47 protein-coding genes and 1 tRNA gene (1 of these 48 running past the window's edge) are annotated in these 57,671 nt (G+C 55.1%); 11 read left to right on the top strand and 37 right to left on the bottom strand.

Translation table 11 applies throughout. The features are described 5' to 3' along the window. Together BMZ14_RS09920 and BMZ14_RS09915 are read right to left on the bottom strand one after the other, a co-directional pair. A protein-coding gene (locus BMZ14_RS09920; RefSeq protein WP_371265718.1) for a two-partner secretion domain-containing protein crosses the window boundary here: on the bottom strand, window positions 1-3,897 show its 5' portion. The gene continues 1,008 nt to the left of window position 1, outside the view; 3,897 of the gene's 4,905 nt are visible here — the first part of the coding sequence; it begins with the start codon at window positions 3,895-3,897; its stop codon lies off the left edge, out of view. A gap of 64 nt (window positions 3,898-3,961) precedes the next feature. Then, entirely contained in the window at window positions 3,962-5,626 is a 1,665-nt protein-coding gene (locus BMZ14_RS09915; protein WP_074797122.1) for a ShlB/FhaC/HecB family hemolysin secretion/activation protein, read from the bottom strand. 217 nt (window positions 5,627-5,843) lie between these two features. Between BMZ14_RS09915 and BMZ14_RS15140 the strand changes: the two genes are divergently transcribed. The 3 genes from BMZ14_RS15140 (at window position 5,844) to BMZ14_RS09905 (ending at window position 8,121) form a co-directional block, all read left to right on the top strand. Then, window positions 5,844-6,005: a hypothetical protein gene (locus BMZ14_RS15140; RefSeq protein WP_177186961.1), complete on the top strand. Its 162-nt coding sequence runs from the start codon at window positions 5,844-5,846 to the stop codon at window positions 6,003-6,005. A 116-nt stretch (window positions 6,006-6,121) separates the two neighbouring features. After that, window positions 6,122-6,898, top strand: coding sequence for a hypothetical protein (locus tag BMZ14_RS09910; protein WP_074797121.1), 777 nt, complete (start codon window positions 6,122-6,124; stop codon window positions 6,896-6,898). 107 nt (window positions 6,899-7,005) lie between these two features. Further along, complete coding sequence (locus tag BMZ14_RS09905; RefSeq protein ID WP_074797120.1) at window positions 7,006-8,121, top strand: LysM peptidoglycan-binding domain-containing protein; 1,116 nt, start codon at window positions 7,006-7,008, stop codon at window positions 8,119-8,121. A 153-nt stretch (window positions 8,122-8,274) separates the two neighbouring features. Here the strand turns inward: BMZ14_RS09905 and BMZ14_RS09900 are convergent, their stop codons facing one another. The 29 genes from BMZ14_RS09900 to BMZ14_RS09745 all read right to left on the bottom strand — a co-directional run bounded on the left by BMZ14_RS09900 (window position 8,275) and on the right by BMZ14_RS09745 (window position 43,633). Beyond that, the gene (locus tag BMZ14_RS09900; RefSeq protein ID WP_074797119.1) at window positions 8,275-8,730 is read right to left on the bottom strand and encodes a hypothetical protein; all 456 of its coding nucleotides are present in this window, start codon (window positions 8,728-8,730) and stop codon (window positions 8,275-8,277) included. After that, entirely contained in the window at window positions 8,727-9,749 is a 1,023-nt protein-coding gene (locus BMZ14_RS09895; protein WP_074797118.1) for a polysaccharide deacetylase family protein, read from the bottom strand. Before BMZ14_RS09895 ends, BMZ14_RS09900 begins: the two co-directional genes overlap by 4 nt. Before the next feature lie 168 nt (window positions 9,750-9,917). Continuing rightward, window positions 9,918-11,519, bottom strand: coding sequence for a serine/threonine protein kinase (locus BMZ14_RS09890; protein WP_074797117.1), 1,602 nt, complete (start codon window positions 11,517-11,519; stop codon window positions 9,918-9,920). A gap of 68 nt (window positions 11,520-11,587) precedes the next feature. Beyond that, the gene (locus tag BMZ14_RS09885) at window positions 11,588-12,295 is read right to left on the bottom strand and encodes a hypothetical protein (RefSeq protein ID WP_074797116.1); all 708 of its coding nucleotides are present in this window, start codon (window positions 12,293-12,295) and stop codon (window positions 11,588-11,590) included. Next, complete coding sequence (locus BMZ14_RS09880) at window positions 12,292-12,969, bottom strand: hypothetical protein (protein ID WP_074797115.1); 678 nt, start codon at window positions 12,967-12,969, stop codon at window positions 12,292-12,294. The genes BMZ14_RS09885 and BMZ14_RS09880 overlap by 4 nt, the downstream gene beginning before the upstream one ends. A gap of 599 nt (window positions 12,970-13,568) precedes the next feature. Next, window positions 13,569-14,831 carry a TIGR02270 family protein gene (locus BMZ14_RS09875; RefSeq protein WP_074797294.1) on the bottom strand — a complete coding sequence of 421 codons (1,263 nt, stop codon included), beginning with the start codon at window positions 14,829-14,831 and terminating at the stop codon, window positions 13,569-13,571. Window positions 14,832-14,918: 87 nt separating this feature from the next. Further along, window positions 14,919-15,305 carry a hypothetical protein gene (locus BMZ14_RS14835; protein WP_143071951.1) on the bottom strand — a complete coding sequence of 129 codons (387 nt, stop codon included), beginning with the start codon at window positions 15,303-15,305 and terminating at the stop codon, window positions 14,919-14,921. Window positions 15,306-17,081: 1,776 nt separating this feature from the next. Then, the gene (locus tag BMZ14_RS15300; protein WP_218145014.1) at window positions 17,082-17,306 is read right to left on the bottom strand and encodes a hypothetical protein; all 225 of its coding nucleotides are present in this window, start codon (window positions 17,304-17,306) and stop codon (window positions 17,082-17,084) included. Between the two features lie 636 nt (window positions 17,307-17,942). Continuing rightward, window positions 17,943-18,296: a hypothetical protein gene (locus BMZ14_RS09855; RefSeq protein WP_074797111.1), complete on the bottom strand. Its 354-nt coding sequence runs from the start codon at window positions 18,294-18,296 to the stop codon at window positions 17,943-17,945. Window positions 18,297-18,350: 54 nt separating this feature from the next. Next, window positions 18,351-22,391, bottom strand: a complete 4,041-nt coding sequence (locus BMZ14_RS09850) for a PAAR-like domain-containing protein (protein ID WP_074797110.1) — start codon at window positions 22,389-22,391, stop codon at window positions 18,351-18,353. Further along, complete coding sequence (locus BMZ14_RS09845; protein ID WP_256208564.1) at window positions 22,388-23,401, bottom strand: beta-ketoacyl synthase N-terminal-like domain-containing protein; 1,014 nt, start codon at window positions 23,399-23,401, stop codon at window positions 22,388-22,390. The genes BMZ14_RS09850 and BMZ14_RS09845 overlap by 4 nt, the downstream gene beginning before the upstream one ends. Before the next feature lie 24 nt (window positions 23,402-23,425). After that, window positions 23,426-24,508: a DUF2169 family type VI secretion system accessory protein gene (locus tag BMZ14_RS09840; RefSeq protein ID WP_074797108.1), complete on the bottom strand. Its 1,083-nt coding sequence runs from the start codon at window positions 24,506-24,508 to the stop codon at window positions 23,426-23,428. A gap of 13 nt (window positions 24,509-24,521) precedes the next feature. After that, entirely contained in the window at window positions 24,522-25,079 is a 558-nt protein-coding gene (locus BMZ14_RS09835) for a DUF6484 domain-containing protein (RefSeq protein ID WP_218145013.1), read from the bottom strand. A gap of 28 nt (window positions 25,080-25,107) precedes the next feature. Next, the gene (locus BMZ14_RS09830) at window positions 25,108-27,345 is read right to left on the bottom strand and encodes a type VI secretion system Vgr family protein (protein WP_074797107.1); all 2,238 of its coding nucleotides are present in this window, start codon (window positions 27,343-27,345) and stop codon (window positions 25,108-25,110) included. A gap of 250 nt (window positions 27,346-27,595) precedes the next feature. Then, window positions 27,596-28,960, bottom strand: coding sequence for a tetratricopeptide repeat protein (locus BMZ14_RS09820; RefSeq protein ID WP_074797105.1), 1,365 nt, complete (start codon window positions 28,958-28,960; stop codon window positions 27,596-27,598). A gap of 39 nt (window positions 28,961-28,999) precedes the next feature. Further along, window positions 29,000-29,500 (bottom strand): GNAT family N-acetyltransferase, encoded by a 501-nt coding sequence (locus BMZ14_RS09815; RefSeq protein ID WP_218145012.1) that lies wholly within the window; start codon window positions 29,498-29,500, stop codon window positions 29,000-29,002. Window positions 29,501-29,567: 67 nt separating this feature from the next. Beyond that, on the bottom strand, window positions 29,568-30,194 hold the full coding sequence (locus tag BMZ14_RS09810; protein WP_177186958.1) for a hypothetical protein: 627 nt from the start codon (window positions 30,192-30,194) through the stop codon (window positions 29,568-29,570). Beyond that, complete coding sequence (locus BMZ14_RS15630; protein WP_074797103.1) at window positions 30,182-30,652, bottom strand: T6SS effector amidase Tae4 family protein; 471 nt, start codon at window positions 30,650-30,652, stop codon at window positions 30,182-30,184. Before BMZ14_RS15630 ends, BMZ14_RS09810 begins: the two co-directional genes overlap by 13 nt. Window positions 30,653-30,832: 180 nt before the next feature. Next, entirely contained in the window at window positions 30,833-33,733 is a 2,901-nt protein-coding gene (tssH, locus tag BMZ14_RS09800) for a type VI secretion system ATPase TssH (RefSeq protein WP_074797102.1), read from the bottom strand. A 120-nt stretch (window positions 33,734-33,853) separates the two neighbouring features. Then, window positions 33,854-34,903, bottom strand: coding sequence for a type VI secretion system baseplate subunit TssG (gene tssG, locus BMZ14_RS09795; protein WP_074797101.1), 1,050 nt, complete (start codon window positions 34,901-34,903; stop codon window positions 33,854-33,856). Further along, window positions 34,879-36,753: a type VI secretion system baseplate subunit TssF gene (gene tssF / locus BMZ14_RS09790; protein WP_074797100.1), complete on the bottom strand. Its 1,875-nt coding sequence runs from the start codon at window positions 36,751-36,753 to the stop codon at window positions 34,879-34,881. The genes tssG and tssF overlap by 25 nt, the downstream gene beginning before the upstream one ends. A gap of 104 nt (window positions 36,754-36,857) precedes the next feature. Continuing rightward, entirely contained in the window at window positions 36,858-37,370 is a 513-nt protein-coding gene (gene tssE, locus BMZ14_RS09785) for a type VI secretion system baseplate subunit TssE (protein WP_074797099.1), read from the bottom strand. Window positions 37,371-37,372: 2 nt separating this feature from the next. Continuing rightward, window positions 37,373-38,209: a type VI secretion system accessory protein TagJ gene (locus tag BMZ14_RS09780; RefSeq protein ID WP_177186957.1), complete on the bottom strand. Its 837-nt coding sequence runs from the start codon at window positions 38,207-38,209 to the stop codon at window positions 37,373-37,375. Between the two features lie 27 nt (window positions 38,210-38,236). Continuing rightward, window positions 38,237-38,722 (bottom strand): Hcp family type VI secretion system effector, encoded by a 486-nt coding sequence (locus tag BMZ14_RS09775; RefSeq protein ID WP_074797286.1) that lies wholly within the window; start codon window positions 38,720-38,722, stop codon window positions 38,237-38,239. A gap of 164 nt (window positions 38,723-38,886) precedes the next feature. Next, a complete protein-coding gene (locus BMZ14_RS09770; RefSeq protein ID WP_074797098.1) occupies window positions 38,887-39,369 on the bottom strand; it encodes an Hcp family type VI secretion system effector in 483 nt (160 codons plus the stop codon). A 101-nt stretch (window positions 39,370-39,470) separates the two neighbouring features. Further along, window positions 39,471-40,961, bottom strand: coding sequence for a type VI secretion system contractile sheath large subunit (gene tssC / locus BMZ14_RS09765; protein ID WP_074797097.1), 1,491 nt, complete (start codon window positions 40,959-40,961; stop codon window positions 39,471-39,473). 30 nt (window positions 40,962-40,991) lie between these two features. Next, entirely contained in the window at window positions 40,992-41,504 is a 513-nt protein-coding gene (gene tssB / locus BMZ14_RS09760; RefSeq protein ID WP_074797096.1) for a type VI secretion system contractile sheath small subunit, read from the bottom strand. A 178-nt stretch (window positions 41,505-41,682) separates the two neighbouring features. Further along, window positions 41,683-42,696 (bottom strand): type VI secretion system protein TssA, encoded by a 1,014-nt coding sequence (tssA, locus tag BMZ14_RS09755; protein ID WP_074797095.1) that lies wholly within the window; start codon window positions 42,694-42,696, stop codon window positions 41,683-41,685. Window positions 42,697-43,540: 844 nt separating this feature from the next. Then, a tRNA-Ser gene (locus tag BMZ14_RS09745) sits at window positions 43,541-43,633 on the bottom strand. A gap of 99 nt (window positions 43,634-43,732) precedes the next feature. Between BMZ14_RS09745 and mltF the strand changes: the two genes are divergently transcribed. After that, a complete protein-coding gene (gene mltF / locus BMZ14_RS09740) occupies window positions 43,733-45,127 on the top strand; it encodes a membrane-bound lytic murein transglycosylase MltF (protein WP_256208543.1) in 1,395 nt (464 codons plus the stop codon). A gap of 163 nt (window positions 45,128-45,290) precedes the next feature. Here mltF and BMZ14_RS09735 read toward each other — a convergent pair whose 3' ends face one another. After that, entirely contained in the window at window positions 45,291-45,572 is a 282-nt protein-coding gene (locus tag BMZ14_RS09735; RefSeq protein ID WP_074797092.1) for a hypothetical protein, read from the bottom strand. A gap of 133 nt (window positions 45,573-45,705) precedes the next feature. Between BMZ14_RS09735 and BMZ14_RS09730 the strand changes: the two genes are divergently transcribed. Beyond that, window positions 45,706-46,344: a peroxiredoxin gene (locus tag BMZ14_RS09730; protein ID WP_074797091.1), complete on the top strand. Its 639-nt coding sequence runs from the start codon at window positions 45,706-45,708 to the stop codon at window positions 46,342-46,344. 60 nt (window positions 46,345-46,404) lie between these two features. Here the strand turns inward: BMZ14_RS09730 and cysG are convergent, their stop codons facing one another. After that, window positions 46,405-47,868, bottom strand: coding sequence for a siroheme synthase CysG (gene cysG / locus BMZ14_RS09725; protein ID WP_074797090.1), 1,464 nt, complete (start codon window positions 47,866-47,868; stop codon window positions 46,405-46,407). A gap of 190 nt (window positions 47,869-48,058) precedes the next feature. Here cysG and BMZ14_RS09720 point away from each other — a divergent pair, with 190 nt between their 5' ends. The 6 genes from BMZ14_RS09720 to scpB all read left to right on the top strand — a co-directional run bounded on the left by BMZ14_RS09720 (window position 48,059) and on the right by scpB (window position 53,079). Beyond that, the gene (locus BMZ14_RS09720) at window positions 48,059-48,901 is read left to right on the top strand and encodes a 3',5'-nucleoside bisphosphate phosphatase (RefSeq protein WP_074797089.1); all 843 of its coding nucleotides are present in this window, start codon (window positions 48,059-48,061) and stop codon (window positions 48,899-48,901) included. Window positions 48,902-48,975: 74 nt separating this feature from the next. Continuing rightward, window positions 48,976-49,608 (top strand): L-threonylcarbamoyladenylate synthase, encoded by a 633-nt coding sequence (locus tag BMZ14_RS09715; RefSeq protein WP_074797088.1) that lies wholly within the window; start codon window positions 48,976-48,978, stop codon window positions 49,606-49,608. After that, the gene (locus BMZ14_RS09710; RefSeq protein WP_074797087.1) at window positions 49,601-50,248 is read left to right on the top strand and encodes a site-2 protease family protein; all 648 of its coding nucleotides are present in this window, start codon (window positions 49,601-49,603) and stop codon (window positions 50,246-50,248) included. Before BMZ14_RS09715 ends, BMZ14_RS09710 begins: the two co-directional genes overlap by 8 nt. 58 nt (window positions 50,249-50,306) lie before the next feature. Beyond that, window positions 50,307-51,509, top strand: coding sequence for a tryptophan--tRNA ligase (locus BMZ14_RS09705; protein WP_074797086.1), 1,203 nt, complete (start codon window positions 50,307-50,309; stop codon window positions 51,507-51,509). Window positions 51,510-51,623: 114 nt separating this feature from the next. Then, window positions 51,624-52,433, top strand: a complete 810-nt coding sequence (locus BMZ14_RS09700; RefSeq protein WP_256208540.1) for a segregation and condensation protein A — start codon at window positions 51,624-51,626, stop codon at window positions 52,431-52,433. Continuing rightward, on the top strand, window positions 52,399-53,079 hold the full coding sequence (scpB, locus tag BMZ14_RS09695) for an SMC-Scp complex subunit ScpB (protein WP_074797084.1): 681 nt from the start codon (window positions 52,399-52,401) through the stop codon (window positions 53,077-53,079). Before BMZ14_RS09700 ends, scpB begins: the two co-directional genes overlap by 35 nt. 192 nt (window positions 53,080-53,271) lie before the next feature. Here the strand turns inward: scpB and BMZ14_RS09690 are convergent, their stop codons facing one another. The 4 genes from BMZ14_RS09690 to BMZ14_RS09675 form a co-directional block, all read right to left on the bottom strand. After that, window positions 53,272-55,377, bottom strand: coding sequence for a CopD family protein (locus BMZ14_RS09690; RefSeq protein ID WP_074797083.1), 2,106 nt, complete (start codon window positions 55,375-55,377; stop codon window positions 53,272-53,274). Continuing rightward, window positions 55,374-55,745: a copper resistance CopC family protein gene (locus BMZ14_RS09685; RefSeq protein WP_074797284.1), complete on the bottom strand. Its 372-nt coding sequence runs from the start codon at window positions 55,743-55,745 to the stop codon at window positions 55,374-55,376. The genes BMZ14_RS09690 and BMZ14_RS09685 overlap by 4 nt, the downstream gene beginning before the upstream one ends. Before the next feature lie 327 nt (window positions 55,746-56,072). Beyond that, window positions 56,073-56,621 (bottom strand): hypothetical protein, encoded by a 549-nt coding sequence (locus BMZ14_RS09680; RefSeq protein ID WP_074797282.1) that lies wholly within the window; start codon window positions 56,619-56,621, stop codon window positions 56,073-56,075. 119 nt (window positions 56,622-56,740) lie between these two features. Then, complete coding sequence (locus BMZ14_RS09675) at window positions 56,741-57,301, bottom strand: hypothetical protein (RefSeq protein WP_371265734.1); 561 nt, start codon at window positions 57,299-57,301, stop codon at window positions 56,741-56,743. Between the last annotated feature and the right edge of the window lie 370 nt (window positions 57,302-57,671).

The raw sequence follows: 57,671 nt of genomic DNA, 5'->3' as shown, positions 1-57,671 counted from the left end.
CATCGCCGCTAAATCGATGACAAAACCGGTAGTAACCGGATTCAGCACCGGGAAACTTCCGTATATGGCTGTATTTATACTCTGAACGCTGGTGTCCAGCGTATTCTGCTTGAACGGAGGATTATTAGCCGCGTTATTTATACCCTCCCGAAGGGTAAGCGCGGTGGCATTGCTTTCCGCCTGCTGGAAGGTATAGTTCATCGCGGAAAGCCCCCCCCCATTAATAGCGTAAGCGCCTTCGGGAGAAGCGGTTGTTGCCGGCGTAGTCCATATCAGTACACCGCTAGTGTCGGCTTGCTGATTGTCGCCTTCTACAAAACCTGTGACTGTGCCCGTCAATCCGCTAACTGGCAGCCCTGCTAAACGTATTGCGGGATCGGCTTCGTAGGTTAAGGTGGCGGGAGTAACGGTAATTGTCCCTGTTGAATCAAATTCCATTCCATAGCCAGTTAAACTCGAAAGCGTACCGGCAGCAACGATTATGTCATAGGGTGAGCCGCTAACATTGGCGGTAGCTTGCGCCCCTTCGGAACTCACTGCAGCGACACCCTCAAACAGTTCCGAGAGCGGCACGCTATTATCCGCGATGATCGCCCCACCATAAGTATTTGAGTTTGCGCCGGTGACTGTCGGGTTCGGCAACAGAGAAGTCACATCCTCTCCGTAGGTCTTGGTCAGGCTTCCTCCAGACGTACTAAACGTGAGGCTCTGCGGCTGATCCGTGTCGAACAGGTAACGGTTTCCCGTGATAGTCGCCGGAGGATTTTGTGGATAGCGGTAGTTCCATAGTGCGAGGTTACCACTCGCCAAGCCACCGAAATTGGCGTTGCCAGGTTCGCCGGTGTAAATCAACCAGCGTCCTGCTCCCGTAGTCAGGATTGCCTGATTACCCGCGTTGTTGATGAAATTACCACCCAAGGCAGCAAGAGTCGCCGTGCCGGAACCAACATTCAGGCTACCTCCCTCGCCGATGGTCATCGTCGGGGTACCCGGATCCCTGAAGCTGACATTCGCGGCTGGGTCTCCCGCTATGGCCGTAAAGTTTCCATTATCCGTGGTGATGCTTGCATTAATTGCAACGTTTCGTCCTGCCTGAAGCGTAAAATTACCGCCCCTCCCACTTTCGTTGTCAGAGCTGACAGGAATCGTGGAAGAAACGGTGATATCGTTATTAGCCTGAAGGATTACGCCTGTTCCCGCATTCAGCAACGTAGTAAGGGCAGCCGGAGTAATATAACTGTCACCGGAAGGATTGTTCAAGAAAGTAGCGCTATTCACGCTGTCGCCAAAGCTGGATATCCCGGACAAGAGATATGCCGCGCCAGTGTCGCTTCCGCGTCCGCGCAAACCCACAGCAAGCCGATCGCCATCCAGGGAAACGCCGTCCCCAAACCGGTCGCCTGCTTCTAATTCCGTAACATCGTTTGCATCGATTTTTTGAGGAGAATTAGGCAGACTTAAATCAGGCCCTACTCCTGAATAAATATACACTGAGCCAGCTGCTGTTTTTGGATTATCTCCTTCGAAATTTTCACCAGACGCACCGACGGCCATGTGCTCCCCATCCAGTGACACTGAAATACCAAAGAAAGCGTTAGTGGCAGTAGAAAGGGACAGCTTCGGTTGCAGGCTGACGCTGTTAGCAAAGTCGCTAAAGTTTGCAGTATATAGATAAACAGAGCCTCGATTACCGTTCTCTCCTGGCGCCCCCACCACCAGCCGGTCTCCCTCCAGTGCTACTGCGCGGCCAAAAAATCCGTTGTCAGCGGTCGATGGTGACAACAACATCCCCTGCTGGGAAATAGTTTGAAAACCGTCATCGCTCGAAAACAAATACACCGCTCCTTTATTAGCAACGCCATTAGCCCCTACCACCAATCGACCTTGGTCGGAAAGCGCAACACCATATCCGAAATGATCTCCCGATTGGAGGGGAAACGATTCACTTGCCTCGAACTTTTGCTGCTGATGTAATTGCCCTGAAGTAACTCCATCGAAAATATAAATCGCCCCGGAGTCCGTTAAAAATTCACTACCATCTGTATAGGGAGCGCCCACGACCAGCAAATCCCCATTTAGCGCGACGGCACCGCCAAACCGGTCACCATTGGAAAGACCTGTAATTCCTAACTCATTCGCTGTGCTAGAACCAAGCGTGGTTTGTAGAGCAAGACCTGAAGAACTTGGGCCGGCGCCAGTAAAGAGATAGACCGCACCCGGAGTCGGCGCGTCCCCCCCAGAAGTCCGGGGCGCGCCAACAGCTAGCCGGTCACCATCAAGGGAGATTGCCGACCCAAACTCATCGCCTGGCCCGGCTCCCACCGTACTTCCAAGGAAATTTTGTGCCACTGTCACGCTATCCGGCGGGTTATCCGTGATTACAATATTTTTGGGATCAAACAGTACCGTGCCGCCTAAACCCGCCTGCAGGGCCCCGGTTTGCCGAATCTCCCCCTGCGATGAAAGCTCGATACGCCCCCCGTTGAGTGCCTGGAGCAAGCCATAATGCTGGCTGCTGTGCGTCGACCAGACAGCTACCTCCCCGCCTTTGCCGGAGATATCGCCGTTAATACCGGCATTGGCCTTGATCTCGCTGCCAACCCCGATCAATACTTCCCGCGCATGCGGCAAGCTGCCCCCGCCCTGCCAGCCGCCCCCGAGGTGGATGACGCCACCCTGCGCGCCACCAGAGGCATCAACCTGCGCACTCAGTAGATACAGACTCGCCGCTGTTACATCGATCGTTCCCCCTTGAATGCTGCCTGTGGCCGAGAACCGGGAAGAAAACCCGGCCGCCCCGCCCCCTTCAACCCGGATATGCCCCCCCTGCTCCCCATCCGCGCGCAGGCTTCCGCTCGCCATACCTTCCAGGATGCCTGTATTGAGCTGGATGTTGCCGCCCGCCCCCTGTTGCCTTGAAACATCGACAAGACCCGCAAGATAAGTTGATTTCCCTCCTGTCATTGTCACATTGCCGCCACTTGCTCCGGTTACGCTAGCGCCTGCCAGCGTCAAACCCTGGCTTGCCGTTAGGGCGATACGCCCGCTGCTGCCCGCTCCCACACTATCAGCGCGGATGATACCGCCCTGGTTTACGATGCTCCCGTGCACATCCACGCTACCTCCGGGAGCCACCAAACTGCCGAGATTAACAACCTCGTTCTCTGGTGCGCTTACCCGCACAACGACATTCGGCGCCCCTGAATCGATGAGCTCCACGCTTTTACCCGCTGCGAGCACGGTATTGCCACCTGGAGTCTGGATCAGCCCTTCATTGCGCACCTGCCCGCCTATCAGCCATACGCGGCCACCGAAAGTGGTGTGGATGTGCCCCTGGTTGGTGACCTGACCAGGACTTGCCGCGCCGGAAAGGAAATTGTATTTTCCCGCCATGAAATCGATATTGGAAATATCCAGCGTGGAAGTGACCAGCCCAGCCACATCGATTCGGGCATTCTCGCCAAACAACACGCCATGCGGATTGATCAGCCACACGCCACCATTACTACTCAGGCCACCCAAAATCTGTGAAGGGTCATCCCCAATGACACGGTTCAGCACCTGGCTAGTGGCGTCCAGCTGGTTGAAATGCACCCCTTGCTCGGCGCCAATGGAGAAGTCCTGCCAGTTTATGATTGCATTGGGACTGTTGGTCACAGTCATGTGGCCGCCAGCGGTATCAATTGTAGCAATACCGTGCACGACGGTTGGCTCAACCGGTAACGGAGCTGGCGGCTGAGCGTGAACCGCTACAGAAGCGATGCTAAACGGCAGAACCGCGAGCGCAGCAATGCGTAAAAGGGAATACCGATCTTGATTGTCATTTTGCGGCCGGCAACTGCCACGAACGCAATTGGCAGTTTCAAGAGGCGATTTTGAAGCATGGTTCCGGGCCATGATCCCTTCTTCAGCCCTGAACACGCGGTTTAAGCTTTTTATGAAGAGGGGGCTCATGATCGTCTCAAAAGGAAAAATTAACAGTCATGTGTCCGCGAGTGGTACCCGCAGATTTCTGGTTTCCATCCTCAAGCGCATGGCCAAGATCGAGCCGGGCGGCGAACCTTTTGCCGTAACCCAGGCGAAGGCCACCCCCCACACCAGCGAGCGAGCAGGATGTGTCGTTTATCATGCAGCGCGCATTGTTGTTATTGCCTACCCAGCCAAAATCAAAGAAAACAAGCGGCCGAACGTGAAAACCCCTCAGGTTGATAAACGTGCCCGCATCGGGACCAAGGGCTTCCAGATTGAAAAAAGTGCCGAAATCACCCACAACTTCCCTTTCACGATAGCCGCGCACACTGATGACCCCACCCAGCGCACTGCCCGCGCCGCCTATGCCGAGCTGCTCCCCCGGGACAAGCGCATCGGGACTATATTGTGCGGCTACCCGCCCTGCAAGGCCGAAACCCGCGGGGAGCGAGAGGTTGCCGAAGCCAAAAAAACGCCAGACAGTATAATGTTTATCCGCCCACTGGCGCGCCAGGCCGAATTCCCGTTCGCTGCTTCCGCCTACATTGCCTGATACCGTGGTGTTAAATCCCCACGATAGCCTCGGCCCCTGAACCTGACCCGTATAGCCGAGACTGAGTGGCATCAAGGTCACGTCGGCAGCGGCAGGCCCGCAGCCCGCGGAGCCAAAGTTACCGATGGAGCAGTTATTGTTATAGTGACGCCAGTCCCACCCCAGGGTAACGCGGTGATCATATTCACCGATGCGGGTAAGATACCGATGTGCGCGAAAGCCGCCTACATCGCCACTGCCGGTAAACCCTAGCGGACCCGCGGGCGTGGTCGTAGAGACATTATTTACATTCGAATGCGCAAAGAAAGCGTCAATCGCAGCAGAGTGATTGTATAAAGGCACCCGGTAACCAACACTGTAAACGTGTACTTGATCCGGGTTGGTCGGAGAAGTTTGAAACTGGAAGGTGCCAATATGATCGCGGTTCCACATATTGGCATGCTGAAAGCCGATGTTTGCACGAAATCGGCTCGTCGAAGGCGTGCCTGAACTGTCGAGACCAAGCAGAACGCGTATCGGCTTTTCCTCGATTACTCTGACTTTCGCGTCCACGTCTCCGGGTTTTGCCCCGGCTGCAAGCGTGACTCGCAACTCCTTTGCAGGATTCTCGTTGCTTAACTGTATATCCCGGTCAATTGCCCGAATGAGCGGGGTTTCGCCCTCTCTCAGGTGAGGCAGACTACGCCGGATATTGGCCTCGTCATACCGCTCGTTGTCGGTTACCTCTATCGCGGCGACTTTGCCCTCCATCACGCGGATGACAATCTCTCCGTTGTGCAATTCCTGCTCGGGGACGAAGGCGACCACGCCCCCGTATCCCGCCTTGCGGTACGCTTGCTGTATCGCCGCAGCGCCCGCCTTGAAGTCGTCCAGGGTCCTTCTATCACCCGGCAAATGGTTGACCAGCGCTGCTAGTTCTCCTTCCGGCAGGAGAGTATTGCCCTGAATCAGTACTGTTTTAACGGGAAAATATTGAACTTGAGGGGATGGCTCGGGCGCCGGTGTTTGAGTTTGTGCTGACGCGTAGCCCGCCCAACTCAAAGTCAAAAACAACGAAAGGGCAACGCCCTTTGCGATACATCCGGACCTCATCGGATAACTCATTTTTTGCCTGCCCACCCTTAACACTGGTAACGTTAAACGTTACCAAGACACATAGCCAATCAAAGAAACGATCTTTCTTATCGGAATCAAGCATGCCAGCGCCTTTACTTACCAGCGGATGAAATAGCTTCTTTCACAGACTATGTAAGGTTGGTCGACAAAGTATAGATCACGGCATAAGAAAATCAAATTTTTTTTATTTATTGGGGAACTTCCGATGAAACCACCGCCAGCCGCCTATCATCGGAAGATGATAGGCGTTCGAAAACGCGGGCGTAAGGCTAACCCGCGGCTTTCTTCGATAATGATGGGAGAGAGGGCTGTTCTATCGATAAACAAAAAAACCGATCAGCCCGTGCATCATCTTACGCTGGATTAGCGCATTGAATCAGCTTACTATCCATCCATGAGAGTAGATATTCCTAGATTAACAAAATCCGTTTAAAAACTCCGTATGCTTTTCGGAACACCTTGAACGGTACATTAGGAACTTCAATGGAAGAAGACTACACGACGCAAAAACTCCTCACTCTACGAAAACTGACCAGGACGGCGGGTGACATTATCAATGGACAGATGCAGGAGTATATTGCAAGTCTCGCTCCTCTATTTCGCCCACGTGGCATATTCGGGGAACATATACAGGGGAGCGGAAAAGAAATAGTCAAAGGTTCTGAACAGGCCTTCAAGGAGCTGAAAGCGCTTTATGAAAACATCGCAACCGTAGCGCCTTTTTATCTGCCCAGGGAGCTGAATTCCCCTCTCATGCAAATGACATCTTCAATCGAACTGGCGCCATGGGAATATCGGCATATTGCGACATCGGATGGGGCGACAAGGACCATAACGGTGACTTCCCCCTTCAAGTCGATGGTTACTTACGCGGGCTACTCTCTTCGCCAGTTGAAGGAGCTGCTGGCAAACCGCAACCGGAACGATGGAGAGCTGCAGCAATTTGTCTTGCATTATCTGGCCATGCATATTGTCATTTCCAGGCAACCAGGGATCATCAACATACTGAATACACTGCACTATCCACTCGCATCCTGTCAACTACCCGGCTTTGGCGCACTGCCGGTCATTTATATTACATCTTCCATTTCCACGAGCCTCCCGCCGAATGCCGTGGTCATTGAAAGCACGGAATTATCCGGCAAAGATGCTTTTGAGGAACTGATCAATGTGGAAGACGTCGCGAAGTTGGGCGACCCCTTCAAGGATCGGCTGGCTGCTGCATTGGAAACTGGCCAGGAAAAACCATCACTACAGTAAATACGTTGAATAGAGGAAAGAAAGAGGAAAGAGGCAAACCTTCATAACCACAAGGCAGGTATAAAAAGGCAAAATAAATATGTCCATGAGCTTGAATCGGACCAGTTATGCGACCCCTTAGTGCTTATCATGCCGTTCTACTGTGTGCAGGTCTCAGCGGTTGCGCTTTGGCACCGGTATTACAACCCGCGCCACCGCCGGTGGAACCCGAATCGGCACCGGTCCCAGTAGTTATCGTGCCGCAAGGCACTGCGAAAGAATTATTCCGTCAAGGCGTCGACGCACTTCAGCATGGCGAAGGGCAAAAAGCCAGACCCTTGCTGGAGCAGGTGCTCGTGCTGGAACCCAATCACAAATATGCATCAAGTTTGCTGTCGCAAATCGATGCGGATCCCGTTGAAATGCTGGGTAAGGAATACTTCTCCTATGAGGTACAGCAGGGTGAGACGCTCTCGCTGATCGCAAGACGTTTTCTAGGTGATCCGTTCAAATTCTACATACTCGCCAGGTATAATGACATTATCATGTCCGATGATCTGGAGGCGGGCCGATCCATAAAGGTCCCGGGGAAAAAACCTCCCCCAGACAGGATGCCCTCCCCTGTTGAGCAGCCTGCTGCGCCGGAAACCTCTAACCTGAGATTATCGGAAGCCAAAGCCTTATATGCCAAGGGCCGATTTGCGGATTCCGCCCGTATTCTGGAGCAACTCAGAATGGAGGGAGAGGCTAGTGGCGAGGTGGATGATTTGCTGGCTACAGTTTACGCGGGCCATGCAAAAAAAATGACCGACTCCGGTCAGTTTGCAGCGGCAAAAAAGCTTTTGTCCAAGGCCTCGAGCACATATCCCGCTGACGAGCGTTTGAAAAGACAACTTGAACAAACAGAAGCGTCAGGGGATGCCGAGCAGGCCTATAGGGAGGGTAATCAGTGGGTAAACGACGGAGATCTTGCCAAAGCTTATACCGCTTATGCAAGGACATTAAAGCTGGAACCGGAGCATGCGCGCGCGAAGGCGGCTCTGAAAAAAATAAAACCTCAGGTGGTGGAAACTTACTATGCGGACTCTGTGCGAGCCCGAAGACGCCAGAACTTCAGCGAAGCGCTTGATAGCCTCGACAAACTACTCGAAATCGAGCCTAATCATGAGTTGGCGAAGGCAAACCGTGCTGAAATCCGGGCAATTCTGGATCGGGAGGAACAGTCGCGCAACCCGCGCCCATAAATGTGACATCAAGCTATAAAAATGTAGCGCTGGAGGTACTTCACCTTTCACATCCAATTCGGAAACAACTCAAGCATATTGTCCAATCGGGCTGCGGGGGCCTCCTTCATTGCCTCGCGTTTCTTCTTTACATCGCATTTTTTCTACGAAGGCCTAGGACTTGCCGCCGTTCTTGCTCTCGGTCGAAGGCGGCATTGCAAGTTGACGCAGATGCTCAAGCGCTTCCTTATTCCTTGGATTCAATGCAAGTACCTTCAGAAAGGATAGCCTTGCCGCCTCACGTGCTCCCCGGCGCAGGTTGAACATGCCGTCGAGCATGAGGGATTTCGACTTGTTATCAATCAGCTGCTTCGTTCTGGTTACCCTATTTTCATAATCGCGGTTTGCTGGCTCGATTGTGGAAAGTATTGTCCATTGGATAAGGGCTTCCGCCAACTCTCCTCTCTCTTGTAAATCCAGGGCAAGTTTTTCCCTATTGACAGTCGTGGAAATTGGCTCGGGCGAAAGCCGCGCGGATGGCTGAACACAACCGCTCAAACCCACCACCACAATGGCAACGAGCGAGGCAAAGCTACCGCGGGATAACAGAAGTGACAGGGAACAGATCATTTCAAGTTTTCCGGGGTAAATACCCGCAAACTCCTGATGAAGGCGCCCATGTCCCGGTCTCCGTAAATCATGGTTCTTCTGAGTCTGAATGGATAGGCAAAAGAAGGATTACCTCCCGCCTGCACGGTAACTCCCGCTTTGTACCCGGCGCTTTTGAGTTGTGACACAAGAAATTCGTTCGCGTCCCCGAACGGATAGGCGAAAGTATGCAAAGGCAAGCCAAGCATTTTTTTCATTTGCTGGCCGGGAATCCGGATTTCCTCAGCCACTCTATGGCGATAGGCCTCAGCGCTTTCGTCCGCCCAACGCTTAGTCATGGAGGCATGTGTTTTTGAATGAGGCTGGATATCGACGAGATCGGAACGAACCATCTCCTTGATCTCATTCCAGCCCAATGCGTCGCCCGAGCCTATGAAATCCGAATAAATGAACAGCGTGGCGGGGAAGTTGTATTTCTTGAGAATAGGGTAGGCAAACTTGTATGAAGAACGATAACCGTCGTCTATCGTTATCACCACCGCGCGCTGCGGGAGAGCGGCTTCCCCCTTTAAAAAGGAATGAATGCTTGAAAGAGGAATCACCCGGTATCCGTTCTTCTGGAGATACGCCATTTGAGTTTCGAAATCCTCAGGCGTAATGACCATTCTGGATTTATTCGGGCCAAACCGGTGATAACACAGAATCGTCACGCTCTGATAGCCCGATGGGTAAACACCCACAGGATTGGGATGGACGAGGGGGATGACGATTTGTTGACCCGGCATGACTTCACCGGTTTTATTGAAATCGGCTATTAGCCAGTCCTTGCTTTTATCTTTCAGATAGGTGTCGGCCAGCCCAGCCCATGTGTCGCCAGTTTCCGCGGTATGTACCACATATTCCTCTCCGCTGATAATGCGAAGTTTTTCGGTAATGGTACCCTGCGGCACTGAGGCACATCCAGCCAAAACAATAAGCGGAAGAAATGCCAGATAAATGCGGGGTACACCCGTCAAAACCGATAATGCTTTTTTTGCCATTATTTTTAACGGCGCTATAAGTGTTTCAGGCAGGATGGCTAAGCATAGCGCAACCCATCAATAAATAAACGAGCCGGCAGTTTATGCCGGATGGTTGATAGAATCCTCAATCAGCACCCGCTGCAACTTCAGCCTTTGCCTATCGTTCAACGAACGGGCGCTTAACCGCTATTTCTTTTGCTCGTTGATGGCGTTCTCGCTGTTCTTCTGCAGCGTTTCCACCATCTCATCAAACGATTGGAAGAGTTCGCCAAACTCGTCCTTTCTTGCCTGTGCGATTCTATAACCCAGATTCCCTTTCTTGATTTCTCCAAATGATCTGCCCAATGTCCGGATCGGATTGGAAATTGCACTCGCGAGCGCATAGGCCACGACAGATGCCGCTGCAACGGTTACCAGCATGAGCAACAGCATGGTAAAGACGATCTGCCGGCTTAATTCTTCCAAGGGGTCCCAATGCATGCCCAGATGAATGCGACCTATGGCTTTGCCACGAAATACGATCGGCGAATCAAAGTCCATCACAGAAGATAAATTCGGTGCGTCGTAGCGCTGTATGGAAACATCCCCAATGCTGGCGATCAGTTCGCCATTATCTATTTCCTGATGTGGTTGCCCGATTCTCCCGGAAACACTACTTCCCCTGATTATGCCGTTACTATCCACCAGATCCAGGTAACTGAACCGCTGGCCAACCATTGCATCCTGAATGAACACTTCAAGAAAAATCCAATCTTCATTGAAAACTTTCTCTGCGCTCTCCGATGCCATGAAACGAACCATGGAACTGCCATATTCCGTGGCCTGCTGTACGATGCTGGCATACTGTCGCTTGTATAACCATGTAGCCCCAATGATCATGGTGATCGAAACGATCACCGACATTATGAAGGTCCATTTGACGCGAATGGATAATCCTTTAGGCTTCGCGCGTTCCGCCTCGTTCTCGCGCAATTCCTCGAGAGCATCAACCAGCGCGTCAGCCAGATCCTTGCCGTTTTGAAATCGCTTGTCCGGGTCCTTCTTTAGCAACCGCTCAACGATCAATTTCACCGATCGTGGAATACCGGGAACAATCTGGTCGACCGGTACCGGTTCGGTTGTGGTGATTTGCAGCAGCAGGGTAGCGATCGTGCTGCCATCGAAAGGTTTTTTTCCGGTCATTAGCTGGTAGAGCAAAACGCCAACCGAATAAAGATCGGAGCGTTTATCGACATGGCGGCCGAGTGCCTGTTCAGGCGACATGTACTGAGGCGTTCCCAGCACCTCGCCCATCTGCGTTTGCCGTGTCAGTTCGGGATCTTCGACACGAGCAATGCCAAAGTCGGTAATTTTTATATTGTTGCCGCCTTTGAGACGGATGATATTGCTCGGCTTGATGTCGCGGTGGATGATACCTTTGCTATGGGCATAATCCAGCGCTTTCGCGAGCTGGATACCAATAGCCAGGTCATCCCGAATCGAGCGATTTGACGCCGACTTCATGTATTGGTCGAGAGATTCCCCTTCCAGGAGTTCCATGACAATGTATGGCCGGTCATTCACCTCACCTATGTCATAGATTGTGACAATGTTAGGATGGGATAGAAGACCGGCAGCTTTTGCCTCTGCAAGAAATCGCGAGCGATATTCTTTGTCGCCGCAGCGTTCTTCCAGCAAGACCTTGATAGCCAACGAGCGGTTGATGTTGGGATCGTGGGCTTTATAGACGACCGCCATGCCGCCCCTGCCCAGCTCTTCAAGAACCTTGAAGCGCCCGATTTTTTCCATCAAAGCCTCCAGCGCTGTTAAACCATTTCGGCAGCCCTATCAACAGGGCTCCAACGCTTTTATCTTAGTCAAGGAGAGGGACTATGCGCAAGGAATTCACAAAACTTATCCTCGGGCAATACAGCCCATTCGAAGCCTGCACGGGACGTTTCATTTTCAAGTGTAGAGAGGAGCGCCGCCTCAAGAGAGGGTACTAGAGAGAAAAGACCGGCAACATCTCCATCGACACCGGGACGCACCATGCCCAGTATTCCCGCCTCTGATAGAATTTCTTTCTGATTCGACCAGTCGTCGTTGTCCACAAGAGATATAGCGCACTCACAATCCAGTTCGGGCGGCCCCGCTTCATGAGCAGAGAGCAAAACGATTTGCCCTTGCATCCACCAAGGGAAAGCCGGATCATCAAATAGACGCAACGCGGTTTCTGGCCGCCGCGTAGACACCAGTGCCGCATCACGAGGAATACGGTCGATAACCCGGCTGATAACCCTGGCGAGTCCCGGCTTCCGCATTGCGCGAACAAATTCCTCACCCGACTGTGTCCAGCCATCCTTCACCCCATTAATTTCGGGGGCACAAAGGAAAGTAACACGGGCGACGGCAGTAAACGCTCGAGCCATTACCATTGCGACGTCGGTTGGCACGCCGTCATCCACCGGATCGGGAATTTGTCTCCACCCTATCAGTGCCTCAGAGCCGTGAGTTGAGGACAGCGGGCCGAGCTGCCAATTTGAACCGCGTGGATCGCGGCACACCAGGATAGTGGTTTTGGTCATGGCATCGCTACTTCAGGCAGGGGAGTGAAGAACGTCCCTTCAACCCAATCGTAGACTTCTCCAGCCAGCATTGAGCCGCCCACGTAGCCACTCGCGCCACCAATGATGCAGCCAACAATTCCACCTACCGCTATTCCAAACACTGACCCGGTAGTACCTATTGCCGCACCTCCAGCTCCAATTACCTTACAGCCGGCCCAAGCACCTGCCCATCCTGCTACCACCTCTGATGCCCGCCTTAGCGGCTTGCTTGCCTGAACGATAGAGACAGCGTCAATTGCAACACCCGCGATGCCCAGTACGCGCCCAGCGTATTTAAAGTATTTTGCAGTGCTGTAAACAATCTGCCCAGCTCGACCTGCGGCGGAATGGCCCGTTACGCCAAAATTGGCGTATGTGCCTTTCTGGTTCCAGTGATAGTCGATGGTATTGGTCTTGACGTTGTACCCATAGTCAAGCCGCAGGTGACGCTTCCCAGTACTATCCTGAAAAAAGAGCGTTGAGGTTGATCCACCAGACGGAATGAAACCCCTTGGACGCAACTCTATTGCCAGTCCATCGGTGCCGGGAATTGGAATGCGAACAAGGCTTGCCTGGCCAATCGCATAGGGAACGCCTCCAGACATCGGTACCTGGCTGCTATCAACGTAACTCCCAGCGTCCAACATACTCATGTTGCCCGTGGGACCTGGAAAATTTGATGGCGCCCGGCACATTGTTTCCTCATCGATTCGGGATGAGTTGGGTGTCGAGACAAGTGGTCCAGGTAGACGCTCACCCATACAGTTGTAATCCGTTGCGATCCGTCGCCATCTGCTTCTTTAAGCAGCTCTGTGCTTGATAGGTCAGGGCAGGAAAGAATTAGATGAAAGGATTTAGTATGCTCCGATGAGACGGCAATTTCCACAAAACCGTTATTTGTGCACCCTCGGCCATTTCATGGGGCGAGTAATGAAAACTGATTTTGCCAATATCGACTTGATCGCAATTTACCAAATGCTCGCCGCACTGAAACACAGGTCCGTAAACCGTAAGCGCGGATTCCCGCCGTTCCCGTAGTGGGCAAGATAGAGGCGCAGGAGTATTTAACGCCCAAGTAAAATGTGAGCGTCAAGCAGTAACGGTGCGTGTGAAGCTTCAGGAAGCTGGCGCTATCGAGCTGTTTTCAAACTGCGCGATCACCTCATGGGACAACGGTGCATCGAAATCATCAGGATGCATTCAATTGCCTCCTAAGACTTCAGGTACAACTCTCTTGCAGATTGGCTCTGCCTCAGCTCATCTTTGATAGCCAGCGCTGCTGCCGCCAGGCCGGCGCACTCGTAGGAAATAGTTGCGTCCCGGGTTCGAGCAGACACAAATATCGCGCTGCTGCGATGCGCTGGCGCTGATAGCCCTCCTTTAACACTTTTCCGCAGTGCTCACGCGTGACAGGCGCTCCCATGAAGTATCGCTCACCGTTTCTGAAGCGGGATTTGTTGGCCTCCCACCATGCCTGAATCTTCGCCGGGTCAGGCCAGGGCAGGTTATCGTCTTCGTCCATGGCGACGTTTTCATCTTCCGGGTTGTCATTCGGACCGAACTCCACCCCTTCGGGAGCATTGCGTTCGAGATCAAGATAGGCAAGATCGAGACCGGTGATGAGGCTGAACGACTCGCCAGCAAGACGAGCAAGCTTCATGTCTTCCATTTGCTTGATCAGCCAAGGCATGTAGTAGGGGTCACCGGCAATACCAGCGCCTTGAACAAGAAGGCGCATATTCGCCGGGTCTCGCGCCAGGACCTTGAGCAGTTCATTGGCTTGGGGCGGCGCCAAAAGTTTAAACACCAGCAGGGCAAGCTGTTGATACACATTGGGCAGGAGCACGAAGGTTTGCAGAGCGTCGAGCGCCTTATCCCGATTCCCTAGCAGCACCGAAGACCACGCCGCCCAGAAGCGGCAGCTCTCATCTCCATCCTGCAACGCATTTCCACACGCCCCAAGCAGATCGAGACGTCCCAGTTCACCCGCTGCTCTCAGGGAACGGGCACGGAGCTGCGGCTTGGAATGGGCAAGCGATTGCGTGAGTGCCATGCCCGGGTCGACGCGATGCATGACACAGGCGGAGATACCCACCTGCCGTCGAAAAGGTTCCATCGAGGCGAGTAGCTCGGCGCAAGTTCCCTGAAGATGCTGGCCCGAGACCCAGCCAAAGGCGGAAATCAATCCCGGCTGGGCTTCCGGCACGGCGTTCACCAGGGCAAATAGCTTGTCCAGTCGCCGCTTGTCCTTCTCCTCGATCGCCCGCACCGCTGCTGCAAACACTTCACCGACCCCCGGCGACTCTAGCGCGGCCTCACATACGTTCGAACCGTACTCTCCCGCTACCGCCAGTCCGTCGAGGTGAGCCGCCAAGCGGTCGTCGAGACGGCGGAGGTGATGAAGTTTGACGTGCGGGGCCGATACCTGAATCGAACGAACGTGGCGCAGATGCGCGGATTCCTCGGCGTGCTGCTGGATAATGAGCGGTATGGGCTTTGGAAAGTTGGCTAACACGGAAAAATCCTGGTCCACTGGTCGGCAGGGATTTCCTGATGAGAAGCATCCGCACCGAGAGTGCGTTGCAGGCTCGCCACAAATTCATCAGAACCCAGAAAAATCTGGCTCTTCAATTTCTCCCACACCCCGGTTGATTTTTTCCATTTGCCACAAAATCGATGTAACGCCGTATGGCCTCACTATGCTCAGAAAAGGCGGTAAGAGCCAGTCGATCGTCAACCAGAGCAGTGTCTCACACAGCCTGCCGTAACGCGACAATTGCTCCATAGCCATTCCTCTGGAGTGCGCACCATACGAGCCCTGACCGAACAGAGGACAACATGGCGGGCCAGTTCCAACAGGTACGATTCCTTCTACACGATGATCGCCTTGTAACGGCAAGCAATTTACGCCGCTCCAATCCCATGTGTCCCGCATGGTCAAGGTCAACTGTATGCCCCGCGCGGCGGCCATGGACGCACTGGAATACATGCCCCACCCGGCCATGCCGGCGATTAATACGCGGGCTGTAGACTCCGTTCAATTGCCGCATGCCCAGCAGAAACGGTTATTGATCACCTGTGCGGGGGGAGGTACTTCTAATCCATGAGGAAGATCGGAAATAACAAAACGCCACCTCATCTCCCCCATATATGGAGCATCCAAAGAAAATGCGTCTTTATAACCACGCCACGCCCATTCAAGCTGCTCGGCTGAAGGGCGCGAAGCAAGCGCGTCGCCTCCGGGAATAAGATCTTCGTGCCCTGTCGCAAAAAGTACCCGTTTGATTAAATCCCACACAACGGCTAAAGCGCCCGCTACCCCGCCCGCTGTGGCTGAGCTCAAGTAAGAGCTGATGCGGCCTACCCCCTCTGCCACAGAGGGCGAGAGTGCTTCAAAGGGGTGGCAACAATATCCCCACCGGCTCCTCCCCAGGCAAAACACCACCATCGCATAAACCAATAGTGCTCAACGTTCGCCAACTCTGGAACGCGACTCAATCCGCCATTGTCTCGCAAGTGGCGACAACATAGCATTGCAACTTCAAGAAAGAGTTGATGATTGGTATGCCAATATGGCCGAGCAGCGCTGCGGGACCATTCAATCCATTCTTCAGTAGTAGCCATAAATCGTGCCCCCAATTATTCCAATGTAGAAAATCCACCAAAAATTGAGCAACAAACTTGCCTTAAGATGCGCCTCACATACTTACTTAGCTACTGATACAGGCTCTATGCCTACGCACTCAGCCGGACGGCTTGGATCATAAATAAATAGGCGAGGAGAAAGCCTATTGCTTTAACGGCCAGTCGCGATCCATGCTGTTCTGCCATAGCCTCGGGTACTAGTAATCGCCCCAAAATTTCCATCAGCACGTACTACGAAACATTAAACTCAGCGACTCATCTACCCGCATCGCGGCGAAAGACTGCTCCGCAATTCAGATATCGCCATAAAACAAGGTCTCAGTCACGCTCGGATCGTAGGCTCGGGCTTGCTTTTCGGCCTTTTCCTGTCAATGCGCAGCGGTTCCCAAACATGACATGTTCTGTGCATTGAGAATCGTTGTAGATTTCTTCTCCGGCACCAAACGGAACTGCGCCACCTGCTCCGTGTATTCAGTTCTAGAATCCCGCTTCACATGAAGCGACCCCCCATCGTTGAAACGGAATTGCAATGTGATCACTGCCGTTGCTGACTGATGCTAGACTTGGTGATATCTGCTCGGGCAGAGACCAAGTATAACGGCCCGCTTTCCACATTATTCTGCAGTGTCACTCCTATCCCATGTTCTTCAGGTGGCGCCTCGCCATTCGTAGTTGAGCAGGACTAGGTAATTTTTTCTCCTGATGACGAGAACGTCGGAGTTCCGCTGGGAGGGGACACCGCGCAAGCCAAAAGCAAAATACACGAACCGAATGAGATCTGCTTCTCTAATGACCTTTTACTCTCTCTCACGACTTATCTGTCAGAACTGAACATGCCATCGTACTAGACGCTGTCCAGAAATTTATCTAAACCTGAGCGGGCTCTAATCGTTCTTTTGTTGCCTCGGCATCTTTTTCGACCGGTTGCACATCAAACGCTTCACCTAATAGATCCTTGCTGAATTTGCCAAATCCAGCATGGCTGGTAACATTGAGTATAGATAATAATCCTTCCTCTATTTCAGTTTGTGTTTCCTTTTCGGATTATTGTCTACCCATTCCTCGCATATCCTGCGCAAAGCACTGCTCGCATATGTTTGCTCAATACATTTGCGGTTTCTCACGACACTCTCACTAAGGCACTTAACCCCGGTATGGCCTTGCTACGATGCTCAGAAAATGCGGCCAGAAGCCAGTCGACTGTCAGCCACAGTGGCGTCTTAAACGGCCTCGCCGGGGCACTATAAACTATTCCATGGCCATTGGGAGTGCGCGCCAAACGAACCCCTACCCGATTGAGCACAACATAGCGGGCCAGTTCCAACAGGGTCGCGTCCTGTTCCATAATGGCGCTTCTTGTGATCGCGGCACAGGAAACTAAAAAGCGGCACTCCTTGATGAGCATCGCGATAAACCCAGCGATAGATCGTCTCAACGCTAACGCGCATTCTGATATTGTCCGGATTCCATCTTCAGCCGGGTTAGCGATGACATCCAGTGATCTTTCTGCTCGCATACTTGCTCAACGTAGCGCACCAGCGAGGTATAAGCGCGTCGTCGTTGGTGGCGTGGCCGCCTTCTACGTTGCAGCGCTCGTTGCTGGGCACGTTCACGCCAATATATCAAGCTTGAGGTAACGGTTCCATTGCGTTGGATCTCACGGCTGATGGTGATGTGATGCCGACCCAAGGGGGCGTGCAATTTCCCGCAGGCTGAGCTTGAACAACTTGAGATGATATATAACGTACCGCTCTTCTGAAATAAGCTGCACGTAGGGCATGAAGGGTCTCTCCTGAAGTGTGGATGGTTGTACTTCTCACACTACCAGACTTACTCTTCATGTCCGCCTAATATTTAAGCAGTGGTGCGGTTGAAATTAGAATCACCGTATACTTTACCAGCATGTCAAAAGCGCGAGCCGAAGGGATGAGCGATTCTGCTGGACATATCACGATGAGACATTGATCGATTTCGGGGAAAGCTACTTGCGCACTTCTTTGAGGTACTTCTCAAGAATCGTCGTGTTACTCGGATCCCTGGCCGTGGCTTTCGATCCGAACCATGGCTTAAGTACGGCTTTGACGAACGAAAATCCTTCGTCTGTGAGATCTCGAACAAGTACACGACGGATCAGCAACTTGCCGTTTTCGTCTATCGCCTGGCGCTTCTCCTTGAACATGCCATTGTCGCTGAGAAACTTGATAATGGCGGTGAATTGGCCTTCCGCCTGACTTCTTAACAAGCGATCTCGGCCATAGCACTTAAGTGTTTCATCAACATTCCAAATTTCGACATCCTCAATATCTTCCTTCTTCTCGCCACTTTTTTTTGCCATGACGCGTGCTCCTATGAACTTGCTATGAAAATTTTCCAGTAGCGATACGACGGCTCATCGTCTGCGCACCACTCTCGAAACGCGAGGAACCCGAATGAGCTTCCCAGTCTTTCGATCACGTATACATTGCCCCCCTGCTGCTCGGATGCGCTTCTCCTTGTTGAGCTGCTCTGCTTTGGGAGCATTCTTGCTCGTGACTTCGACAGTTCGCATAACGTTGCCCTTACTGATGTTGATGACCACGATATCTATGCGGCGCATTTCGCCTGTTAGAGGGTCTGTTACGCGCTCACCCTTTCCCGTGCACTTTCTCAAATAACATTCGCGCTGCACTCGGACCTGCCCTTTGCCTTTTCTGACGATTGAACGCGCCTCGGTTGCTTCGCGACGCGATCCATCGATCCTGTTCTGGTTGACGTCGAGGCCAAACGGATCGATCCATGAAAACACGTTCGGCGCGTATCGGTAGAAGTTCTCGCCGCCGAGCAGTCCGATCGGATCGGGGCTGATGAAGCGGCCGATGAGCAAGTCGTAATAGCGAAATCGGTTGTAGCAGAGCCCGGTCGCCAAATCGAAGTACTGGCCTTGCAGGCGCAACGGCTGATAGCCAAGTTGGGAGCCGTCGGCAATGCCTCCGCCCTCTCCTTGTGCATCTGGGTCTGTTTCCCCGTCCGCGACAGGGCCAAAAGCACCAAGCCGGGCGTGCCAGAGCACCGTCCCATATTCGTCGGTCAACGCAAACGGCGAGCCCGAGGGTTCGTTGTGAAGGTAAAAAAAGCGATACACAGGCGCAGAACTCACTTGGTCAGCGACGACGGCGGGCAAAAGTACAAAGCCAATGGGTTCATGGCTGCCGTCGTGATACACGAAGACGCGGCGGGCTTGGTCGTCCTCCTCCATCAGCAGTCGTTCGCCCTCCCATAGGAACGCCTTCTCACTGCCATTGGTGACCTTAGTAATGCGGCGCCCAAATGCATCGTAGGTGTATTGTTCGAGAGACGCGGTGCCGTTCCATTGTGCGCTGGCGCCTACCAGCTGGTGCAACGAGTTCCACTCGAGACGCACGCGGCCTTCCGCAGAACTTCTCTCTTTCAAGCGGCCAAAGCTATCATAGCTGGCGGACAGGGACCCGAACAAACGAACCATGTTGTCCGTTACCTTATCTCCAGGAGCGTTCACCGGGTTCGAGGCTCCGTCCCAATAAATGCTTCTTTCCTCCGTATGTGGGCCGCTTTCGGCGGTAACGTGCCGACTGGCGTCATAGTGGAACCGCCGGAGTTCCCGGCCCCACGGGGCGTTGCGTTCCACGGCCAAGAGGTCGCCATTGGGATCGTATTCGAAACTGGAGGTGATCAAGGGCTCCGCGACACCGTTGGTATCGACGGGCGAAACGAGAAGGGTGTCGATCCCCGTCAAACGCAGCGCATCGTCGTATCGGAACTTTGATATTAGCTTCTTATGCGTGACGGACCGATGTATGTGCTCAGCGTCGCGCTCGATATCACAATACGGAACTCTACCCACCGCGATCTGATGCAAGTGCCCGGAGCCATAACGCAGAAACGCCAGTTCCATGACGCCTGGAATCTGAGTGTGGACAACATTACCATTGGCGTCATACGCGCACTGAAAGCCGCTTGCTGCTCGTTGTATGGCCGCTGCGCTAGCCTGTTGCGGAACGTCAAGCCGGCGAAGCTCCTCTCGAAGGCGGCGGCCGGCGGAATCGTATTGAAAGGAAACGACCGAATCCCGGTTACTGCCGGCGACGAGTTGGCCAGCGGAATCGTATTCGAATGTCGTCCACTCACCGTCCGAGGTTGCCATTCTCGTCAGCCGGCCCACCGGATCGTAGCTGTAAGTAGTGCGGATGATCTCGCCGGTACGAGCTCTCTCTTCGGACCATTCAAGGATATCATCTACCGAATACCCAAAGGAGTGCTCGACGCCTTCAAAGGTCTTCATGCGAACGATGGAACCAACCCGGTCGTATTCGAAGGAATAGATGGCCCCGTTGGGGTTCTCAATCTGGAGCAGTTGACCGGTACTGTCTCGCGTGTATCGGGTATTTTGGCCGTTTGGCTCAATAGTCGCCGCCAACATTCCGTCGGGGCGCAGTTGGTAGGTAGTACGGCCTCCCATGGGTTCCACTTCGCAGGTCAGCCGGCCCAAGCTGTCGTACTCGTTGCGGGTAGTGGCACCGTCCGGGCTGGTCACGGCAATAAGGTCGCCCTCCGGCGAGTATGCATAACATGTCGTGTTGCCGAGGGCATCAATCTGCAAGATCATTTGTCCGTGCTCATCGTACTCGTAGCGCTGAGTGCTGCCGGTGCAGTCCGTCTCCTGCACAACGCGGCCCGTCTGGTCGTACTCAAACAACTGTCGCTTACCGAGGGCGTCCGTAATCGCAACCACAAGGCCCCGATCGTTATACTTGTATTGTGTCACGGTACCATCGCCGAGCATGTGCGTAATCAGGTTTCCGCGGTCATCGTACGAAAAGCGCTCCGTCCGCCCCAGAGGGTCAATCTCCGCCGTAGGAAGGAACTGAATCGGATGCCATTCGGTCTGAGTGACTTTGCCAGCTTCGTCCCAGGAACGGACAGGCAAACCGCGCTCGTTGAGCTCAGTGCGGGTGGCGGTACCGCTCGGTGCAACCGTGCCGATTAGGTGACCATCGGCGTCAAGCACTCGGCGGAAATGACCGCCCTTGCCATCGACGTAGCCTATCCAGTGACCGTCGGGGTCGGCACTATATATTTCCACGACGCCATCTTGGTCGGTGACGATCGTTTCTTGCTGTTGATAATCGAAGCGCTGTTCCCTCCCAGTGTTCGTCCACGACCTCAGCACCTTCCCTTCCGGAGTGTATTGCGTCCATTCGTAGAAGCACACCAACCCGCCCGGCTGGGTATGCCGCACCATGATGTGGTTTGTCCAGTTGAACTCCCGCGTCCGTCGGCCGCCCCTTGTGGTGACGGCCACCAGATCACCGTCGGTGTATTCGTATACGGCAACGACGCAGGGCGAGGTATCCGTCTGCGCGGTTCCGCGGGCTGACGAGCCTGCTTCTTTGCGGATCTTGAGGACGCGGGACAAGCGTTCGAGCTTCCACTCAAAGAGCAGCGCGTCTTCGCCTGAACCGTCGATGCGCTGGAGCGCACCTTGCGCGTCCCATATAAGAGAAATCGCGTTTTCGTTCGAGTCGGACATTCGCGTCAGTGGCAACACTCGTGGCGCATCATTGTGCTGTGGCAGGACAGTGAAGGTCAGCACAAGACTGTCAGACTGCTCTAGCTGATAGGTGTCCGAGGCTACCCGCGCCAGCGTGCACATGTCCTGACGGTGGAAGTAAGTCTCCCCAACCTCCATGGAGGGAAACGGAATCGAACGGCCCTCCCGGTCTACGAAGACCACGTGTCTCCGGTCGAGGATCAAGTGCATCTCCACTGGCGTTACCCAGCCCTGACCGAAGATCCCGACCCGGGCCAAATTGGACATATAGACCCGTTGCCATACGAGGTCCAGCGGTCCTTCGAGCACAAAATCGAGGTCACCGGGACCGTCCAGCAACTTGTTACCGCGCAATGGATTCACCGGATTGCCTGCCTGCGCGGCTGCCGCGCAGGCTTCGCACTTAGGTGCGCCCATTCCCATGGCTATGCTCGATACGTGAGGCATTGGCGGCGTATTGCCCGGCATCTTCGACATGTGGTTGTTGGTCGTGATGTCAAGATTTCTGGGAACGTTTTCACCCTCGAACTTCACGTCCATTGACCAAGCGTTAAAATACACCTTGCCCATATTCTTGCTCGTCACCACTCCCTTCTTCGGAGCGGAGCCAGCTTCGTCGCCCGAGCTCTTGCTGAAGTGGGATTTATTCTTGAGCATTACCTCCTGATTCGAGATTTTTACCGTCGTCGACCCTTCGGTGGTATCCGAAGCCATGCCGGTATTCGGATAGGGAATCGGCACGCCTGGCGGCGTGGCCGGTGTCAGCGGCGGCGTGAAACACACATCGGGCGTATTGCAGATAGTTTTCCCGCTCGACGCCTTGCTCGAGATCTCCATGTTATTGGCGAAGACGTTGTGGCTCACTGAAGCGTTCCATAGCAGAAGAAGGCAGCCGCCCGCTCCGTGCCGTCGCTGGAAAGGTGGCAAAGAATGCGCGACGCCCCAGAATATCCTTTGGCGCAGGCCACCGCAGCTATCACAACGGCGAGTGGCCCGGCAGCGGCGCCAACCTCCCCAACGCAGTCCGCCGGGTGCCAGAGCTCAGCTTCGGACCTCGGGTCCCGGATCAACCGAGACACAGCCAGCGCCGCTTCCTTGAAGTAATAATGCTCACCGGATAGCGCAGAGATCCGCAACTCAAAGTCCTGAGGCCGGCAATCAGCGTCGCGCGCGGCAGCCCGAATGGCTTCAACCAATCCGTCGGCGCGAAGCGGCAAGTCGGCGTCGATCGTCGCGCTTTCACTGGCGAATCCCAAGCCCTCGCATCGTAGCGCTACTCCGGGTTTTGGGCGACTGACAATTACAGCCGCCGCCGCTTCTCCGGGCAGGAATCCGTTGCTGTTCCTGCTCGTAAGCAGACGATGTCGGTTCTCGAAATTACTCAATGCTGGCCAGTTGACATAGCTGTCGACCCCGATGACGATTACGGCGTCGGCCTTGCCTTCATACAGCAGCGTGCGAGCACGCTGGAGACCGACAAATCCACCAACGCGTCCTGCGCTGATAGTGGATGAATGCGTTGAAAATTCGACTCCAAGCGTAGCCGCGATATCTTTGATAGCGAACTCCCCGAGTTCATCGCCCGTACTCGGCCGCGAGACCTCTGGCAAGCACAAGACCAAGGCGGCTCCCTTGATCGACTCGCGTTCGACACTCGCAAGGCACTCGTTGATTGCAGACGCCGCCATTTGAAGCAGCTTCGTGCGTGGGTTGGATGCATGCATTGGTACCACATGAGCCGTAATCCATTCTCCGCCCCAGTCGATGAAACGGGTGAACTGCGGATTGGACAGTCCCGCCCTGATGGCTGCGGCGGCCGTAGCTGTACTCAATCCGACACTGGTCACCAAGCCTGAGCTATCGATCTGTAACATCTTGTCCACACGCATTCCGTTTCGTTAGGCTACTAGGGAGGCCTGCGAGTGCCCAGCGGGCATCGCCAGCTTCACCGGACGGCCGGGCAGGGCGGCGTGGCGTCCGGCTACGACCTGGGCGATCTCGTGCATGCTCTTCTTGAGTGGCCGCGCCACGCGCCAAGTTATTGTGAATCGTTCCTCGCCCGGCTCGAACACGATGGTGTCTAGTGTCGCCGGGAGGTCCTCACGCCCGCCTCCCCTCGGGAACACATGCACTGGCGCCTCGAAGGAGGGAATTACGAAGTCGCGACGACCATCCGGCGTGAGATTGAGCAGCGTGACCTCCTGTCCGCCGACGGAACCCTTGATCTGCTGGTCGAGTGGCGCGGTCTGGTAGTACTGTTCGTCGAAATCCGAGGGCAGGAAGGGAAAGACGTTGTCGAGCCAGTTCTGATCGTAGGTGCCGGCATAGCGAAAGCGCGGCTCCCAGTTGCGACCGATCGGGCCGAGACTCATCGGTCGATACTCGCCATCCGCTTGCACGATGGGATGACCCGCCTCTTCGGTGTTGGGCAGCGGCGCACCATCCAGCCATTCGCGGCGAAGATGCATATGAAAGCCTCTGCCGACCGGATTTCGCATGAACGCGACGTGCTTCGCCGCGTCCTCATGCCGGTTGTCGACGCCACCGAACGCGCGATCGTACGAGATCGGCATCACTGTGAAGGGTTCGGGCTCACTCGCGCTCACGCCAGAGACACCGACGCGCCAGTGTCGATTGCCTACCACCGAGAAGGTCTTCGTCATGCTGCCTACCCGCAGCCCGACCAAGACACGTTTCTCCGGCCGACCGCCCGATCCGTGCGCGCTGCCGACCAGCAGGATGTCGCAGCGCTTCTTCCGCAGAGCGAAATCCACCTCGCAGACCGGCGCCGACAATCCCGGCTCTCCGGTGAATGTGTCGGCCATGATCAGAGGCAGCTGTTCCTCATGCAACCTCACATTCTCGCCGGGTTTTGGGAGGTGGAAGGTGCCCTTCACAACGACCACGAGCAACTCGCGGCCGGACGGCTCCATGGCCATCGTATAACCGGCACTCATGCGTGTCGCGTTGATAAGATCCATCGAGTACTTACGACTAATTTAGCTGGATCGAACCACCCTTGATGCGATTGACGCCGCTGGACCGGCTAAGCACGTAGTTCCCCTCAATCATCACCTTGCCGGCTTTGGTTAACGTGATGCTCGCCTTGCCGCAGCGTAGCACGAGTTGCTCCTTTGCAGTGAGGAGCATGCGCTCGCCATCCACATCGACTTCAACTTGACCGGGCTGCTGATCCGGTGACAACTCCTCGCCCTCTTGCAGCACACCCATAATAATCGGCCGCGATGGGTCGGCACCTTCAAACATGAGCACGACTTCACGCCCAATGTATGCCCCATGCAAATCCACTATAGTACGGGCGGCAAGTGCCCCAGTTCCAGGCTGCCCCGGATAGAGAATCAATGGCGTCAGGCCTTCGTTAGTCATACCGATCAATTCCCCGATTACAACACCGGCTTGAGCATCTTTCTTTAAACCGGCTTCCAATCTTTTGCTTGAGCCGGTTTCGCTCGGTGAACGTCGGCAATCGATGGAGGCCTCTTTCATTGCCGTCAACATCTCTTCCTCTTCGATAACGTCTCTGCTGCCCATTCTGTCCCTCCTCAGATAGAGGCTACATTTAATTCTGGAGAATCTTGGAGCCCTTCATCACGATATCGCTGTCAGCCTTGATGTTGATCTTGCCCGATCCATCCACTGTAATGTCCTTACCCTTGATCACAATCGTCCCGTCCTTCTTCATGCTGATGCTGGCGCTGCCGGTTTTGATGGTGACCGAATCCCCGGCATCAATCATGAGATTCTTTCCGATTTTGGCGCTATCGTCACCTTTGACGTCTGCGCTACGGTTGCCGTCAACCCCTAGAGAGTCATTACCCTTTACACTCTTCGAAGCATTTCCACCGACAGATTCGCTTTGATTCGCGCCCACATCTATGGATTGGTTCGCCCCGACATTCGTGCTCTGGTTCACCCCGATATTGTTACTCTGGTACGCACCTACATTAGTAGTCTGATACGCCCCGACCGCTATTGCCTGGAACCCCCCAATGCCCACTTCCTGCGCTCCGCCTACACCTATGGTCTCGTTTATGCCGACAAGGTGCGTTCGCTGCAAGGCAACGGAAGCCGTTTCGCTCGCGCCGACCGAGATGGTTCTATTCGAGCCAATAGTGATCGTTTCATTAGAACCCACGCTCTCGGTCCGGTTTACACCGATCGTGATCGTCTCGTTATTACCCACCGTCTCGGTACGGTCGTGCTTGATAAGACTGGTCTCATCGTTGTCGATGGTCTTGGCCCGGTCGTGACCTACCGTGTGCGTCTCGTCATTCTCGACACTGATGTCCTGGTTTTTTTCAGCGTGCAGGTAAACCTGTTCCGAGCCTTTCTTGTCCTCGAACCGAAGCTCGTTGGCATTAGCTCCGCTGCCCCCTTTGCTGGAGCGCGTGAGAATACCCGTCTGAGTCATATTCGCTGGCAACGCATAGGGTGGCATCTGCTCCGCATTGTAAACCCGGCCGGTGATGATCGGGCCATCTGGATCACCTTCGAGAAAATCGACAATCACTTCCTGGCCAATGCGCGGGATGGCAACCATGCCCCAGTTCTTGCCTGCCCAGGGATGCGATACCCGAATCCAGCAGGAGCTGTTTTCGTTTTTCTCCCCCTCCCGGTCCCAGTGGAATTGGACCTTCACCCTGCCGTACTTATCTGTGTAAATCTCGTCGCCTGACGGGCCGACAACCACGGCAGTCTGCGGACCTTGGACGAAGGGCTTAGGCGTAGTCCGGGCAGGTCGATATGCCTGGCGGCTGTTCAGCATGCTGAAGCTGCAATCGTATGATGTTCCGGTTTGCTCCATGGATTCATATTCGCTGTATTCCAACTGACTCTGCGTGGATACCACCAGATATTCACGGTTCTGGTCGGCGCGGGGCTGACCAGTCAGTTTTACGAGATAGCCGACGCTTAAGCCCCGGGCATTGGTCTGCCCTTGCGCCAGCTCGAATTGGGCGTGCAGTTCCTCGATGCGGGTCCGAACGTATTGCTCGCCCTCGTCCTTTTTCAGGTATTCCCCGGGGTAGTCGTAGAACTCGTAGTCGGCATTTGCATGCTCGCGCTTGAAATTGGTTTTGACCTGAAGATCGACGCTCGGCTTTTCTGCATCGTAGTCGTCGAGAACATAACGGCCGGGCTGTATCTGACGCTCAAAGCTCCAGGTGCTGATGCGCTCCTGCTCCGGGCGTGTCATCCGCTCCTGTGGAATATAGGGAAGCTGCTCGCATCCCGGTAGCGCCGAGTGCGCACTGTAGGAATCGGCCACAACCAGGGTGTTGCGGCCTTCCTGATATTTGAAATAATAATAAATACCCTCCTGCTCCATCAAGCGGCTGATGAAGTTGAAGTCCGTTTCCCGGTATTGCACGCAGTAATCCCAAGTTCGATAAGTCCCCGTGACCTCGAACTTGGTGTCCGAGAGCCCCGGATAATCGTTGAATATTTTCTTGAGGATGTCCGGCACGGTCTTCTGCTGAAAGATACGGCAATTCGCCCTGCGAGTAAGAAACCATACCCATGGGCGGACATTCGCCTGATATGCATGGTAGCGCCCTCGCATCCCTACCTGTGCAAAGCGGGTGACATAACCGTTGAAGTGCCTCAGGCTATTGTCCGCCAACTCAACCTTTACGGTGACATTCTTGCCTAGAATATCGTCCACATTGATATCGGCCTTGGTACTCAATGCATCAAGCTGAAACTGGCTCAGCCGGGACAATTCCTCGCGAACCTGCATGCGATGAAACAGCAGCACGTCCGCGCCGAGCGGAGTGATCAGCTCAAAAGTCCTGGCCATTCAATCTCCTGCCCCGCCGTGAACGTTCGTGATATTTTTTGTAGCATAAAGTTTGATGCTTTACCATCTTAATCCGTGTTGTTATTTCTTTTGGCGCCGATAACCACATTTCCGAGATCGGGCTAATCGGTTTTAACACACGCTCGGACGAATTCGACTTGCTGCCGGAAGCCCGCGAAGCGTCCGCCACGTTTATTATCGTGATTTCCCTCCCGCCAGCAGGCCCCTCTGAATACCTATTTCCAGCCATTTACGCTTCGCCTTGTTTGCGTGCGGTAACAACAACACCTTTCACTGGCTTGCCCCCCTCCATTCGTAACACCTCCGTTTCCATGCTCAAAACTGCAAATCTTGCCTCGGCCAGCGCTTGGCTCAAATACTTCTGGCTGTGTCTATACCTGCCATGGGGTTCTATTCGGTAGCCGCACCCTTCGGTTTCATCGGCAGCTTCCTCGACTGTAAATATCAGTAAACCCTCTTCTCTGAGCGCGCAGTAAGCTGCGACGAACGGGGCTGTCAGCGATCCGAAGTAGCATAAGGTATCCGCTGAAACAATCAGGTCATAGGTGAACGGGTGGTCATGCAGCCAGGCAGTCAGCTCGGCCTTTGTCAATTCATCGTATACGTTTCTGCTGCGCGCCTTGGCAATCATGCCCGATGATAAATCCACTCCCACCAAACGATGTACGTGCCGGGCTATCAGGGGGCCACATAGACCAGTGCCGCATCCGGCATCAAGAGCAACGAGACCTTTTTCGGGACCTCCGTAAGCGCGGGTCAATGCCTCCGCGACTAGCTCCGGGGCGCGGTAGCCCAGCTTGTCGAGCTTTGCATCAAAACTATCCGCAAAGTGATCGAAGGTGGATTCAACATATTCATCCGAGGCACGGACAGGCACATCCTGTCCTGTACATGCAGACAGCATGTGTCTCGCCACCGGGCTTTCCGGCTCATCCGCAAGCCACTGGCGATAGACCTCAGCTGCCTTCTCCGTTTGCCCCAGGGTGTAATAGGCGATGCCAAGCAACTTGCGAGAGTCGGGATGGCGGGGCATCAATGTGATTGCCTTGCAATACCACGCGACCGCTTCCCTGGTTCTGCCTTGGGCCGACAGTAGTTTGCCCATGTTGTTATGGGCGTCCACATGAGCGGGATTCAGTTCGATTGCTTTTTGATAAGCTGCGGCAGCTTCGGCAAACTTTCCCCTGGCCTTTGACAAAGTGCCGAGGTTATTGTGGGCATTGGCATGCTCAGGCGCCAGGGCGATCACTTTTTCATACGCATCGGTAGCTTCCGCGAGGCGGCCTGCCTCCACCAGGACATTTCCAAGGTTGTTGTAATAGTTGGGCTCGCCTGGGTTTAATGCGATGGATCGATCGATAAGTTCGACCGCGGCATTGCTATTGCCACGCTGATGCATGAGCACACCGAGAAAATGATGTGCATCCGCATAGTCTGGCGCGGCCTCAATAATTTTGCGATAGAGAATCTCCGCTTCGACCAAATGGCCACGACGGTGGATTTGCAAAGCAAGCGCCAGGGCATCGGGCAGGCTTAGCTCCGAAATTTGCTCCCGTTCGCCGTCGGCAGTGTTCTGGATTGATGGTTGCGCCATAATGGAGCCAATATTCAAAGCAGGGCCAGGGATGCTATTCTATTCGGCCAGTTTATCAATGTAGATACCGGGGATGGAATCCGGAATCTCAACAACATTTACAACCCGCCGATAGAACTCCGCCGAACCAGTTCCTCCTATGATGACATAGGCGTAACCCATAACTGCCATGGCGTGAAGACAGGACAGCAACAGGTTACGTCCGAGCCCTTGCCCACGTGACGGCTTCGCTACGCCAATGGGACCAAACATGCCACGGCTCGTGCTATCGTAACAAGCAAAACCCAGGATAGCGCCGCTTTGGGTTGCAATATGGCACGAGACTGGGCGGTTGCTGAACGCGACATCGCATTCGCTGGCCCATCCATTTCCGAAGTGCTTGCCAACCCAATTGACGATCTGATGCTTTTCGTAGGCCATCGCGCGGCGGAAGTTCACGCCTCCTCTTACCGAATCTTTCAGATTCGCTCGCACCTCGGGTAACTCATACAATTTCACGAGGAGGTCAGGCATCTGATGTCCGATGCGCCAAGGGATCATGATTGACTGAACCTGGCCACACTGAGTCTGAAATCACAGCAGGTTCTGCTGCCGCCATCGAAAGTCTTTACTCATGTGAAAGCGTCCAGAAATCTTTCTCCTCTGCCCCCGACTCGACGCAAAATATCGCCGCATTCTCGCGCTTCTTTGAAAGCCTTGCCTTGTCGCTCAGCAACAAAACCCCCTGCATGCTAGATGCACACCGATATCCCTGTTCCTGCCGGGATTTATAAGCTTTGCTTAAACGCATGTCGTCCGGTACCGGATCGCCAATCACGGCTAATGCAATCGCGCCTTGGGCACTTCGATATCGCCAGGCGACAGGATCTCCAATTTCTCCCACGGGCACACCGTCAGACGGTCCTTTTCTGTCAATGGGTTGGGGTGGAGGCCGCCGCCAGGTAAGGAGATAGCAGGGAGGGCGCAAGTCCAATTTGAGCGTCTCAATATTTTTGCCATCAATGCCATGAGTAAGCAAGCAGGCGTCGGCTTCGACCAGCAAGCTGATCTGATGCCTCCCCACCGTGTACTTGTACTCGGAAATTGGTAAAGATTGACCAGAACTCCTTTCTGCCTCTGCAACTAGCGCCTTGATCGCAGAGCCTTCAGTCATCTTGCCGCCGATTGCGTCGGTTTGGCATGCCGCGAGCAAAAACACAGTGAGTAAACTGCACCCAAGCGTTACATTTCCCAAAACCATATCTCCTGCGAACGCTGGAAGTAATCACGGCCTCCGTGAGCCATAACGCTACCATCCCAGAGATCTATATGATCTCCCTGGTTCCCCCTCCCCCAAAAGTTAATACACGCGACAATACCGCGATATCCTAGATAAGATTGATATGATGCCTGATGTCCTCGTCTGTCTTTACGTGAGATGTCTGCGTAATCGACAAAGGTAACATCATCGGAATCAAGCCACAGTTTCATCTGTTCAACCCGAAGAGGATGCTGGCGGCCGTGTCTACTCCAGCAAAAAACGCCTCGATAGGAGGCAAGGCTTATGCCAGAACGAGCGAAACTCAAACCTAAGCGGATCACGCACTGATTGCCGTGGTTACTTCTGCCGTTTGTGGAGCAAGGTTCTATCAGTGGTGGATCCTCATTAGCGGGATGATTGTTCCATAATTTATCAAAGAGTGTGTCAGACATATCAGGCCTCCCGTTTCAGAGTTAATCCTTCTGGCAGATTCTAATTCCAGCCACACCGCTGCTCAGACATTAAGCGACATGAAGATTATTCAACGGTGCAGTATTCTTTGTAGGTCATCCGGGATTAATACGCGCTACTGAGACATCAAAAATAAAAATATTTGTGGTCGTCCCAAGGAATCACTCAAACCCATACCCAAAATCCCCATCCTTCACGCTTACCTGAACCCTGCTTATCGGCTTGCCTTCAATCATGCGCCTGAGAAATTCCTCGCTTATCCGCGGCAGGACAGTATTGGTGAGAATGGCATCGATCATCCGCCCGCCGCTTTCCAGTTCGGTGCAGCGGCTGACGATGAGCTTGACTGTCTCGTCATCATATGAGAATGGAATTCTGTGGTTCTCCAGGATGCGTTTTTTGATCCGGCCGAGTTGCAGCCGGGCGATTATCCCGATCATTTCGTCAGATAATGGATAGTACGGAATCACTACCAGCCGCCCCAGTAGCGCGGGTGGAAACACTTTGAGCAGCGGTTCCCGCAGCGCCTTTCCCAAGGCATCCGCACTGGGCATCAACTCCGGGTCGCGGCACATGCTCATGATTAAATCAGTGCCGACATTGGTGGTAAGCAGAATAATGGTGTTCTTGAAATTGATGTGGCGTCCCTCGCCGTCTTCCATCCAGCCCTTGTCGAACACCTGGAAGAAGATTTCGTGTACGTCGGGGTGGGCTTTTTCAACTTCGTCCAGCAACACTACGCTATACGGGCGGCGCCGCACGGCTTCGGTCAGGACCCCTCCTTCGCCGTATCCGACGTAGCCCGGCGGCGCGCCTTTCAATGTTGAAACAGTGTGCGCTTCCTGGAATTCGCTCATGTTGATGGTAATGACGTTCTGCTCGCCGCCGTAAAGCGACTCGGCAAGCGCCAGCGCGGTTTCCGTTTTGCCCACGCCGGACGGCCCACAAAGCATGAACACGCCGATAGGCTTGTTGGGGTTGTCCAGCTTGGCGCGTGAAGTCTGGATACGGCGGGCGATTATATCCAGGGCATGGCGCTGGCCGATGATCCGCTGGTTCAAGGTATCGGCAAGCTTGAGCACGGCTTCCGCTTCGTTCTTCACCATGCGACCCACCGGTATGCCAGTCCAGTCAGCGACAACCGATGCCACCACCTGGGCGTCTACAGTGGGCATGATTAGAGGGCTCTCACCTTGGAGCGCATATAACTTTTCCTGGAGTTCATGCAGTTCCGCCAGCAGCTTCTTGCGGTCTTCCGGACTTAGCGGGGGTTCGGTTCCGGATGGAACCGCGGGTGTGGCGGAGTCCACCGTCCCGGCAGGCTCCGCGGTTGCATTTGGTTGCGGTGCAGGTTGCGATCCGGCTTGCGGGTTGTTCTGCAACTCGGCTTGCGATGCAGGTTGTGGCCTCTCGTTCGATGGGGATGCGGCGGGTGGATTGGTGCTGACTGTGCCTGTTGCCGAAGCGTCGGATACGCTCGTACTTGCGCCGATGCCCGGCGCTTTCACATCCACCGGCTTGCCCCCGGCACGCAATTTACCGCGCAGCTCCAGTATCTTGTCGACGAGTCCTTTTTCCTCTTGCCAGCGCGCCTCAAGAACGGTGAGGCGTTCTTTTTCCTCGGCTTGCTTTTGCTCCACATCCGCTCGCCTTCTACCAACATCGCAGCCGATCTCTTCTTCACGGCTGATGATTTCCAGCTCGGTCTGCAATGCCTCCAAACGGCGCTGGCAGTCTTCCACCTCGGCAGGAGTGGCATGCTGACTGATGGCCACGCGTGCGCAGGTCGTGTCAAGCAGGCTTACGGCCTTGTCCGGCAACTGGCGGGCAGGGATATAGCGGTGCGACAGCTTTACCACTGCTTCCAGTGCTTCATCCAGAAGTTGCACGCGGTGATGTTTTTCCAGTGTCGAGGCGACTCCACGAACCATGAGTATCGCTTTCTCTTCTGTCGGCTCGAGTATCTGCACGACCTGAAAGCGGCGGGTAAGCGCCGGATCTTTCTCGAAGTATTTCCGGTACTCAGCCCAGGTAGTGGCCCCAATGGTGCGCAGCGTGCCGCGCGCAAGCGCAGGTTTCAGCAGGTTGGCTGCATCGCCGGTACCCGCCGGGCCGCCTGCGCCAATCAAGGTATGCGCTTCATCGATGAAAAGAATGATGGGTTTGGGAGAAGCCTGTACCTCGTCGATAACCTGCCGCAAACGATTTTCAAATTCACCCTTCATGCTCGCGCCTGCTTGCAAAAGGCCGATATCCAGCATGAGCAGAGAGACATCTTTCAGTGGCGGCGGCACGTCGCCCTTCGCGATGCGGAGCGCGAAGCCCTCCACTACGGCCGTCTTTCCTACCCCGGCCTCACCGGTCAGGATGGGGTTATTCTGACGCCGCCGCATTAAAATATCGACGATCTGGCGGATTTCCTCGTCGCGGCCGGTTACCGGGTCGATCTCGCCTTTGCGCGCTCTGGCGATCAGGTCCACTGAAAACTTTTTCAGCGCTTCTTGCTTGCCCATCTGGGCCGGCGCCATGGCGCCGCTCGCCTCCCCCGGCGCGGCGCCCGGGCTATCGGTTGAGCCTAAATGTTCCTCCGGTGAACCGGCAACGATTTCGGCAAATTCTTCGGTCAGTGTATCCAGCCGGATGCGCTCGAACTGGCGAGAAATATGGAACAAGGCATTGCGCAAGCTGGGGGCTTTAAGCATGCCAACCAGAAGATGACCGGTCCTCACCTGCCCTTCGCCGAACATTAGTGTGCCATAGACCCACCCACGTTCCACCGCATGCCCGATAAGCTCCGACAAATCGGTGATCGATGTCGCGCCCCGAGGCAACCTGTCAAGCGCATCGGTTAAATCCTTGGCAAACCGGGAATTATCAACTTCGAAATGCTTGAAGATACGATGCAGGTCGGAGTCTTGATTGGCGAGAATTTGTTGTAGCCAATGCTCCAGTTCGACATAAGGGTTTCCGCGCAGCTTGCAGAAAACCGTAGCACTGTCGATTGCCTTATAGGCCAAACTGTTCAGCTTGCGGAAAAGCGCAACACGGCTGATTTCGCTCATACTGCTTCCTTCCTTTTTGTTTATTTATTTAGCCGGCCATGACACCGAAGCCGGTCATTAAAGCCTCGTTAGATTCCGCTTTCGCAAGAATACCAATGTTTTTGATTCATGCTTTTCTATTCAGTCGGGGCGGCCGGTAACCCCGGGTCCTGTGGAAGTCAGCCGCTCCGCATCCAGCGTCAAATCGGTTGCGTCGGTTGCGGTCGGACGCGTCCCCAGCCATGTTGTCCAGCCCAGCCGTCCGAATTGGCCCAGACGAACCTTCGGCACCTCATGGCGAGCGAGCACAAGCCGCGCATCCCACTCGAATTCAAAACAGAAATATTGCCGTACCCAAGCCACAAGCCGGTCAATTGCCTTGCCCCCGGGGAGAAAGCTCTCGTATTGACTTAACGTAAGAGGTCCAAGCCAGATTCTGAATTTATGCTGCGCATCCCAGACTCTGGCCCCCAGCACCGTGCCACACCCTAACTGCGCACCCGGCTCTCCCGCAACAAGACGCGTGCGCTCGCGCGGGGGCAACGGCATCCAATGGCCAACAAACTGCTCCACCTGGACCGGCACGTGAAAATAAGATGTCAACAGCGCAACGAGACCGTCGCGGTTGCGTACCTGGCGGCCGAGCAGGCCAGCGAAGAAGAGTTTGGCAAAATCGCCTATGTCATCACGTCCGCGGAGCTTGTCCCCGGCCATGCCTTCAAGCGCGCCGACGTAGACCGTAAACCGGTCCTCACGTGGCCTGTCCAGGCTAACAGCGGGACGCGCTTGCGCCCATGCTCTATAAAAGAAGAGAAGAAAACGATGGTTGAACATATCGAGAAAACGCACGAAAGTAGCATCTCCCGCGTTGATCAGCCGCCCACGCCCGTACTCCGTAAGGTGCAGCGGGAGGGGGCCATTGGGTCCAAGAAGACCAAAAAACCTGACTTCGATGCGCCCCGGCTTACCTTCCGCAGGCGGATTGCACGCAGAAAGTGTGGAAGGCGCAAACGTCATTGAAGGCTCCTGGGCAAGCCGCAACGGCTCGTCTATGGGGCGCATGCCTCTACCCAGCCTGGGCTTGTCCGGATGCAGGCATTCCATGCGTCGCAGCGCCTGGAAAAAATCGAAGCTGAAAGGTTTGTCTTCCAGCGCCCTGAAATAACTCAAAGGATCGGGCGCGTTCCGCATCGCGGCCTCCAACGCATGATTTCGCCTCGTTCGCTTGAGGAAAGCACAGTCTCCGTGAAGGAGTTCAGTGAAACGTACCGCGCGAAAAACTGTTCCATTACGCTGCCGAAAAGAAACGCGCTATTACCCTGAAAGGCGAGTTCTTCGAGCTGAAGCACAATTTCCAGTCCGCGGCCATGGGTTATAAGGCCCGGGCTCGGCAGGCGTCCTATGATGGGCCTCACAGATAGCTTCCGGACCCCCTCTATCTGCTTTTTTACGCCGGCGTCGGTAGTCATCGCATACAGCTCCAGCATTTCCCGCAAGGCTGCGGCCCCTTCGTGTTCGCTGTTATCCATGAGGGATAAATAGTTGAGCGACAGGTGGCTCACGAATTGCCAGGCAAGCGCTCCCGTCCATAGAGGCGAATAAGGCCGGGAGGGTCCTTTAACGCAACGAATCGCTTCAAGCGGCGCCGCGGTATCAAGGGTAAAATCCGTCTTCCCCAAACCCAAGGGCATCTGTAGCACAAGGTCGCGATTGGTGCATAAGGTGGTGATTGCCAGTTGTCTGAGATCGCTGGAGTACGGCGCCTCTTCGGGATCAACCAGCGAAAGAAAAACTTCGCTGCCGATATAGCTGGAGCGTGTCCCGACGCGTTTTTGCGCTACCGATAAAAGACGCGGCTCACGCTGCAGGGTGAAATAGCCCTGCTTGCCAACTGATTCGGTATGGTAGGCCGCGTAAAATGGCAGGAAAGGACGTTCGCTGTCGCTGCCCACGCCATAGCCTGTCACGCTGGTCACTTCAAAAACCTCGAAATCCATGGGCCGTGTCCGGTCGGGAACAACATGGTATTCAAAGGTATTGTCGGTAAGGTGAACACGGTCCGCACGCTTGTTAAACAGATTGATCGCAGGCGCGCAAAAAAGAGAGAAATTGGCGCGGTCGACAATGTTTTCCAAAACTGTTTCGCCGCGTGAAAACAGCAGAACAATCTCCAATTCGTCGCCTGCGTGCTTTCGCACCGCGGGTCCCAAACCCTCGATGTCGAGAAATAAGAAGCGCTGCGGAAACGCAAAATATTCCTGCAAGAGCCGATATCCTTGAAAACTGCGCAGGTTGACCGGCAAAAGCGCATGCTCATCGCTATAGCCCACCGGCTGGATGTTGCGCGCAGGCAGAAACTGGTGCCAGGGCCAGGGCTCCATGGCTGGGGCGACCGCTATACCCAGCGGCGCGCCAAGGCACAGTTCGTGCAGTTTGTAGGCTACCTCGTCACTACCCGACAGGAATAACCGCAGCTGGTCCAGGCTGAGCTCGTTGAACTTCAACCCTGCGGTCGTTTTGATTCTGAGCCGCACTCCCCCCTTGATGGGTTGCGACAGCGGCAATTTATTGAGTGGCAGATCGGGCGCGAAAGTAAAGTATTCCGCACGGGTGATTTCCAGCGGCCAGAGGGCAGTATCCTGTGCAAGGCGGAATTCGCAGGCAGTCGCATCGTTTTTGCCCGGCTGACTATGCATCGAACTGCCGCGGGGAATGGTGAATCCCTGTGCGAGATTGGTTTCGGAAAGCAACGGTTGGAACCGGGCGATCAGCATCGCCGGTGTTGGCGCCAAATAGTTGGGGTAGACAATTTCCAGCAAACGCTGAGTGAAGCGCGGAAATTCCGCATCCAGCTTGAGCTGCACCCGGGCGGCAAGGAATGCAACGCCTTCCATCAGCCTCTCTACATAGGGGTCGGCAACCTCTATACCCTCCATGCCCAGGCGACCGGCGATCTTCGGGAACTGCTGGGCGAATTCAGCCCCCATTTCACGCAGGTAGGCGAGTTCCTGGTTGTAGTGAAGCAGCAGGCGGGGATCCATTTACATGCGCTCGCGCTAACCGAGTTGTAAGATTATGTTCCGAACCTCAAGCAAGATCACACGCTTGATTACCAGGCGCAGTTGCTGCAGTGAAGAACCCTTAGCTATCCCCATCGCGCCAGATCGCGGATTTCCACCTGTCCGGTTTCCAGATCCACGTCGGTCCGCAGCAGCAGCTCCAGCGGTACAGGGTAGGCCCAAAGCTCGCCCCTGATCTGCACACTGATTACATTATGACGATCAAGCTGCAAGTCGGTAACCAAAGCTTCAACCTGCAGGCTGGAAGGCGCGATACGAGGTTCGAAGTCGATGATTGCCTGCTTTATCGAACGTTCCAGTTCAATAATATCCAGCGTGGAAGCCGTTTCGCCGGAGAGTGCCGGAAGGCCGAAGTTGATAACGGAGCGCTCCGCAAAATCGAATCCGATGAAATCCTCATGGCTGTCAAGCTTGGTCGTATTGAACAACCATGCCAAATCACGGAGCACTGCCTCCCTTAATTGAGCCTTGTTCATAACCCGCGCTTCGCGCGGTTCCAGCTTCTTTTCCGGTTCGTTATCAGCAAGGCGGTCCAGCAGCGCAGGTTGCAGCCGTTCCTGCGGAACCGGGTCGGTCATGATTAATCGGCAACCGAATTGGCGGACGCGGCACCGGCGTCTGGGCCGAGCATGATCTGCCGGACATCCATGAGAGGAACCTCACCATTATCCGAAGCGAACACTCGCTGGCCCAAACCGTGGTAAACATCCGGTGCGGCTTCGAGCCAGATGGTTTTGCGTGCCAGTAGAAGTTGTCCATCATCGCTTTTTTCGGAATCGGGATATCGGGTCGGAATCAGAGCAACGCTTTCGCCACCGTTATCAAACTGAAAATGCGCCGGCATCCAGACCACATCCCGAAGATCTTCCGGAGCATCGATCGTTACGGCGCGAAGGCGGGAAAACGGCACCCAGTAATAGCGGCCATTGATAATAGCTTCGCATACTGGCCCTAAACGGCTGTCCGCATCGGCGATCCAGCCGAACGGCTGACCATCGATAATGCCGCTGGTTGCGTCCGCCTCGTCAAATGCCGTTACGCGCAACGCGTCGGCTTCGCGATGCTTCCCCTGTCCAACGAGCAGCAGTGACTCGATCAGCAGCGCCAGCCACTGGTCCGGTTGACCGAAAACCATGGGCGACTTTTTTCCTTCGAACACCTGCGCACGCAGTACCTCGCAATGCAACGCCTCGCGATACATCTGTGCCATCGCCAAAGCTATGGGGTCGAGCTCGGCCGCTACGTTCAACTGATTGAGCGCACGCTCCCACTGCCCCAGCACGGAAAGAAGCTGGAACAGAAAGATTCGCAACTTCGCGTCGTCAGGCGTGGCGCGAACCGCTTCCTGAAGCCTTGGCAAGGCCCGGGCGGGATCTCCATCACGCAGGCATTGCTCGGCAGCACTCGCGATGCTCATGGCGATTCCTCCATTGGAATAAGAGCTTCAGGATATCTCGGCGTCGAATAGCATGCTTCCCTGGGGAAGGCCCTCCGGCCCCTGCGGAATGTATTCCACGCTAATCTTCTGAAAGGCCAGGCTGAGCCTTTCAGAAAGGTAGCCGGTCGATGTAAAGCTGGCAGTATCGACATCAAGCGCGGTTATGCGGCCATTTTCGATAGTGATTTTGAAGAACTCGTGCGGGGTCCCTCCAGATTTGCGTACGGTGAGCACCGCTTTCTTTATCAGATCGTTATTACGCATTGCCGCCATCAAGCCTGTTGATGCGCTATCCACTTGCTTGACGATGTTCAACTCGCTCAGGGTAGCCTTTGGACTTGTACCGCCACCGCTTAATGCGGTCTTCGCCTGCATGCCCCATGACCAATCCCGCACATCGATCTCATCCTTGTGGTCCTCATCCTGCGCTTCACCCTTGATGGGGCCCTGACGAGCACCATCTACCATAAGAAACATATCTCCGAGGGCCATGGCCATTCATCGATCAAAGGATTTAATCAAAGCGGCGTGATTCTCAGACGCCGCCAACCCAAGCTATGAGTACACAAAAACGACGTTCGACAGAATCATCCCAACTGATGAAGCGAGCGGCCCGGCCTCATCATGACTGCTGCTCGAGCATTGCAGCGTGCTCTCTATGCCTTGACGTTAGCAGCAATTTTCCATCCAGCCTCGATCGCCGCATCGCCGCTTCCATCCGCTTTCTGCGGTGTGTATTCCACTTTAAATTCTGCAAAATTGAGCGTGACGTTTTCTGTAATCCTGTCCTCGCCACCGCTGCCGCCGGTCGAAATTGATGAGATAAGAACTTCTTTCATCGTGATCTTGAGATATTCAAGTGCACTCTCACCCGCTTTACGTACAGTCAACACCCCCTCGTCGAAGTGCTTGCCGTTACAGCACGAAATTACCAGTGTCGGCGTTCCCTTGTCGACATATTTTGTAATAGACAAGTCATTCACACTCACCTTGCCCGCACCCCCTCCGGAGCCCAAATGGGTCGTACCCGACTGGCTCATTCCCCAACTCCAGGCTAGTACATCGGTCTCATCTTTATGCTTGTCATCGCTGGATTCACCTTTTATATCACCCAGCTTCAAAAACATGTCAACGGCCATGATCATCTCCTCGTAAAAGAACTAAGTTTTTCGTTACGGCCCAAATACTCTAACCAGTTTCAGTATATCTATGACCGGACAGATAGCCAGGAGCCAGGGGCTTATTTTTTCAGCGATGGCAACTTGGATACCAGACGCAGCGATACGGTCAGGCCCTCGAGTTGATAGTGTGGCCGCAGGAAAAACTTCGATGTGTAATAACCCGGATTTCCCTCGACTTCTTCGACAACAACCTCGGCTGCGGCAAGGGGCTTCCGCGCCTTCGTGCTTTCAGACGAGTGCGCGGGATCTCCATCTACATAATTCATGATCCATTTCTGCAACCATATCTGCATGTCGGCACGCTCCTTGAACGAACCAATTTTGTCGCGCACGATGCACTTCAGATAGTGCGCGAAACGGCAGCAGGCAAATAGATACGGCAGCCGTGCGGCGAGGTTGGCATTCGCGGTGGCATCGGGATCGTCGTATTCAAAAGGCTTCTGCAGCGATTGCGCACCGATGAAAGCAGCAAAGTCGGAATTCTTGCGATGTAGAAGCGGCATGAACCCGTTCTTCGCGAGCTCCGCTTCCCGGCGATCGCTGATGGCGATTTCGGTAGGACATTTCATGTCAACACCCCCGTCGTCGGTCGGAAAAGTGTGGACGGGTAGCCCTTCCACAGCACCACCGGACTCTACACCGCGAATGCGCGAGCACCATCCGTAGAGTTTGAAGGATTTATTGATATTGACCGCCATGGCATAAGCGGCATTGGCCCAGGTGTATTTACTGTGATCGGCCGCTCCCGTATCTTCCTCGAAATCGAATTCTTCCACCGGGCTGGTCTTGGCGCCGTAGGGTATGCGCGCAAGAAAGCGGGGCATAGCCAGTCCTAGGTACCGAGAATCTTCGGACTCTCGTAATGAGCGCCAGGCGGCATATTCGGGGGTGGTGAAAATTTTTGTGAGGTCGCGCGGGTTCGCCAGCTCCTGCCATGAGTCCATCTGCATTACAGTTGGGCTTGCACCGGCAATAAAGGGCATGTGGGCCGCGGCTGAGACTTTGGACATTTCACCAAGCAGTTCGACATCAGGCGGGCTGTGGTCGAAGGCGTAATCGCCAACCATGCAGCCGAACGGCTCCCCTCCAAACTGCCCATATTCCGCTTCGTAAACCTTCTTGAATAGCGGGCTCTGATCCCAGTTGGTGCCTTTGTAACGTTTGAGAGTCTTGCCCAGATCATTTTTAGAGATGTTCATGAAGCGGATCTTCAACATCTCATCGGTCTCCGTATTGTTAATCAGGTAACTGAGACCGCGCCAGGCACCTTCCAGCTTCTGGAAGTCCTGATGATGCATAATAAGATTCACCTGCTCCGAAAGCTTGCGGTCCAACTCGGCGATAATCGCCTCGATGGATTTAACTACATCCTGGCCGATAAGCTGGGTCTGTGCGAGCGCCTGTTCGGCCAGTGTGCGCACGGCTTGTTCGACAGCCCCCCTGGCCTCGTCGGACTTGGGCCTGAACTCCTTCTGCAGCAATGATTCAAATTCGCTCTCCTCCAGCTTGGCGACTTCCGCCTCTGGGGCCTGCTGTTGCGTTTCCGCCATTATTGTCTCCTCGGACTCATTCGATCAGTTTCACGATGCACCGCTCTCGTCTGCGGGCTTTTTGCTGGAAGCAAGCGTTTGAAGCAGGGCTGGATCGTTCAGCACCTTCGCTATCAGTTCCTCGGCGCCGGTTTTCCCATCCATATAGGTCACGAGATTGGAAAGCTGCTGTCGTGCCTGAAGCAATTTGTTGAGGGCATCCACCTTGCGGGCCACAGCCGCAGGTGAAAAGTCATCCATACTCTCAAAGGTGATATCCACACTAAGATTTCCCTCCCCGGTGAGGGTATTGGGAACTTGAAAAGCGGCATGCGGTTTGATTGCTTTCATGCGGTCGTCAAAGTTGTCGACGTCGATATCCAGAAACTTGCGGTCCGCAACGGGCGGCAAAGGCTCCGTTGGTTTACCCGATAAGTCTGCCAGGACACCCATGACGAAAGGGAGTTGAATTTTCTTTTCCGCGCCGTAGAGTTCTACATCGTACTCAATCTGAACACGAGGCGCGCGGTTGCGCGCAATGAACTTTTGACTGCTCTGTGCCATAGCTCTATTCCCCTTGAAAGATGATTCAGAGACCGCGCTGAAATCCGGTTGCGGTCAAAATACTGACCTGCCTGCTTATGCTTTGTTTTCTATCCTCTCCGAATTGATTCTAGACGCTGCGGATGACATGCGCAAGAATGCAAGCTTGTTTTTTTACGCCCAATCCCCTTGAGCTTATTTACGGTTTCTTCTGTTCAAGGCCGGCAATTTGTTTGATCTGATTCAAACTGTCCGGCGCCAGGTCCTGCATGATCTCGACGAAATTCTTGGTCATGAGCCGTTGTCCACGCCGAATAAATAATGGCGCCGGGTTTGCCGGCTCGGTTTTCTCAATAAACTCGCATATCTTTTCCAGCATTCGGACCGCATCTGCACGGCTCTGAATTTCTCCGGGTATTGCAGGTACCGGCGCCGTGTCCCCTGCTGTTGGAGCAACCGTTGTTCCTTCCGCATCCATAGGCATTTTTTCGGCTCCCGAATTCGTTGGGCACAATTGCACGATGGTCTTGAGTATATCCTTGAGCGGTTGCAGGTCTGGTACACGGTCATAGCCGACCTTTTCTCCGAGGAACTTATGCATACCGTCCACGGCAATCAAAGCATCCTGCAAAGCTTGTACAGAGGAAGCATTTTCAGGAAGACGTAGGATTTCCTCAATCTCGGCTTGAGTCGGAATGACAGCTCCAGTTGCAGCAGGAAGCTTACTCGTCGCCGTGAGGATATCCCGAACAGACAGCCGTGCATGGCTTCCCGTACTGATGAAATTCACGCTACGCACGTCACGAAGCACGGTCCCCGGGTTTGCCAGTGACGCAAGCACATTAAGGCGGGTCGCGGGGTCGTTATCCTCATCAGGATCGAGGCCCGGGTGAACGCATTCCCAGTAGTTGGTCAGTAGCCCGTACAACAGCGTCAGACCGGAGGCAAGTCCAGAAGTACCATCACAATGCGTCATAGCGCGCATAAGCGGTACCGCTACCCTCAAATCCTTGGTCCTGGAAAAAAGAGATTCTCCGCGCTGCTTGACGTCCACCCAATTAGGCTCTTCGGCAGGAATGATGGTTTGCCCGGTCTGACGCTCAGGCTTACCCTGGCTTGCCTGTTCAAGACCCATAAATTCCGCGTCGTACTCAAGATCGGGGCCGCAAGGCAAGTTCAGCGAGATGGGGGCAAGCAGTACTTCCAAGTCCATGGAACCATCACTCCTTTACTTCTGTGTGCCGGTGGCCTTGATAAATTTTTGCCCATCGGCCTAGAAAATTGATCGATTCTACGATGCTCTAAATTCACATTTACGTCAATGGGGTTTTAATAGGCGGGGTTCCGGAATCAGCCGTAAGGCTGGAAACGACAATCCACACATGTTTCCCACAGCGTAGCTGTTGTAGCTAGCAAAAGGGCCTATACCAAAAACCTGAAAGGATTTTCAACTCCGACGGGAATGCCTGATACAAGGCCCACCCTACTGCGCACGGTACAAGAAGGTGGTTACCCTGAAAATTCCAGAGACGATTCTGCCTTGCAACGACATACTTTTTTTTGATGGAAGAGCGAAGGACAAGATAGCTGTCGTAAGACTCGCCCGTCGCAACTTGCTTTACATCCGCGACGGCTCCAATTATATAACCGGGGCAAAGCGCAAACACATGAGCAGCTAGATCGGCGCGCGCGATCAGATGCGTAGAGCAATTGAGAATGGGCGCGCTAGCCCCACGTCGACATATATGAAAGCGTGCACCGTCAAGATGCACAAGATCCGTCGGCTTCAGAACCGACGTTACGCTAGCAAGATCGTTTGAGCGCCCGCGCTGGAAATCAGCTAACAAGCTCATGATGAGGTATATGACCGACCTTCGACCGCGTCTCCAAAGATGGTTGGGCGCAATCAAAAGCAGGATTAACTATCAGCACGGTATGGGGTCGAAGTTATTTGGGCATCAATACACGGTAGATGAACAGCATTGGGGACCGACCACAATTATTGACGTTTGAGATGAGCTATTACGCAAGATAAGAGAACAATCTACCCACTATATTGGCGGAGAGGGTGGGATTCGAACCCACGTGCCAGGTTACCCTGACCATCTGATTTCGAGTCAGCGCCGTTATGGCCACTTCGGTACCTCTCCATTGAAGTTTTGCTATTTTACCAGTTTATCCCGCCTTTTTCTCGCGCTCGTCCAAGACAACATGGCAGAATGTTCAGGAATTCTGCTTGTCTCTTCTCCATGCACATTTTCCCCCGCTTGTTTATTGTCGCTTTCGGTGGCGTTCTCTTGCTTGCCGCCTGTGATTCATTTGAAAAATCGGTCTTGCCGTTTGGTAAAACCGATGAGCTGGTGGTCCTTACGGTTAATAGTCCCCATACCTATTACGAAAATGCGGAAGGCGCTTATGCCGGATTGGAACATGACCTCGCTTCCGAGTTCGCGCGCGACCTGGGAATAAAGGTACGATTCAAAATAGTGCCGAGACTGGATCAGGCTTTGTCGAGCCTGGAGAAGCATAAAGGGCATCTTGTTGCGGGATTGAGCATCAGTTCCAAGCACGCCTTGCATGCCCAGTTCGGCCCGGTTTATCAGCTTATACAACCCCAGGTCGCGTACAACACAGACTATCGGAGACCTAAAGATATCCATCAACTCACGGGGAGAACCATCGAAATAGCAAGCGGATCTACGTATGCCGAACAGCTGAATAAAGCAAAGCAGCAGGTTCCGGGTCTGAAATGGACTGAAAGGAATATCACGGCCGAGGATCTGCTGGCAAAACTGGCAGAGGGTAAAGTCGATTATGTGATCGCGGACTCAAACCAGATCAATCTTGCGAAGAATTTTTACCCTAACCTGGATGCAGCCTTCGATTTAGGGCAGTCCACCGGCAGGGCATGGGCATTTTCACCCTTTGCGGAGCGAGAGTTGCTGGACGCGGCAAGGCGATTCTTTATTCGCATCGAACAGGATGGGACCCTCGTGCGCTTGCTGGACCGTTATTACGGACATGTTCAGCGGCTTCAGCAGACGGATGTGATCGGCATTCTGGATAAAAGGCGGATTGTATTACCGGATTTGCGCGAATATTTTCACGAGGCCGAGGAATTGACGGCGATCGACTGGCGTCTGATAGCAGCGCTGGCCTATCAGGAATCACATTGGAATCCGCTGGCGGTTTCTCCCGCCAATGTACGCGGCCTCATGATGTTGACGGAAATCACGGCCGACCGGATGAAAGTGACCGATCGCCTGGACCCGCGGCAGAGCATACTCGCGGGAGCACGTTACCTGGCGACTCTGAAAGATAGATTGCCTACCCGTATCAAGGAACCGGACCGCACCTGGATCGCCCTCGCAGCATATAACCAGGGCTCCAGCCATATAGAAGATGCGCGCATTCTGGCACAGCGTCTTAACCTGAACCCCGATTCATGGGTAGACCTAAAAAAAACACTGCCGCTACTGAGCCAAAGCAAGTATTTCCGCACCTTGAAACATGGCTATGCGCGTGGCGGCGAAGCCGTCATACTGACGGAGTCCGTGCGGACCTACTACGAAATTTTGCTGAAATATGAACGTCCTTATTCATGGGGTTTTCCGGTTGCCAAAAAGGCCGGCTCCTTATGGTGAAGGTAATACGTTTTCATTCAGTTGCCGAATGTATCTTCGAAGGATCGAGAAGGAAAAAAGAGTTAATCAATCATCAGCCTCATCTACGCTTACGTAATCCTAAATCCGGCAGTTGACCGCTTATTTTTCAATTTAGCTTTATGATCCACCGCGACTTTTTGTATCACTTGGCCTTCACCTCTTTGGTGAGTTCGCTACGGGGCAGATTGAACGGTTTTTGTGGCCCATGGCTGCGTTGCAACTCCTTGGAATGGGGCGCCTCGAAGCGTTGCACGAGGGGGCCCTGCGAAGCAGGGATCGGGCAGCGTAGGGGATGCCGCGACCGCGTTATGGCGCCGCATCCCGCTACAGGGTCGCACCTTCCTTCGGAAGGCACTGCTCCGCCCTGCGCGGTCGCGCCATTCCGCGTCGTTGCGCCTTGCCCTGCACCCCAAAAACCGCTCACTCCACCCCGCCCAACTACCGGATTTAGGATAATGATTGCAAATAATAATTGTTGAGTCCTTGCAACAGTCAGGCTATATTGAGCCATCAACTGTAAACAATTTTTAACCAATGTTTATCTTAGGGAGAATGCCATGACCTTACGCTTGGGCGATACCGCACCTGATTTCGAGCAAGATTCCTCAATCGGCAAGATTAAATTTCACGAATGGATAGGAGATTCCTGGGCAGTACTGTTTTCGCATCCCGCCGATTACACGCCGGTATGTACCACCGAACTGGGGCTGACGGCAAAGCTCAAATCCGACTTCGACAAGCGCAACGTGAAGGCGATCGGACTGTCGGTCGATCCGGTGGACAAGCACGCCGGATGGATCAAAGACATTGAAGAAACGCAAAATTGCAGCGTAGCCTTTCCGATTATCGCGGATGTGGATAAAAAGGTTGCGGTTCTGTATGACATGATTCATCCGAATCAGTCGGAAACGATGACGGTCCGGTCCCTGTTCATCATCGACCCGAAAAAGAAAGTGCGGCTCATTATTACGTACCCCATGAGCACCGGCCGGAATTTCGACGAGGTTCTCCGGGTTATCGATGCGCTGCAGCTTACCGATAACTACACGGTAGCTACGCCGGGAAACTGGAAGGACGGGGACGACGTAATCATTCCGCTTACAATCCAGGACGAAGGGGTGCTGAACCAGAAATTCCCCAAAGGTTACAAAGCGCCGCGTCCATATCTGCGCATCACTCCGCAGCCGAATAAATAGCGCGTTGTCATCAGTTTTGAAAGCGCCGGTGCAGACAAACCGGCGCAATACGTTCGCTTATTATCGCCCTGCCTCTTGCGCCGGCTCGTCAGCATGCAGATCGCTCTCCGGCTCGAACCAGGCCAGGCGCTGATGTAGTTTCACGACTTCGCCGACGATGATGAGCGTGGGAGGGATCAATTTGGCGGAAGCGGTCAGGCCGGGCAGGGTCGCAAGAGACCCGGTCAGTACTCGCTGCTTGTGAGTGGTTCCCTGCTGCACGATGGCGGCGGGGGTTACGGCAGGCAGGCCATGCTCAATCAATTGGCGGCATAAAACGGGTAATCCCAGCAGGCCCATATAAATAACGATGGTCTGGTTTGGCCGTGCCAGCATGGGCCAATCGAGGTCCACGCTGCCGTCCTTCAGGTGGCCGGTCACAAAGATGCAAGACTGGGCATAGTCGCGATGGGTGAGGGGAATACCGGCATAAGACGCTGCCCCGGTTGCCGCAGTGATGCCGGGAACCACCTGGAAAGGAATGCCCTCGCCGGACAAGGTTTCTATTTCCTCTCCCCCACGGCCAAAGATGAAGGGGTCGCCTCCTTTCAGGCGCAGCACGCGCTTGCCTTCTTTCGCCAGCCGTACCAATAGCTCATTAATCGATTCCTGCGGCATGGTGTGCTTGCTGCGCTCCTTGCCCGCGTAAATACGTGGCGCGTCCCGGCGAACCATATCGAGTATTTCAGGCGATACCAGACGATCATAAACGACCACATCCGCTTGCTGCATCAGGCGCATGGCGCGAAAAGTCAGCAATTCAGGGTCTCCCGGCCCGGCGCCTACCAGATAAACTTCGCCCTTTGCCTCTTCGCTTACCTCTCCACTTCCCTCTCGCTGAGCCGTATCGTCAGCCTCGTTTTCGAGTAGATGCTCCAGATAGGCTTTTGCCGCCCTATCCTTGCCAGCAAAGACCATCTCGGCAAACGGCCCCTGCAATACGCTTTCCCAGAACCTGCGCCGCGTCTCGGGACGTGAAAAGCGGGATTTCACTTGCTCCCGAAAATCCGCCGCGTAAGCCGCAAGACGTCCATACGCTGAAGGTATCATCGTTTCCAGACGGGACCGCAGCAGTCGGGTAAGTACGGGCGATGCACCCCCGCTCGATATCGCGACCAGGATGGGTGCGCGATCGAGGATCGACGGCATGATAAAAGAGCATAAAGCCGGGTTGTCGACGACATTGACAGGAATACATAGTTGTCCCGCCGCTTCGGATACCTGCTGGTTGACTATGGGGTCGCTGGTAGCGGCAATGGCTAGAACAGCGCCATCCAGATTTTCGGTCTGAAAGGGGTGGGCGCAATAGTTAATCCTGCCCTGCTGAAGCTGTTCGCGCAGTTCCACGCCAAGCTGGGGAGAGACTACCGTGGCACGTGCACCGGCACGTAATAGCATCGCGACCTTTCGGGCAGCCACCTCTCCTCCGCCCACTACTACGCAATCGCGGTTCTTTATATCGAGGAAGATCGGCAAAAAATCCATCTGTTTCGCAAGCGACAATGACGAGTTGTTCAACGCACTACTTTACCCGAAAATCGATTAGCATGAGCTGGCCAACGCACGCGTACTGTCGAAAGACGTCGTGATTCTGTCTTCTTCCCGGCAGTTCATTTTTCATGGTGCGGCTTATTTGTTATGATGCACCTCTTGCTTCGCGCCAACTAGCCGCTTAATGCTAAATATCGATCTTCATTGTCATTCCACGGTTTCCGACGGCTTGCTGACACCCACGCAGTTGGTGGAGCATGCGGTTGCGCGCGGGGTTGACGTCCTGGCGTTGACCGACCATGACGATGTGGGGGGGCTGGACGAAGCGCGTCGGGCTGCCAGCGAGGCAAATATTACGTTTATCACCGGGGTAGAAATTTCCGTCGACTGGCGTGGCCAGACTTTGCACATTGTCGGGCTTGGCATAGATCCGGAACATCCCGAACTGGCCCTCGGCCTGAGCGCCATCCGTGATGGCCGGACGGTGCGCGCCCGTAATATCGCGGCACAACTCGACAAGTTCGGAATTCATGGCAGTTTTGAAGGAGCTCGCAGTCATGCCGGGGATGGGCATCTGCTGGGACGCATGCATTTCGCCCGTTTTCTGGTTCAGCAGGGCTATGCCAAAGATGCGAAATCCGTATTCAGGAAGTATCTGGTCAAAGGCAAACCGGGGTATGCGCCGCACCGATGGGCGCCATTGAGTGACGCAGTCAGCTGGATACGCAACAGCGGTGGCAGAGCGGTGATCGCACATCCTGGCCGCTACAAGCTGGGTAAGGGCGCGCTGGATGAACTGATGCTGGAATTCCGCAATCTTGGCGGGGAAGCAATCGAGGTTGTCACGTCCAGTCATACGCCCGAACAGTCCTTGCTGTTTGCGCGCCACAGCCAGCGGCTGGGCTTGCTGGCGTCGCGTGGCTCGGACTTTCACGCTCCGGGGGAGAGCTATTTTGACCTGGGCCGGATGCCGCAATTACCCGACGGCTGTACGCCGGTATGGCATGACTGGAAGGGAACCGCGTAATGGGCGAAATGCTTGCTCTGCGGTTCAGGTTCAATATAAATACCGGCCTTTAGAAATCAACAACTGTCGCTTACGTGGCCCAATTCTTTTCCATTCACCCCGATAACCCACAGTTGCGCCTGATAAGACAGGCTGCTGCCATCATACGAGCCGGGGGCGTAATCGTTTATCCAACCGATTCATGCTATGCCTTGGGGGGCCACCTGGGTGACAAGGCCGTCATGACACGAATTCGCGCAATCCGCCAGGTGGATGAGCATCATCATTTTACGCTAATGTGCCGAGATCTCGCCGAAGTCTCCCGTTACGCACAGTTCGATAACCGCGAACACAGATTGCTCAAGGCGTGTACACCCGGTTCTTATACTTTTATATTTCCTGCTACGCGGGAAGTGCCGCGTCGCTTGCAGCATCCCAAACGCAGCACCATCGGGGTAAGGATTTGCGATCATCCGGTAGTTCACGCGCTGCTCGCTGAGTTGAATGAACCGCTGTTGAGTTCTACCTTGATGCTGCCCGGAGATGAGTTTCCCCTCAATGATGCCGGGGAAATTCGCTCCCGCCTGGAACGCCAGGTAGAACTGGTGCTGGATAGCGGCGCGTGTGGACTGGAGATGAGCACGGTAATCGACTTGACTGGCGATATGCCAAACCTGGTGCGGCAGGGTAAGGGCAGCGTCGCGCCTTTCGGATTCACGCATGGATAGCATTATCCAGAATATTGCCATTTATGCGCTACCGGTGATTTTCGCGATTACGCTGCATGAGGCCGCACATGGATATGTGGCCAAGCATTTTGGCGATCTCACTGCCTACACTCAGGGACGCGTCAGCCTGAATCCCATTCGTCATATCGACCCTTTGGGAACGATCATTCTTCCAGTGGTAACGCTAATGCTGGGCGGGATTCTGTTCGGCTGGGCCAAACCGGTGCCGGTCAACTTTTCCGCGCTACGGAATCCGAAACGGGACATGCTTTGGGTAGCGCTTGCCGGGCCGGGCGCAAATCTGTTCATGGCATTTCTTTGGGGTTTTGTAATCAAGCTTGGCCTTGGCCTGCCAGAGAGCAATCTGTCCGATCCAATGATATTGATGGGCGAAGCGGGAATCAAAATCAACGTCATACTGATGGTGCTCAATCTGCTGCCGCTTCCACCCCTGGACGGTGGCAGGGTTGCGGTCAGCCTTCTTCCGCATCGCATGGCCGATACTTTTGCGAAGATAGAACCTTATGGCTTTATGATCCTCGTGCTTCTGTTGATGACGGGCGTGCTTGGGGCTGTTATCGGACCTTTTATCGGGTTTACGATACAAATGGTTGTATGGTTTTTCGGATTTGAAACCTGAGAAACGGGGCCTTGGGTTTTGACCAGGGACGTCCAGGATTATTAAGGGCAAGTAAAATATGTTTGCTGATCGAGTCTTGTCGGGGATGCGGCCTACTGGCGGGCTGCATTTGGGGCACTACCACGGTGTGCTGAAAAACTGGGTAGAGTTGCAACACCAGTTCGAATGCCTGTTTTTTGTTGCGGACTGGCATGCGCTCACCACTCATTACGATACGCCGGAAGTCATAGAGCAACATGTCTGGGATATGGTGGTTGATTGGCTGGCCGCCGGTGTTGACCCGGCCCAGGCGACATTGTTCATTCAATCGAAGGTTCCGGCGCACGCCGAGTTGCATCTCCTGCTTTCGATGATCACCCCGTTGGGCTGGCTGGAACGGGTCCCCTCGTATAAGGATCAACAGGAGAAATTATCCGAGAGGGAACTGAGCACTTACGGCTTTCTTGGCTATCCATTGCTGCAGAGCGCGGATATTCTTATTTACCGCGCTACGCGCGTGCCCGTAGGCGAAGACCAGGCGCCGCATATCGAGTTTACGCGCGAGATCGCGAGGCGCTTTAATCATATATACGGCAAGGAAACGGGTTTCCGTGAGAAAGCCGAGATGGCGATAAAAAAGCTTGGCTCCAAGAAATCCCGTGTCTACCGTGAATTGCGAAACCGCTATCAGGAACACGGCGATCAACAGGCGCTGGCGGCGGCAAAGTCTTTGCTGGATGAACAGCAGAATCTGAGCCTGGGTGACCAGGAACGGCTATTCGGGTACCTCGAGGGCGGCGGGAAAATGATTCTCTCCGAGCCCGAAGTCATGCTCAGCCTGGCATCGAAAATGCCGGGACTGGATGGCCAGAAAATGTCCAAATCCTACAATAACACGATCAGCTTGCGGGAAGATGAGGCGGATGTAATAAAAAAGATCAGAACGATGCCGACAGACCCTGCAAGGGTTCGGCGCAGTGATCCTGGGGACCCCGCCAAGTGCCCGCTATGGCAGTTTCATCTGGTCTACTCGAACGAGGAAACCAGGGAATGGGCGCATATTGGCTGCACCACTGCCGGTATCGGCTGTCTGGATTGCAAGCAACCTGTTATTGACGCGATATTGGCGGAGCAAAAGCCCATGCACGAGCGCGCCCGGATGTACGAGGAAGACCCCACGCTGGTGCGCAACATCATTGCTGACGGATGTGAGAGGGCGGACGAGCTCGCTCAGGAAACGATGCGCGATGTCAGGGAAGCAATGGGGCTGGATTATTCCTGAGTGCGTCTTTGGCCTATGGAAAGCGGCCAGGCGTGTGGTGATGGCAGGCGCGCCGAAGCGAAGCCATGAGCAAGATGCGCGCCTGTTTTGGTATGCTGCCGGCGGATGCTCAAAGTGAACGATTCCCCTTCCCCTGCCGCTGTTAATTCGCTCGCGAAAATCCATGGCGAACCGCTCACGGAACTGCCAGCCGACCTGTATATTCCACCGGATGCGCTGGAAGTGTTTCTCGACACGTTCCAGGGACCCCTTGATTTACTGCTCTATCTTATACGCAAGCACAATCTGGATGTGCTGGACATCCCCATGGCGGAACTCACCCGGCAGTATATGGCTTATATTGAGATGATGCGGGCCAATAAGCTGGAACTGGCGGCGGAATATCTGCTGATGGCCGCGGTATTGATTGAAATCAAGTCCCGTATGCTGCTGCCGAAGCCTGTTGCAAGAGATGAGGAAGATAGCGATCCGCGCGCCGAATTGGTGCGGCGCCTGCTGGAATACGAGCAGATGAAAGTTGCGGCCGGGCGGCTCAATGAAATGCCGCAAGTGGAGCGCGATTTTACACTGGCGAGAGTATGGATAGACCCAGTGGTGGTAGAGCGGCTGCCTGAGGTTGGCGTGGATGATCTCCGTGGCGCCTGGCTCGCGCTGATGGCCCGCTCCCTGGCAAACCGGGGGCATCATATCAGCCGGGAGGAGCTTTCGGTACGAGCGCATATGAGCCGCATCCTGCGCCAGCTAAGCGGCCACAACTTCGTGGAGTTCAATGAGTTATTCAATGCCGCTGCCGGAGTGCCGGAACTTGTGGTAACTTTTCTGGCCCTGCTGGAACTTGTGAGAGAAAATCAGGTGGAAATTAGCCAGCCTTGTGCTTTTGGAATCATTTATGTCAGGCCAATCAGTTCCCTTACCGCTATCTAGTTCTCCCGGTTCATCCAGTCCTGCCGAGGTCAAGCGGATCCTGGAAACGGCATTACTGGTCAGCCAGGAGCCTTTACCCTTATCGGAACTCAAAAAGTTGTTCGACGATCAACTGGGCACGGAGGTTCTGCGCCGGTTGCTGGAGGAATTACGCTGGGACTGGAATGGAAAGGGAGTGGAACTGGTGAATGTCGCCGGCGGGTGGCGGTTCCACGCCAAACCCGAGATGCAACAATTCATTGACCGCCTTAATCCCCAGAAGCCGCCGCGTTACTCTCGCGCTGTGCTGGAAACGCTCGCCATCATCGCTTACCGCCAGCCTGTGACGCGTGGCGACATCGAGGAAATACGGGGCGTTGCGGTTTCCAGCCCGGTACTCAAGGCTTTGGAGTCGCGCGGCTGGATAGCGGCTATTGGATTCCGCGACGTGCCGGGCAGACCTGCGCTGTACGCCACAACGGCCGATTTCCTGAATGACCTGAATCTGCGGTCGCTGGAAGAGCTGCCGCCGTTGGAAGAACTGGGGTCGCTTATTGAAACCGGGGAAGCCGCGGAATCGGTGGCTGCACCAGAGATTGACGCGGCTGCTGACACCACTCATTCAGCACCACTTTTGCGCGCCTCTCCTGCAACAGAAGGAAAATAGGGTCCAGGAACCGTCCATCGTTCCGCATCGGGCATCCGTCAAAAAACGATGATCAAAAGTTATCAAAAGATAGTGAGGGATGAAAGGGTGATGGGTCACAAAGAATGTGGTACCAGTGATGTTTACTCATCACTTAGCTAGTCCCGCGATTTTTTACCTTCCAGACAGTCACCCACCCACTGCTCACTGCGCTCAATGCACATGATCCCCCGGGGGCGGGAGTATTTCCCCCTCCCGATTGAGCTGTGCGACCTGCTGCACCAGCATATCGGCGCTGGACCATCCCGGGCCGTCTGCATTGGGAATCCAGCGTGCGCGCAGATAGCCGAAGCGGTCCACCAGGAATTCCATGTGCGGAGGCACCGTCGGCGGGCCCAGCAGGTCGGGCTTGCTCAGGGTGCGGCGAAACAGGACATAGCTTTGCACGATCTCGTCGTCCCCCTGGGTCACGACAGGGAAGGAGACATTATTGATGACCTCCGCCAGCTCCTGCTCGGTGGGATCATCCTCCGGCACGGCCAGCAGCACGGTGTTGGCCGCGCTCAATTTTGCATGCAGCTGCTCAAGCTGCGCCAGCCGCTCTTTCGACTCCGGCCACGAGAAGAGGACCAGCAATACGTTCTTCTGTCCGCGGAAGTCCTTCAGGGTGCCGCTTGAGCCATCCTGCGCGCTGTAGGAGAAGTTGGGCGGGCTCATGTTGGGCTGGGGCTGTTCGGGATTGACCTTCGGGCTCATGAGGCGCGCCTGGTAGCCGCGCGACATGGCGTGCAGGAAGTTCACCACGTCCCAGCGGTCCTCTTCCGAGAGCTTGTCGCCAAAGGAGGGCATGCCGGTATCGGCAATGCCGTAGGTCAGCCAGTGGAAGAAGTCGCCTGCGGTATGCTTGGCGGTATGCGGCTCGGTCAGCATGTCAACCGGCGGCTTGGCAAAGCTCTTGGCCATGACCCCGTCGCCCTTGCCCTGGAGCCCGTGGCAGGCCACGCAGTTCTCCGCGAAGTAGGCCGAGCCGTTGGCAATGGAAATGGTGTCAAACGGCACCGGCGTCTTGCGGTAGGTCTCCGGATAGGCGTCAATCGCCAGGGGCGGCAGGGCGACGCTCAAGGCGATGACCGCAAGCAGGGCGGGGAGGCCCAGGCGCAGCTTCCTGTCCCAGTGCTTGAGCCGTCCGAACGCCCAGATCGCCCCGCCTGTAGCCAGGAGTCCCACCCCGCTCCATACGCGCGCCATCACCGTGGGATCGCCCCAGGTGGCGGCAAGCGAGAAGCGGAAGGAATAGGGCCATTCCTGAATGATGGCGTGCTTGGCCGGCACGGTATTGGCCACGATGGTGGCAAGGAGCACGATGCCCAGCGCAAGCATGAATTCGAAGCTCACCCATTTGCGCAGGCGCTGCCCGCCGGCCCTGCCGAGATCGGAATCCGCGCTCTCGGAGAAAAGCGGCAGCCAGGTGGAGCGCGCGCGCGAGGCGATGACGAGCACCACCACCAGCAGGGCGACCTTGGCGTCGAGCAGCCAGCCGTAGGAGGTGGATACGAGTGCCCCATAGCTGTTGTCGACCATGCGGTAGGTAATGATGAGGCCGGTTGCGATCACGCCCAGCATGACAGGCAGCGCATAGCTGGAAAAGCGCTTCAGGGCCAGGGTGTCCGCCTGGACCGTTTGCTGGCGCGATTGAAATACGGCATGGATGCGCTGGATGGCCTCGGTCTGGATGCCGGGGCGCGCCGCGCCCCCTCCTTTTGTCTCTCCGGGGGCGGGTTCCTCGGTGCAGGCGAAACAGACTACGAGGAAGGCCGGCAGGGCGCCAAACCAGATGCTGGCCATGATGATGTGCAGGGCGTAGGGCAGGATGGATACCAGGGACAGGTCCTCCGCTGCGGCGTGGCTGGCGAGCGAGCCTACGGTCAGGGCGGCGGCGGCAACGGTTGCGCACAGGATGTATTGCCAGCGCGCCGGGGCGGAGAAGCGGATATAGAGGGTGATGGCTGCAACCAGGAGGGCGCAGGCTGCGCGTCCCACCCATATCTGCCCCATGCGGGTATTCTGGACGAGCGCCATCCAGGCCTCCGGGCGCCAGACGTTCTCGGCTACGCCGGTGGCCTGCGCGGTGGTGGTGGCAAGTATGCCAAGCAGGCCCGCCAGCAGGATGAGGGCAAGCCAGGGCAGGGCCCGCTCCAGGCGGCTCACCCAGGGGGAGTGGATGGAGCCGGCAATGGCCAGAAAGACGCAGGCGCCAACCAGGATCATGTTGGACGCAAGCTGCGACCAGCGCAGGAGCGTCGCGATGACCTCGATCATTTTGCCGGTGCTTTGCTCTTTACCGTGAAGTCGTAGGACGAGTCAACCACGTGGCCGTCCACCGACAGTACCCGGAATTTAACGGTGTACTTGCCCGGTGCCAGTTCCGGCAGCGCCAGCACGATGGCTTTGGGGTCATCGTCTGCAATCCGGGGCAAGGCGTCGGTCACGGGGGACTTGGCCGGGTCAAGCACGGAAAGGGAGGCGTAGTCCTTCTCGACTTCCTCGTTGAACCAGAGCCGCACTTGCGAAGGCGCCTGGGTGAGTTGCGCGCGCCGCGCGGGCTCCGCCTTGACCAGCATGGCGTGCGCGAAGGCCGGGGCGCTTTGCAGGCAGGCAAACGCGAAGATGAGGATGCCGCCCGCCATGAGCCACTTCAAGGGCAGGATCGGGGCTGGCGTCAAGCTTGCGCCCCGGGCTGAATGCAGGCTTGAGTTTAAGGCGGGAACCATTATTGATCGCATGCTTGCTCCTCCTTCTTGATTGCGCAGCCTGAGGCTATTCTCCTCCGGGCGCGCGAGGTTTATTGAACGCTTTTGATTGACTTCTTGTTATCGAACTTCTTGTTATCGCTTGTTATCGAACTTATTCTTGTTTGGACCCTGTTGCCTGCCTATGGTTCAGCCGCAGGGGGTAGCCTTGCTGCCACATATTGCCCCCTTGCCCGGGCAGGGGACAGGGCCCGGGCTTCGGCCTCAGGTGGTGCTGACTTTTGCGGATTTGCGCCCGCGCAGGAAGAACACCACGGCGCCCACCACCAGGGCTGCCAATGCCACGATCAGGTAGGGCGAGGTGCCTTTGGGTTCGCCCACGGAGAAGGGGAAGCGCGAGACGTATTTCTCCTTGTCGGTGACGGTCACGAGGCCCACGAATTTGCCGGGCTGGGCAAACTGGTATTCAAAGTTGATGGAGCCATTGGGGTAGACCTTGGCCGGGATGTGCAGGATGGTGATCTCGTCCAGGTTCGCTTCGTTGCCGGCCTGCTCGCCTGCGCCGGTGTCGCGGATGATGCGCACTTCGGTGGGCAGGGGGCGCAGCGCTTCTTCGATGTAGTCGAGGGCTACAACGGTGCGGCCGGTGGCCGGGATGTCTTCGCAGAATTCCTTCTCCTGCGTGCTGTCGGGCTGATAGCCGGTAAAGTGCATGGTGTAGGGGCCGATCGTGAGTTTGCACACGTCATCGGCGAGCGACAGGCCGCCATGGGCCGCCACCTGCGTGGAGAAGGGAATGCCGATCGCAAGCATCAGGATCACGAGGGCGGGTTTGAGAGAGTGTAAGGACATTAATATCACCTGTAAGAATGATGAAGGGTTGATCCGCAAGGCGGATCCGGTAGCGGGCTTCAAGGTTACGGGGCCAAGGGTCAGGGGCGGCGCGATGCGCGCCAGCGCTGCACGCGCTTGGATTTCATGAGCTTGTAGCCCAGCAGGGCCAGCAGCAGCAGGCCGATCAGCGGGCCTACCGCGGCGCGAAAGATGTTCCCGTAGTTGATCATCTGTACCCGCAGGGGGTACTGGTAGCGCAGCGGGGGCAGGCCTTCGGCCGTGATGATGACAGTATACAGCCCCTGGTCCAGGTTGGTCTCGCCCCTGATGACGCCGTCCGGGTGGTAGCTCGGGCGCAGGTAGCTTACGGTCTCGTCCTCGGTCTCGCTCGTGCCGCGCACCACGCGCATGCCAATCGGCATGCCGCGCAAGGCTTCATCAACCAGGTCGACCACGAGATAGGTGTCGCCGCCTTTGGGTATTTCGGTGCAGTATTGGGCGGTGGGTTCGAATTGCGGCTGGTAGGCGCTGAAATGCACCATGCTCTCGCCAATGCGGCGCACGCAGCTGTCTTCTTCCAGCGAGACCTTGCCGTGGGCCGCCGCAGTCCCCGCATGGAGTGCTGCGATCAGGACCAGGACGACGCTTGCCCGGGTAATTTGCCGGCTGGCTTGCTGCCTAAGCACGAACGGGGCCTCTCGCTTGCATTTTATACTGTTCACGAATATCGGTTGTTCTGTCCGGTATATACAAGTGTGCGCATCCGGTAGGGCGCAATTTCATTGCAGCTATCCATTGGCAGCTATCTATTAGCTGGTACTGCCACGTTATTTCGTTACTGCGCTATTACATCACTACGTTAAAAAACACCGATCCACCTTTCCGTCGGGTGACGGTGGCGGACCGGTGTCGTCATGCCTCGGGAGCCCGGGCCCGCTCCCTTGGGAGCCGGCCCGGGGCTTCCTCTTGTTACAGCTTGGTGAAGACCGGTATGACCGCACCGGCTATGCTGTTGATGTTGCGATCGCC

Origin of the sequence: Nitrosospira briensis, assembly GCF_900115125.1 — a bacterium.
GTDB lineage: Bacteria > Pseudomonadota > Gammaproteobacteria > Burkholderiales > Nitrosomonadaceae > Nitrosospira > Nitrosospira briensis_A.
This window is presented reverse-complemented; position numbering and strand designations above follow the sequence as displayed.

Coding starts and splice junctions, on each gene's coding strand:
- BMZ14_RS09915 (WP_074797122.1), bottom strand. CDS start 5,626: ATGAGTTATCCGATGAGGTCCGGATGTATCGCAAAGGGCGTTGCCCTT.
- BMZ14_RS15140 (WP_177186961.1), top strand. CDS start 5,844: ATGAAACCACCGCCAGCCGCCTATCATCGGAAGATGATAGGCGTTCGA.
- BMZ14_RS09910 (WP_074797121.1), top strand. CDS start 6,122: ATGGAAGAAGACTACACGACGCAAAAACTCCTCACTCTACGAAAACTG.
- BMZ14_RS09905 (WP_074797120.1), top strand. CDS start 7,006: ATGCGACCCCTTAGTGCTTATCATGCCGTTCTACTGTGTGCAGGTCTC.
- BMZ14_RS09900 (WP_074797119.1), bottom strand. CDS start 8,730: ATGATCTGTTCCCTGTCACTTCTGTTATCCCGCGGTAGCTTTGCCTCG.
- BMZ14_RS09895 (WP_074797118.1), bottom strand. CDS start 9,749: ATGGCAAAAAAAGCATTATCGGTTTTGACGGGTGTACCCCGCATTTAT.
- BMZ14_RS09890 (WP_074797117.1), bottom strand. CDS start 11,519: ATGGAAAAAATCGGGCGCTTCAAGGTTCTTGAAGAGCTGGGCAGGGGC.
- BMZ14_RS09885 (WP_074797116.1), bottom strand. CDS start 12,295: ATGACCAAAACCACTATCCTGGTGTGCCGCGATCCACGCGGTTCAAAT.
- BMZ14_RS09880 (WP_074797115.1), bottom strand. CDS start 12,969: ATGAGTATGTTGGACGCTGGGAGTTACGTTGATAGCAGCCAGGTACCG.
- BMZ14_RS14835 (WP_143071951.1), bottom strand. CDS start 15,305: ATGTATTCCAGTGCGTCCATGGCCGCCGCGCGGGGCATACAGTTGACC.
- BMZ14_RS15300 (WP_218145014.1), bottom strand. CDS start 17,306: ATGGAACAGGACGCGACCCTGTTGGAACTGGCCCGCTATGTTGTGCTC.
- BMZ14_RS09855 (WP_074797111.1), bottom strand. CDS start 18,296: ATGGCAAAAAAAAGTGGCGAGAAGAAGGAAGATATTGAGGATGTCGAA.
- BMZ14_RS09845 (WP_256208564.1), bottom strand. CDS start 23,401: ATGTTACAGATCGATAGCTCAGGCTTGGTGACCAGTGTCGGATTGAGT.
- BMZ14_RS09840 (WP_074797108.1), bottom strand. CDS start 24,508: ATGGATCTTATCAACGCGACACGCATGAGTGCCGGTTATACGATGGCC.
- BMZ14_RS09835 (WP_218145013.1), bottom strand. CDS start 25,079: ATGGGCAGCAGAGACGTTATCGAAGAGGAAGAGATGTTGACGGCAATG.
- BMZ14_RS09830 (WP_074797107.1), bottom strand. CDS start 27,345: ATGGCCAGGACTTTTGAGCTGATCACTCCGCTCGGCGCGGACGTGCTG.
- BMZ14_RS09820 (WP_074797105.1), bottom strand. CDS start 28,960: ATGGCGCAACCATCAATCCAGAACACTGCCGACGGCGAACGGGAGCAA.
- BMZ14_RS09815 (WP_218145012.1), bottom strand. CDS start 29,500: ATGATCCCTTGGCGCATCGGACATCAGATGCCTGACCTCCTCGTGAAA.
- BMZ14_RS15630 (WP_074797103.1), bottom strand. CDS start 30,652: ATGTCTGACACACTCTTTGATAAATTATGGAACAATCATCCCGCTAAT.
- tssH (WP_074797102.1), bottom strand. CDS start 33,733: ATGAGCGAAATCAGCCGTGTTGCGCTTTTCCGCAAGCTGAACAGTTTG.
- tssG (WP_074797101.1), bottom strand. CDS start 34,903: ATGCGGAACGCGCCCGATCCTTTGAGTTATTTCAGGGCGCTGGAAGAC.
- tssF (WP_074797100.1), bottom strand. CDS start 36,753: ATGGATCCCCGCCTGCTGCTTCACTACAACCAGGAACTCGCCTACCTG.
- tssE (WP_074797099.1), bottom strand. CDS start 37,370: ATGACCGACCCGGTTCCGCAGGAACGGCTGCAACCTGCGCTGCTGGAC.
- BMZ14_RS09780 (WP_177186957.1), bottom strand. CDS start 38,209: ATGAGCATCGCGAGTGCTGCCGAGCAATGCCTGCGTGATGGAGATCCC.
- BMZ14_RS09775 (WP_074797286.1), bottom strand. CDS start 38,722: ATGGCCCTCGGAGATATGTTTCTTATGGTAGATGGTGCTCGTCAGGGC.
- BMZ14_RS09770 (WP_074797098.1), bottom strand. CDS start 39,369: ATGGCCGTTGACATGTTTTTGAAGCTGGGTGATATAAAAGGTGAATCC.
- tssC (WP_074797097.1), bottom strand. CDS start 40,961: ATGGCGGAAACGCAACAGCAGGCCCCAGAGGCGGAAGTCGCCAAGCTG.
- tssB (WP_074797096.1), bottom strand. CDS start 41,504: ATGGCACAGAGCAGTCAAAAGTTCATTGCGCGCAACCGCGCGCCTCGT.
- tssA (WP_074797095.1), bottom strand. CDS start 42,696: ATGGACTTGGAAGTACTGCTTGCCCCCATCTCGCTGAACTTGCCTTGC.
- mltF (WP_256208543.1), top strand. CDS start 43,733: ATGCACATTTTCCCCCGCTTGTTTATTGTCGCTTTCGGTGGCGTTCTC.
- BMZ14_RS09730 (WP_074797091.1), top strand. CDS start 45,706: ATGACCTTACGCTTGGGCGATACCGCACCTGATTTCGAGCAAGATTCC.
- cysG (WP_074797090.1), bottom strand. CDS start 47,868: ATGGATTTTTTGCCGATCTTCCTCGATATAAAGAACCGCGATTGCGTA.
- BMZ14_RS09720 (WP_074797089.1), top strand. CDS start 48,059: ATGCTAAATATCGATCTTCATTGTCATTCCACGGTTTCCGACGGCTTG.
- BMZ14_RS09710 (WP_074797087.1), top strand. CDS start 49,601: ATGGATAGCATTATCCAGAATATTGCCATTTATGCGCTACCGGTGATT.
- BMZ14_RS09705 (WP_074797086.1), top strand. CDS start 50,307: ATGTTTGCTGATCGAGTCTTGTCGGGGATGCGGCCTACTGGCGGGCTG.
- scpB (WP_074797084.1), top strand. CDS start 52,399: ATGTCAGGCCAATCAGTTCCCTTACCGCTATCTAGTTCTCCCGGTTCA.
- BMZ14_RS09690 (WP_074797083.1), bottom strand. CDS start 55,377: ATGATCGAGGTCATCGCGACGCTCCTGCGCTGGTCGCAGCTTGCGTCC.
- BMZ14_RS09685 (WP_074797284.1), bottom strand. CDS start 55,745: ATGGCGGGCGGCATCCTCATCTTCGCGTTTGCCTGCCTGCAAAGCGCC.
- BMZ14_RS09680 (WP_074797282.1), bottom strand. CDS start 56,621: ATGCTTGCGATCGGCATTCCCTTCTCCACGCAGGTGGCGGCCCATGGC.